Raw genomic sequence first — 57671 nt, forward strand, 5'->3', positions numbered from 1 at the left:
TTACAATACCCTGTGCATTCGTAAGCATTTGCTGTGCCTTAATACGCTCTATCATTTTTTCTAGGACAGTAATCAATTCCGAATACTCAAAGTTTTGAACTTCATCTAAATTTAAAAGTAAATTAAAACCTTTATATTCATAATCAAACCAACGCTGATATTCCATTTTTTCAGCTTTATATTTTTCCATTACTTGCCAAGTTTTTACAGGTGCCTGAATACCTTTTAAATCAATAGGTTCACGTGGCGCACACATATAACTATCTTTGACAAATTTATATGTATCTTCAGAAATTAAAATTTCATCTACTTCTGCAGCACTTTGCAAACGAGCTGCCAAATTCACATCATGCCCCACAATTGTATATGCCATACGATGTGCAGTACCATAGTTTCCGACGTGACAATAGCCAGTACTAACCCCCATACGAATATGCAATGGCGGATAACCCATTTTCATCCATCTCTCACGCAACAATTTCATTTGTTGTCGCATTGCTAAGGCCATATCTACACAAGTTTTTGCATCCTGCTCTACACCTTGAGTATTAGGATCCCCAAAAAACACTAAAATTGCATCTCCCATAAACTTATCTACAGTACCTTCATACTGTTTTGCAATTTCAGTCATATGACTCAAATAATCGTTGAGTAAAAATGCTAAATCATCTGGAATAAGCGTTTCTGACAACTCAGTAAACCCTTGAATATCTGAAAAGAATACTGTAATTTTTTTACGTTTATATTCAATTTTTGCTTCAGACTCACCTTTCATGATCGATTGCCAAAGTTGTAAAGGAGCATATCGACTTAATTGATTCGAAAACTCCATATATCGGTGCATTTGTGAATAATAATATTCTTGTTGCCCAATCGCGACTTGCACTCGACGAGCTTGATATAAACTCCCCATACCGAAATAACAAATCATGCACAAAAAGGCTAAGATTGTGAGCTCAACACTCGCCATTTCAAAATAGCGACCAAAACCAAATACAAAAATATTACACAGATAAAATAACGTTACACCAAATAAACAAGCAAGCGAAGCTATAGAAAACGGAATTTTTTCATGAATCATTGAATAAAGCAGAGCAAATAATATTAGCAATGTTAAAACTAAATTTAGATGAACAGCTGATAAATAAACTGCAACTACTGCAATATCGATTAAAAAGAGTGTGTAAATTTTAAAATTTCTATTATATTTATATTCTATAATTCGACATATTTTTGGCGTAATTAAAAGTAATGCTATCAATAACAACGGCACATAAACTTGATAATTACTACCTTCAGAAGTGAAATGATAAACAACCAAAATAAGAGCTAAACTTAAATAAGCAACTAATCTATGAAGGTATTCAAACCTTCTAGGTTCTCTATCAATCCAATTTCCAAATGATACCATTTTTACCTCTGTAATAGACTAAGAAAGCCATGAATTCATGGCTTTGAATTTAGTCCATTCTCCAATCAAAAGGCATATCCCCTTGACCACGAAGCGCCAGCATTAATGTTTGACGCATATGTGCAAGAACTTCATTGCTATAAGGTATAGCAGGTGTTCCCCATACTGGTTTTGGCCAAACCACATCATTCTGATAACGAACAACATGATGAAAATGCAGTTGTGGAACCATATTCCCCAAGGCAGCCACGTTCATTTTGTCCGCACGGAATACACGAGAAAGCTGACTAGACAACCAACTTGATTCGCGCAAAAATTGCTCTTGATCAGCTTGACTAAGTTCATACAACTCTGTAATTCCAGCAACACGAGGAACTAGAATGAGCCATGGGAACTGCATATCATTCATTAAACGACAAGTTGACAATGGAAAGTCGCCAACATAAAAAGTATCTTGAGCAAGTTGTGGATGCAAACTAAACATATCTTTATCAGTGATGTAAAAATTAGAATGATGGCTAATACTACCACATCCCAAAGAGTGTGAATATTCTATATAACGTGTTTCAGTACAAATAAATAAAGATTTGTTATGAACTCTATCATATATTCATGTATATTAATTTTTATTAAAATATCAAGCGTTTCTTGAATATTTTTACAAAAATAAGTACCAGTCTCATAACAAAATCTAAAATGAATATCACACTTTAAGCACGCATATCCTTCAGCAATTGACCTAATATATCATTAATGAATTGAATTCTCTTCAGATAATCCTCTAACATCACCATGATTTTTAAGCGCTGACCACCATCCATTCTAAAATAGGTTGGCTGTTTTTGCATCATCTGAATAATAGTCATAGCTTGCACGGGTGTATCTGGTGAAAACTCAATATAACCACCATGAGAACTAATATCAATTTTCGTAATACCCAATTGCTCTGCTTTCAAACGAATTTGATGCACCGCAAATAACTGTTTAACAGGTTCTGGAGGTATACCAAATCGATCGATTAATTCCATGCGAATATGATCTAGTTTTTCTTGTGTGTCTGTATTACTAATACGTTTATAAAACAATAATCGCTGATGCACATCACCCAAATAGTCATCTGGAATAAGTGCAGGCATATGCAAATTAATTTCTGCAGTTAACGACAATGGTGCATCAAAATTTGGCGTTTTTCCTTTTTGAATTGCTTTAGTCGCTTTTTCAAGCATTTCCATATATAAACTATAACCAATTGCTTGCATAGAGCCACTTTGTTGCTCACCCAACAACTCACCTGCTCCACGAATTTCCAAATCTTCAGTTGCTAACATAAAACCTGCACCTAAAGCTGAAGCTCGAGTAATCGCATCTAAGCGTTTTTCTGCATCGCCTTTTAAACCTTTAATTGAAGGCACAAGTAAATATGCATATGCTTGATGATGCGAACGTCCTACACGACCGCGCAATTGATGCAATTGTGCAAGCCCCAATTTATCTGCTCGTTCAATAATAATTGTATTCGCATTAGGAACATCAATACCTGTTTCAATAATTGTTGAACAAACCAAAACATTATATTCTTTATGGTAAAACTGTTGCATGGCTTGTTCTAACTCTTTTTCACGCATTTGCCCATGAGCAACAGCAACACGAGCTTCAGGAACTAACTCGCGCAATGACTCAGCTGTACGTTCAATTGTTTCAACTTCATTATGCAAGAAATAAACCTGTCCACCGCGTAATAACTCACGCAAAATTGCCTCTTTTACAGAATCACCAGTTTGCTCTTGTACAAAAGTTTTAACAGCCAAACGACGAGCTGGTGGTGTTGCAATAATAGATAAATCACGCATACCACTAAATGCCATATTTAAGGTGCGAGGTATCGGAGTTGCTGTTAATGTCAACATATCAACATCAGCACGCATTGCTTTGATACGCTCTTTATCTCGCACACCAAAACGGTGTTCTTCATCTACAATCATTAATCCTAAGTTTTTAAACTGTATATTTTCTTGTAAAATTTTATGCGTACCAATCACAATATCTACCTTACCATCAACAAGATCTTCAATGATTTTTGTATGAGATTTTGAAGAACCAAACCGAGATAAAACTTCTATACGTATAGGCCAATCTGCGAAGCGATCTTTAAATGATTCATAATGTTGCTGCGCTAATAATGTTGTTGGCACAAGAACAGCAACTTGTTTATTATTTTGTACAGCTACAAATGCTGCTCGCATTGCAACTTCAGTTTTACCAAAACCAACATCACCACACACCAAACGGTCCATTGGTTTTGCTTTTTGCATATCATATAAAGTTGCTTCAATAGCATTGGCCTGATCCAAAGTTTCTTCATAAGCGAATCCAGACGCAAATTGCATATACAGCTTTTCATCTATTTCAAAACCGAATCCTGGCTTTGCTTGTCTGCGTGCTTGAATATGCAATAACTCTGCAGCAACATCATGAATTTGCTCTAAAGCTTTTCGTTTTGCTTTGCTCCATACATCAGTTCCCAACTTATGTAATGGTGCTAAATCAGGATCTCCACCACTATAACGACTAATTAAATGTAAGTTAGTTACAGGAACATATACTTTTGCAGCATCGGCATAATCTAACTGAAGAAATTCATGATCTTGATCATCAATACTTAATGTAATTAATCCCGCATAGCGACCAACACCATAATCAATATGTACAACAGGTGCACCAATACTAAGCTCAGTTAAACTTCGAATTAAGAACTCTTCAGAAACCTCTTGCTGACGTTTCCGACGACGTTGTACAACACGATGTTCATATAACTGGTTTTCTGAAATAACACTTAACTTATCAAGAAGTACTAATCCACGATCTAAAGGTGCATTTGTAATTGCAATTGAATATGATGATTGTAAAAAATTTTGAAAATTTTCTACAATTGGAATCTCACCTAAACTTGCTCTTAAAACATCACGTAATGTTTCTCTACGACCCGCGCTTTCAGCAACTAGAAGCACAGGAAAATTTGCTGTATCAATATAATCTTTAACTGCAGAAAAAGGCTGTTCTTGTTTTGGTTCTACAGCTAAACGAGGTGGAGCTTCTGTAACGACATTTAATACACCTGCCTTTTCATCAAATATTTGTGATGATGAAATACAGCGACCAAATTGATTTAATTTCTCTAGAACAGAATTTGGTGGGATAAATAAATATTCTGGAGCTAATAATGGCTGATCAATATTATGGCGTCTATCTTCATATCTTCTTTGAATTTCTTTCCAATAACTTGCCAATTCATCGTCTAAGTGCCTATCTGTAATTACAATGGAATGATTTGGTAAGTACGAAAATAAAGAGCTCTGACTTTCCATTGCATCCTCTTCAAAAAATAGAGGCAAATAAAACTCTATTCCTGGTGATGCAATTCCATCTAAAACATCCTGATAAATTGAATTTTTTTTCGGATTTGCTGTTGGAAACATATCAGCATAACGATTACGAAATACTGAACGCCCTTCTTTTAATGGAAATTCTTTTGCTGGTAACACTTTAAAATGATTTAAAGGCTCTATTGTCCTTTGAGTTTCTGGATCAAAAAATTTTAAAGTTTCAACTTCATCATCAAATAAATCTATACGGATTGGTGCTTGCTGTCCTGAAGCATAAATATCTACAATACTACCACGAACAGCAAATTCACCATGATCATAAACTGTATCGACTAAATGGTATCCTGCTTGAATTAATCGTTGTTTTTGTTGTTCTAATGCAAATTTTTGACCGACCTGTATATCAAAATGTTCACCTAATACCCAAGAAACAGGTGCCACACGCTGAGCTATTGTTGATGCTGAAACTAATAAAACGCCATTTTGAGGTATATTTGAAAGTATTGCTAAACGCTCTGACACAATGTCTTGATGTGGAGATAAGCGATCATATGGAAGAATCTCCCAATCAGGGAAAATGGTCGGCTTTAAACCATAAAATTCAAATTCACTTTCTAATTGACTTAAATGCTGATTATTCCTAGCAACAATAACAAAGAGCTTTTTTGAATGCTCACTGATTTCCTTAAAAAGTAAAGCAGCCGCTGAACCTTGTAAATTACCAATCCAGCGTTTTTCACCAGCTTTTAATCGATCTAGATCTAACTTAGAAATTTCTTCTTGAAACATTGATATGGCTTTAAAGTCGAAAAAAACATTTAAATCATAGCATACGTTTTACTTTGCCAAATGTGTCATTAAAAAAAGTAATATTATTTTTCTTCACACAAAAGCCAGCTATCTTTTATCTCTCAAAAATTGTCGATAATATTCATTTAACCTTTTAACTTGTTCCTTGAATTGTAAAAGATTTTCTTTCGTATTCCCTAGTCGCTCAATAAATCTATTGTTTGCTATTTCTAGATCTATTTTCTCATTAATAATGATTGCATTTAAATATAATGCTTTTAAATCATTAAAACTTGTCATTCTTCTATTCGTAAAATATTCCAAACGAGCTGATAACTCATTCATTATTACACCATCAATAATATAACCTAATTGCTGATCATATTGGATCCCATTTTCATCTAGAAATTTTTGTTCCAATTGCTTTTGGCTTTCTGGAAATAATTTCTTAAGCTTCTGTAACATTACTGTATCCAAATTCATATAAAACAAACTATTTTATTCACATTTTGCATTAAATGTTCAAATTAAACATTTAATACATTTCGACATAAAGCACATTTATTAAAGATTACACATAAATTGAAACATAAAATGACAAAAGTGAATACCAATTAAAATTTAATCAGTTTTATTATAACAAACTGATTTAAAAAACAATTAAATTAAACCAACTAAATTGATCTGTTTTAAAACAATCACTTAAAAAAAATATTATACTTAAATAACAATAAGTTAATTAAAATTAGGTTAAAATTTAATCAGTTGTAGGATTTCTCCTATTATCTTCGTTTACATAAAAGTATATTTTTCAATAAAACAATGACATAAAAAGGGGTTATATAATGAACACGATTAAGATGATAGAACTCGAGCAAATTTATAACTTTATTGCTGAGTATCCAGAAATTCTTGCAAAAACAAATTTTGATAGAGTCCGTACATTTATTTCTGCTTATCACAACGATCGAGGGTCTATCATTAACTTTAATGACGATAATTGTTTACAAATTCAATATCATGGTGGAAATATTATGAATTTGGATCTCAACTCTGCTCCCAATTTTTTACATAAATCGGATTTCATTAATTGGTGCAGTAATTATTTAGTTCACTAAATAAATTAGAAATAAGAAGAAAGAACCTCGAATAATATAAACTTAAGGGGAAATTATGCTAATACGGTTATGTTACAGCAGCAAATACAAACAAGGTCAGTTTACACTTGTTGAAGATATCAGAGATATCTTAGTTGTTGCCCGACGGTTTAATCAACAGCATCATATTTGTGGTGTTTTATATTATGCCGATGGTTCTTTCTTTCAATGCTTAGAGGGAGAAAATAATACTGTCAGAGACCTATATGATAGTATTTTAAAAGATAATCGTCACCAAAATGTCACTTTGTTAAAAATAGATCAAATTAAATCTATTAAATTTGAAAATTGGACAATGAAATATGTTGAATCATCAAATCCTATTAAATCATTTTTTAAAAAACTAAATTTTGGAAGTTTTGTGCCAGAACAGCTAGACTTCAAACAATTAGACCAAACTCTTGATCTACTCTACACTGAAAGGGAACAACTTTTTTATTCAGACTTAAGTGATAAAAACCGTATTTTTTCACACTATTTTTAATTCAATAAAAAAGCTCTAAATATTTAGAGCTTTTCTATTAAAATACGATCAATCTGCTTTAGACCCGTGCTTTTCTCATGGTTTTTTCGTCGAATTTTAATGATTTTATCTTCTTGCATATCTTGCAACAATAACTCTACTGCAACCATACTTTCCAAAGGTAAATCTTGTCCGATCCACTTTTGTTCACCAGCATCCATCAAGATGACTTCTTCATTAATTTGATCATATAAGCTCATAATAACCTCAACTCACAATACAAACATTTACTTTTGTATGAACATTAAATGAATGGGCACACTATATACCTAATGTAATTAACTTTAAATACCACAAGTAAATTTTAATAATAAAATAAAATTTATTTAATTTTAATAATAAATAATCTTATTTTCTGTATTTTTTGCTTAACTCTTAAAACAAAATAATAAAAAAGAGCATTCATTTAGAATGCTCTTTTTTTAAACTTAAATAAAATTAAGCTGTAATTTCTTTTACCGCTGCAACAACTGCTTCAGTTGTAATTCCAAAATGTTGGAACAAGTCTTTTGCTGGTGCTGATTCACCATAAGTCGTCATACCAATAACACGACCATCTAAACCAACAAATTTCCACCAATAATCTACATGAGCAGCTTCCACAGCAACACGCGCACGAATATTCGTTGGAAGAACAGCTTCACGATAAGCTGCATCTTGCTTCATAAACTCTTCAGCACATGGCATAGAAACAACACGCACACCATCAAGTTGAGCATAAGCTTCCATCGCCAAAGCTACTTCAGAACCAGTCGCAATGATGATTGCTTTCAATTCGCCTTTTTCTTTCGCAAGTACATAACCACCTTTCGCAACATCTGCAATTTGTGCATCAGTACGTGCTTGGAACGGTAAGTTTTGACGAGAGAAAATTAATGCAGATGGGCCTTCTGAACGTAAAAGTGCAGATTTCCAAGAAATTGCTGCTTCTACAGTATCACATGGGCGCCATGTATTTAAATTAGGTGTGCCACGTAAAGATGCAATTTGCTCGATTGGTTGATGTGTTGGACCATCTTCACCAAGACCAATAGAGTCATGTGTATATACATGAATTACACGCTGCTTCATTAATGCAGACATACGAACTGCATTACGTGCATATTCCATAAACATTAGGAATGTTGCAACATAAGGAATAAAGCCACCGTGAAGCGCTACACCATTTGCAATTGCCGTCATACCAAATTCACGTACACCATAATGTACATAGTTACCAGCTGGATTCTCTTGAACACCTTGAGCACCTTTCCAAAGTGTTAAGTTAGAACCAGCCAAGTCAGCAGAACCACCTAAAATTTCAGGTAATAATGGTGCAAATGCTTGAATTGCATTTTGGCTTGCTTTACGTGTTGCAATTGTTTCCGCTTTTGCATTTACGTCAGCAATATACGCATCTGCATCTGCTGCAAAAGTTTCTGGTAATGCGCCAGTTAAACGACGTTTAAGCTCAGCTGCTTCAGTTGGATATTTCGCAGCGTATGCAGCAAATGTTTCATTCCAAGCAGCTTCAGATTTAGCACCTTTCTCTTTTGCATCCCAAGCTTTATAAATATCAGCAGGAATTTCAAATGCTTCTTCAGCCCAACCTAAAGCTTTACGAGTTAAAGAAATTTCGTCATGACCTAATGGTGCACCATGACAATCTTCTTTACCTTGTTTATTCGGGGAACCCAAACCAATTACTGTTTTACAGATAATTAAAGTTGGTTTAGTTGTTTCCAATTTTGCAGCAATAGTCGCTTCACGAATAGCATTCGCATCATGACCATCTACTTTAAGAACTTGCCAGCCGTAAGCATGGAAACGTTGTTCTGTATCATCTGAGAACCAACCTTCAACTTCACCATCAATTGAAATGCCATTATCATCATAATAAGCAACAAGTTTACCCAGTCCTAGTGTACCTGCTAATGAACATGCTTCATGAGAAACACCCTCCATTAAACAACCATCACCCAGGAAACAATAAGTAAAGTGATCAACGACAGTAATATCATCTTTATTAAATTGAGCAGCTAATGTTTTTTCAGCTAAAGCAAAACCTACTGCATTAGCAATACCCTGACCTAATGGACCAGTTGTAGTTTCAATACCTGGTGCATAACCTAATTCTGGATGACCAGGTGTTTTTGAATGTAATTGACGGAATGATTTAAGATCTTCAATTGAAAGATCATAACCCGTTAAATGAAGCAATGCGTATTGCAACATAGAACCATGACCATTAGACAATACAAAACGGTCACGATTCGCCCATTGTGGATTACTTGGGTTATGGTTTAAAAATTCACGCCAAACAACATCAGCGATGTCTGCCATCCCCATTGGTGCACCTGGATGACCTGAATTTGCTTTTTGCACAGCATCCATTGCCAACACACGAATTGCGTTTGCAACACGACGTTCATTAAGCGGGGTTGTCATAAATCAAAGTCCAATAAATTTGTTGAGAAGATGAAGAAGATGAATATAGATTCACATCAAATACATATTGTCTTAAAAAAATGGGGTTCGGTAAAGCCTTGAAATTAATATTTCCCAATTATTTCACATTAAACTACACATAAGATGATACAACTCATTACAGAAACAAATTTATATACAGCCAACATCCAAACAAATGATTCTCATTTTCAAATATTAAATTCTTTTAGCTTTTAATTTCATCTAAATTAAAAACTAAAAGAATGCCCCTTTTTTGTTATAACCAATTTAGCTGAATTAAAACCAATTAATTTATTTAAAATATCTATAAGAAGATAATTTCATCTGCATTCACTTTTGCTTAAAAATACAACTTTATTTTCACTTATCAATTTTTTAGATGAATATATCAAATAAAAAGTTTCAAAACTGAAATAAATTCAGCCAATTTAATCCTTATTGACTAGTTCTAAGATTAAAGTCGATGTAACATAACGCGTCTATAAATTAACTGTGATAGGACTTATGCGCGAGTACGCTGTATTTACTTCAGAATCTGTAAGCGAAGGCCATCCAGATAAAATGGCTGATCAAATTAGTGATGCTATTTTGGATGCTATCTTAAAAGAAGACCCATATGCGCGTGTTGCATGTGAAACGCTTGTAAAAACTGGTGCGGTTGTACTTGCTGGTGAAATCACAACAACTGCAAATGTTGACTTTGAAGCAATTGTGCGCCAAACCGTAAATGGTATTGGTTATCACCATTCAGATTTAGGTTTTGATGGCTCAACTTGTGCTGTCATTAATATGATTGGTAAGCAATCTCCCGAAATTGCTCAAGGTGTTGATCGCCAAAAACCAGAAGATCAAGGTGCCGGTGACCAAGGCTTAATGTTTGGTTATGCAAGTCGCGAAACTGACGTTCTTATGCCTGCCCCTATTTCATATGCTCATCGCTTAATGGAAAAACAAGCAGAGTTACGTCGTAATGGTTCTTTACCATGGTTACGCCCAGATGCTAAAAGCCAAGTAACTTTTGCTTATGAAAATGGCAAACCTGTTCGCCTAGATGCTGTTGTTCTTTCTACACAACATGATCCAGAAATTTCTCAAGCAGATTTAAAAGAAGCTGTAATTGAAGAAATTGTTAAAAAGATCATTCCTGCTGAAATGTTCCATGCAGACACTAAATTCCACATCAACCCAACTGGGATGTTTGTGATTGGTGGTCCTGTAGGTGACTGTGGTTTAACTGGTCGTAAAATCATTGTAGATACTTATGGTGGTATGGCACGTCATGGCGGTGGTGCATTCTCTGGTAAAGATCCATCAAAAGTTGACCGTTCTGCTGCATATGCTGGTCGCTATGTTGCTAAAAACATCGTTGCCGCTGGTCTTGCTGATAAATGTGAAATTCAAGTTTCCTATGCAATTGGTGTTGCTGAGCCAACATCTATTTCAATTAACACATTTAATACTGCTAAAGTATCTGAAGATTTAATCATTGCTCTTGTTCGTGAACACTTTGACTTACGTCCATATGGTATTACACGTATGTTAGATCTCATTCAGCCAATGTATCAACAAACAGCATCTTATGGTCATTTCGGCCGTGAAGGTTCTGATACTGCATTTACATGGGAAAAAACAGACAAAGCTGAAGCACTTAGAGCATCTGCTGGACTATAATTTCCATTATAAAAAAGCCCACATTCATATGTGGGCTTTTTTATAGCTCAATTGCAATAAATAATAAATCAAGTTGTAAATATTTAAGCTTTTAAACCCAATTTATATTATTCAAAGTGATGTGTTCATTTTGTTATATTTAGATGAATAATTCTGAAATAAAAAATAAACCATCATTAAACCTAATAAGCATAAGCATGAGCTAATAATTGCAAGACTAGACCAATCTTGAGTTTTTGTAACCACAAATGCACTAAGTGGAACAATCAAAAGTTGAGCACAAGCAGATACTTGTATCACTAGCCCCACACTTGCTGCAATCGCATTTAAACGAGGTGCATACTGAATAGTAATTGCAAAAATTGTCGTAGGAATAAGCCCTCCAAGGAGAGAGGATAAAATAGCACTGATGTATTTAAATTCAAAACTCAACCATTTAGTCGTAGAAAAAGCAATAATATTTGCGACCAACACACTGATTAAACTAAAGTTTAATAATCTAGAAGGAGAAATACCACGCTGTAATAGACTCCCACCACTAAATGTTCCAACCAAATTAGCAAGTACAACTACGGAAACGAGCATACCTGCTGTTTTTAGACTTAATCCATCATTAACATACATACTAGGTAATAAGCCTACCAAGGTTGTCCATTGGCCTGCATAACATGAAAAAATAATAGCCAAACACAAAACAGGTGGATGTGTGAGCGTTATCTTTAAAATATTTAAAAATGACGAATTTTGTTGAGAGATGCTAATTTCTTCCTTTAACGTTACACACCATTGAATCATTGCTGCAATAAAAAAACTAACACAGCCTAAGATCACCCATAATTCTTGCCATGTCATATAATCTAGCAATAGTGGAATAGTTAAGATGGCAAAACCAACCCCACCCCCCATATATGAGCTCCATAATCCGAGTTTAAAGTTTAAACTTTGCGATGTACTTATTCGTTTTAATATTGCTGGTGCACAAATTGTGATACATAAATAACCAATACCTTCCCCAAAACGAAATAAATATAAAGAAAAAACAGTGTTAATAAAATAACCAGCAATACTACTTATGCCTAGTATAATTAAGCCCACTATTAGACAGAGCTTTAAACCAATTCTTTCTGAAAAAGCACCAATACAAAGTGCAAATAACATGCCTGCACCTTGTATTAATGACAATGAAAGACCTGCTTGAGCAAAACTAATATCCAGTTCATTTTGTAAAATAGGAATAATTGGTGCAAGCTTCCCAACATTTATTGCTGCTAAGTAGCCTGCTAAAATAATCCAAATATCTTGTTTAGAAATCTTTGACATCCTGTCTTCTATAATTAGCTTTTTTAGTTAACTTTATCCTACTATACGAAATCATTAGTATTTATACTTAATAACTTATAAATTCATATATAAAAAGTATTTTTAACTCAAAAAGCAAAACCAAGGTAATTACTGATATAAAATGAGTTAAATTGACTCACCAAATCTAGTTTTACTATTTGCTATATCTTAGATTTGAGAAAATGTCACTCGTTACAATAAGCTAAAATAGAACTATGAAAATTCAATTGCCTTAGCATGTATTTTTATTTAATTATCATTATGAAATATCAATAGCCCCTAGTTAATAAAAATATCAAAAAAGTTCTCACTTTTTGAAAATAAGTTACTTTTCAAGCATCAATCTGATAATTTCGTATAGAATATACGAAATTTAATCATTACAATTTTTTATGCAATTTAGATACGATATCAATGGATTACGTGCTATCGCTGTTCTTGCGGTTGTTATTTTTCACTTTAATCCTAGATGGCTAGAAGGTGGGTTTGCAGGAGTTGATGTTTTCTTTGTCATTTCAGGCTTCTTAATGACCTCTATTATTTTTAGTAGTGTAGCGAAAAACTCTTTCAATCTTTTCAAATTTTACAATGCTCGTGCCAATCGCATTATTCCAGTTTTAGCCGCAATGTCTGCTGTGTTACTTGTTTTTGGCTGGTACTTTTTAATTCCTCCTGATTACAGCAGTCTAGGTGAACAAGTTACCAAAAGTGCTAGCTTTACATCAAATCTTCTCTTCGCAAAAGGTGGTGGATATTTTGATACATCAGAACATACAAAATGGCTATTACACACATGGTCTTTATCTGTTGAATGGCAATTTTATATCTTTTTCCCAATTATTATTATCATACTCAAAAAATATCTAAATTTTTCAAATCTTAAGCGAATAGTAATTGGTTTATTTTTAGCAAGTTTTATCTATTGTATTTATGCAACATACAAGGACACTAAAACAGCCTACTTTCTTTTAACAACACGTGCTTGGGAAATGCTTCTTGGTGGACTTGCATTTCTTTATCCATGGTCATTAAAAAACAAATCCGTATTAATGAGCACTCAATGTATAGGATTAATCCTCATTATTGCTTCGTATTTTTTAATGTCGAACTATACACTTTGGCCTGGCTATATGGCCCTTATTCCAACACTTGGCGCATATTTAATAATTATAAGCAATCAGCAAAATAATATTCTCATTAACAACCCTATCTTTAATTCTATTGGAAAATGGTCATATTCAATTTATGTATGGCATTGGCCTTTAGTTGTTCTAGGATTCTATTTTGCATTTACTAATTGGTGGATGTATGGCATACCTCTTTCAATTTTCTTAGGTTTCTTAAGCTACCATTTCATTGAAAAAATTAACTTCCCTCGCTATGCATCTTGGAAAGAGATTTATAAAGTTATTCCATTTTATATTTTCTTAATTATTTTAGCTTGCGGTTATTCCATCAAAAAAATGAAGGGTGTTGAATCTAGATTGCCAGAACAAGCACAAATTGCAAATAAGGAAATGTCAAATTCAAATCCGTATAAATGTGATGTTCGCAATTTTAATCCATGCCCTATTGGTAACTCTTCACAAATTAAAGCCATTATTATTGGTGATAGTCACTCTGACTCGCTCACAACCTCCTTAGCTTCTATTTTTAACTTAAATCAACAGGGAGTTCTTTCCTTATCAAACTCAGCCTGCCCTTTCATTTTAAATGCAAAATTCTATAAAAAAGATAGTATTTGTCCTGAAATTAATGAAAAGCGCTTAGATTTAATTGAGTCAAAAAAATATCAAAACACTCCAATTGTTTTAGTTGGTAGATATCCAAGCTATCTGATTGGAGAAAATGATCCTGAGAGAATCCCTAGCTCAGGTGCTAAACCACTACTATATTTTGGTAATGATATAAATCCTTCACAACAAAAACAATTTAATTTATTTGAACAAAATTTAGAGACGACTTTATGTGCAGTTTCTCAATCAAATCCAACATATATTGTTCAGCCAATTCCTGAATTAGGTTTTAATGCACCTAAAAGGATTATGCAAAATATCTTTAATCATAAAAACTTACCAACAACTATTTCACTAAATAGTTATGAGCAAAGGACAAATCAGATTCGTCAAATTATTGAAAAAACAGCATCAAAATGTGGAGCAACTGTTCTAGACCCTATCAATATTTTATGCAAATCTGGTGAATGTATTTCAGAATATAATGGTCGCCCAATCTACAAAGATGGTGATCATTTAAGTGAATACGGCAACAAATTACTTATTCCAATGTTTGAAAAAATATTAGAATAGCTAATGAAATATAAAAAGCCGATATCATTCGATATCGGCTTTTTCATTCATAATAACGTACTACTACATCATCAAAAATATTTCACAATAAAGCACTTCGAAATTTTAAAATTTTCGACTCAGAAATGTACGTATTCGTCCTAATATTGTAGGCTCATAAACTTCGTATGCTGTCATACTAAAATGTTTAATCGTATTTTTATCTTCTATACATGAATCATTTATATGTGAAAGTGCAACATAATTTCGGCAAGCAAGCCAATACATATGTATAGGCTCCTGTGGTGTCAATCTTAATGTTGAAATTATCGAAGAAAGTCTTATGCATTTCTGATTTTTTAATGCATCATTTTTTGTATGATGGGTAACTATTTCTGTGACATTATTTTGCCAAGAATATCCTTTAGCCAATCCATCCAAGTCATATAAAACATGCTCTGGACAAAACTCACCAGGTCTAACCGTATATATTGCTTGATCTAGATACAATACCGGATTACGCTCTATCCTTGATGCTAAGTCATCATTTAATGATTCACCAGCTTCAGTCCAAAAATGAATATATACGTTTTCAGGAACAATAAAACTCCTTTGCTTGATTTGCTGACCATGCCCTGAAACTGTATAGATATGTGCTTTTTTAGCTTTTGTCATAATATATAGCCTTTTATCCTTATAGATCGTCTTTATTTATTAGAATTACTAATGAATAATTATATCAAAAATAACATAATACAAGCATCTATTTTTTCAATACAGACAACATAAAATTAGAATTAAAAACCGTAAATTATATTAGTTAAACTGAATCCGGCTTAAGGAAATATAATCATTGATCTTGAGGAATCTTTATGATTTCAAGCTAAAGAAAGCTCATATTTTGTTTTAAAAAGTCTATAAAATATGCAGAAAATTACTTTTATTGCGTGCTTTTAAAACAAAATTCTTATCTGCGATTTGGGGTAGGTATGCTTTATATATTCAAGATTGGAAAAATGAGTGCTCATTTCTAAAAAAAGCCTTACTTATCAAAAGCAAGGCTTTATATTATTCACTAATAGGCTACTTTAAAATTTGTATGCTACAGCGACCAATAAGCTACTGGATGATTTGCTGTCGATAATTGGACTATCATATACTTTATTTGGGAAAAATTTATGTGATACAACACCTGTTAAGCGTATGTTATCACTAAAAGAATAATTAGCTCCTAATGATATATGCGGTACAACAACTTGATCAGGTTTATATGCTGGCACACCCATAGCAACTTCTGAATCAAAAACACCATAATAATAATTCGATCGTTTACTTGTCATCCAGTCAAATCCAGCATTTGGCACAAATGAAAGTTGATTATTTATTCTCCAAAAATATTGGTAGTTTATTCTCATTTCAGCAGCTTTACTTGCACCTGTTACATCATTCACAGCTTGTAAAGACAAAATACCATAAGGTAATCGAATGAGTGCCTCTAGACCCAAATCTAAACTACGATCACGATCTTCTAATTGTGACTTTGACAAATTATGTTTTGCTAAATCAGACTCCCTTAATTTATCAACATCTAAATGCATTAAGTTAACACTGCCAATAGCATTTAAAGTTATCCATTTACTTTTATACAAGTCAGTTCCCGCATACAAACCTCGAACAAAAAAATGTTCACCTTCATATGAAATTGCAGGAATTACTGTAGCTTCTTTTTTTTCACCAACATAGACATCACTACTGACTACAGCACCAATACCAAGACTAAGACCTTTTAACTTACTATCACCATTGTTTTCAGTAGCAAATGTAGCGCAAGGCATACAGCATAACGATGACAACATAATGTTTTTTAGCAATTTGTGTTCCATATATTCATCTGATATTTTCAGATCTTTATTTAACACACTTAATAATGTTATAGATATAATAAATTGTTGCTAATATTTTAAAATAAATTAGTTTTTTTAATATCAGATAAAATTATTGATATCATTTATTCTTCTCACTTAATTCTCAGAAAATAAATTTTAATCATTCATAGCCTTCACTCATCTCATAAGAAATAAGTATTCTTAGTTTTTAGATAAAAAATCAACCTCGTGTCTTATTATTAAATATTTAGCATTTAAAGGGTAAATTAATACAAAATTTCGCAAGTTCGATATGCGATAAAATTGCTTCATAAATATAAATTTTTATGAAAAATCCCAACAAAATGTCAGGACTTATAAATCAATTTAAAGTTATAGCTCAATTTTAGAATAAAGTGAATCAACTCATATTGGAGGCTAATTATGCTTATACTGACGACTACAATATGCTCTATTAATACTCGGTTCACGCAACTGTAAATGCTTCGTTTTACGCCCTGTCATTCGTTTACGCCACAATTTAAAACTACTAGATTTTAAATTTTGACGCATCAATTGTATAACAGCAGATTCATTTAAGCCGTATTCACGATGAATTGCTTCAAATGGTGTACGATCTTCCCATGCCATTTCAATAATTCGAGATTTATCCGCATCTATACTATTTTCAATACTTAACACTATACAATTTCCATAAGTGATCTATTCAATTTAAATGACTAAATGCTTCAGCATGACAATACTTTAAAATGATCACTGCAATTACACAATAAGGTTTTCAAAATAAATTGATACTTTACGCGATTATAAAACCCAATATTATTTAATCCAATGCTATATTCTTTTATGCAACAATGTAATACTTTCTTTTACCTAAAAATAAACTTTATTCATATTTTATTTTCATTATTTTTCTATAATAGTGTAGCATTTTTTAAATTGGAGATATGCATTGCGCTTTGCCCGCTATAAGTTTGGAATTATCAGTATATTACTTATACTCATCATTAGTTTTGCTGTATTCCGTTGGTGGCAAGGTCCTATTGTAACAGGATTCACCGTTGAAGCGCGCCCGCTCGTCCAAACTGTAGTTGCAACAGGTAAAGTAGTTAGCGTTTCTCGCACTCAAATAGGCAGTGAAATCACAGGAGTTGTCATAGATCGTTTAGTTAAAGAAGGTGATCGAGTATCACGAGGCGATCTTCTTATCACATTAAAAGCAGATGAGTTGGCTGCTCAAGTACGTCAAGCTGAAGCTGAATTAAAAGAACTTTCAACAAATAAATTTCCTCAAGCTAAAATTGACTTAGCCAATGCAAAAGCACAACTTGACCAAGCACGACGTGAGGCTAATCGTAGACGTACTGCAGGACAAGGTATTTTCTCTTCTGAAGAAATAGAACAAGCAATACAAGCTGAAACTCAAGCGGTTAATAATTTTGAAGCAGCACGTTTAAAGGCAGAAGCATCATCACCAGGTAAAGTTGAAGAAATCAAATTAACCGAACAACTCGCTACTTTAAAAGCTCAATTGGCAAAAACAAAGATACGCTCAGAAGTAACTGGAATTGTTTTAACCCGTGATGTTGAACCAGGGGATTTAGTTCAACCTGGACGTGCTTTATTCAATATAGCATTAGATGGTGATACTGAAATACAAGTACAACTTGATGAACGCAATCTACCAAAACTCACATTATCACAAAAGGCAATAATCATTGCAGATGCTTATCCTGATAAACCTTTCCCTGCCACAATTAATTTTATTGCACCAAGTATTGATTCAGAACGAGGTACTGTAGAAGTGAGATTAGCAGTAAATACTGCACCCAATTTCTTACGTCAAGATATGACTGTATCAGTAAATATTGAAACAGGAAAACGAGAGAAAGCACTCGTTATTTCTAATGATAGTTTAGACAATATACAAGGCAATAACGCAACAGTATTAGTTGTACGTGATGGAAAAATTATACACCAAAATGTGACATTAGGTTTACGTGGATTGGGAATGACAGAGATACTAAGTGGTTTAAAATCAGGTGACCATGTTTTAACAAATGCATCCAAAAATTTAGCCGATGGCACACGTGTTCGCTTAGATCTGCAATCGCCACTCATGTAAATTATGATATGTACACTTTCTACCAAATGAACTTATGGTGAATTCTGCTTGAAAATTTTATTAGAACGACTTTTTGTTGAATGGAACATCGCTGTTAGTTTTTTACGCGAAGGTCGTATACAGTCATTGATGATTACAATAGGTGTTACTGTCGGTGTTGCTGTAATTGTATTTATTACAGCATTAATGCAAGGATTACAATCCAATACCATTGAACGCACCTTAGGTACACAAGCACATATACGCTTATTATCACCTGATGATTCTAATCTAATTTTTCCACCATCAGCAGATACAATTCAACTAATACAAGAAGATAAACGTGCACAACGCTTACGCTCTATAAATAATTGGCAACAAGTTACGGACTTATTAGATCAATCCCCATTCCTTACAGCAGTATCACCCATAGTATCTGGTCCAGCTTTTGCTAAACGAGGTGAAGCCCAAGATTCTGTGGTTTTAGTTGGGATGAATCCTGATCGTTATCAAAAAATCATCCCTCTTCAAAATTATATGATTAGCGGTCAACTCAGCATTAGTCCCGATAATGTTCTTATTGGTTCTCAACTTGCTAAAGATTTAGGTGTACAAGTTGGTAGTAAAATTCGGTTAGATACAGGGCAACAAAATAGTACATTAGTCAATATTGCGGGAATTTTTGAATTTGGTGTACGTGAATTAGATGCGCGTTATGTTTATATGGATTTGAAACAAGCACAATCTTTATTAAATTTACCTGGTGGAATTACTGTAATTGACTTAACTGTAAATGATATTTTTGAGGCAGAAAACATTGCAACACAAATAGGAGGATTAACAGCATTACAAGCTGAAAGTTGGATTAAAACAAATTCTCAACTCATGAATGCACTTTCAGCCCAAAGTCTTTCAACAAATATGATTATTCTTTTTGTCGCAATCTCTGTCGCATTTGGAATTTCAAGTGTTTTATCTGTCAGCGTTGTTCAACGTACAAGAGAAATTGGCATTCTCCGAGCAACTGGAGCAACACAGTCTCAAATTTTACGTATTTTTTTATTTCAAGGTGCAATTTTTGGTTTACTAGGCTCCATTACAGGAAGTGCTGCAAGTTATTTATTAGTATGGATTTTTAATAACTTTGGACCAGGGCTATTTTATATTCCCATTTCAATTCAGCTGATTATCATCACCTTATCTCTTGCAACATTTACAGGGGTTTTAGCTGCTGTTTTCCCTGCTCGGCGAGCTGCTACATTAAATCCCGTGGAGGCTATTCGCCATGTCTGAATCATTAAATGAAGTTCTACGTTTAGAGGCACTTCGTAAGTCTTATAATATTGGACAGGCTAATGAAGTAGAAATTTTACACGGCATTAATTTTTCTATTCATCGTAATGACTTTGCAGCTTTAATTGGACCTTCGGGTTCAGGAAAAAGTACATTGCTTAATATATTAGGTTTATTAGATACCCCAACTAGCGGAGAACTATACTTGCTTAATCAAGCAACTAGTATAATGGACGATGCTGAACGGACAAAATTACGTGGAAATAGTATTGGTTTTGTTTTTCAATTTCATCATTTAATTCAAGCATTTACAGTGTTTGAAAATGTACTTATGCCTTTAATAATGGTACATGGACGACCAAATCAGCAAGCTAAACAAAAAGCATATGATTTGCTCCATGCAGTTGGATTAGAAAATCTTTCAAAGCGAAAACCAAGTGAATTATCTGGTGGACAACAACAACGTGTCGCTATTGCAAGAGCACTCATCACTGAACCAGCTTTGCTATTAGCTGATGAGCCTACTGGAAATTTAGATACTCAAACAGCGTTAGATATTTTTGAATTATTTCGTAAAGTTAATCGAGAATTAGGTAGTGCTGTGTTATTTGTAACACATGATCCCCGGTTATCTGTAAATTGTGACCGAACCATTACACTTGTCGATGGTCGTATAGAAAGTGACATGAACCGTACCGGGTTGATCGGAGTCCCAACTTTCTAAAATGAGAAAGCATTGCTTCGCAAGACCGATGAAAAAATCAAACTATACTCCTAAAATTAAAGCATACTAATGACATTCTTTGATTTCACGTTCCACTAGTTTTATTTTTTCTTGATCGTATATCTGTTGTACTTTGACAGGATCCTGTTGATCCATGTGTTTTACATATCAAACACGTATGTTTCAGCAGTATAACCCTTGCACAGCATGCAGCTCAGGAGCAATTGCGGAAATTGCTGCCCAATTCGATGGATAATCTTTTTCGGATTCAATCACTAGTTGAACAGCCCTTTCTCTAATTTCAGGGCTATAGTTTGATTTTTTCATCGGGACATTCTCTCAAGAAAGTTGGTCTCCGAAAAAACCGGTACGGTTCAGTTTTCCACATCCAACTTAAGACTATATAGATAAAACTCTCGATTGAAATAAGCATTTAATTCGTAATACTGAAGCTACTTTTATTATTCGAGTAAACTCATTATCCATGTCAGGTATTGAAATAGATATTAATAATGAATTAATCGTAGCTTAGAAGAGAAGCAAAACACAGAGACATGTGATTGCTTTAGTTTGATGTGTGCTGAAAAAAAAGAGAGACTTTAACCAACTATCACTAAGAGCTATTAATTAAAAACCCAAAATTATGTACATAATTTATCTTGAAAGGTAAATAACTTTGCTAATTTGAAAATATTTTAAATGCTATAATATACTCATAAGATAGTGAGAATGTCTTGATATTAGGCTTATACAGAGTCTTTGTTAAACTTTAAAGAACATAGGGAAAACTTAAATGAATAAGCCAACTATTATCTTCGATATGGATGGTACACTTTTAGACCTCGCATATGATGATTTTATTTGGAATACCTTACTTCCTATTCGATATGCTGAAATTCATCAATGTACGTTAGAAGAAAGTAAGAAGGTTTTATTTACTTTTTATCAAGAACATAATCATACTCTTAATTGGTATTCTTCAAAATTTTGGACATCTAAAGTGGGTATAGATGTTTTAAATATGCAACTTGAATATAAACATAAAGTTTCGCTTAGGAAGGGTTGTCTCGAATTATTAAAATTTTTAAAAAACAATAATTATAATATTTGGTTGGCAACAAATGCAGATAAAGCAGGTCTTAGTTTTAAACTTCAAGAAATGAATTTAGCTTCGTATTTTGATGTTATTGTAAGTTCTGAAGAAATTGGACACGCCAAAGAATTTATAGAATTTTGGCAAATCTTACAACAAAAACACCCTTTTGATCCTAAAAATTGCTATTTTATTGATGATACGGAAAAAGTATTAAATGGGGCAAAAAAGTTTGGAATTGAACACTTAATAAGTATTCAACAACCATCTTCAGATACTGCACCTAGATTGACTTTTTCCTATCCAATGCTAGAAACATTGACTGATTTAATTTCATATCTTAAACACACTGAGGAACCAAAGAAATATGCGTAAATCGAATCTACCTGAAAATGCGGTGGGTATGCGTATTGATAAATGGCTTTGGGCTGCTCGTTTTTTTAAAACTCGTTCTATTGCCAAAAATGCAATTGAAGGTGGTAAAGTTCACCATGATGGTGATCGTGTTAAAGTTTCAAAAGAAGTTCGCCTAGGAATGGAACTCACTATTCAACAAGGTATTGAAAAAAAGACGGTGGTGATTAAAGAACTTTCTGATGTTCGAGGCCCTGCTCCTGTTGCACAAAAGCTATATGAGGAGACTGCCGATAGCATTGCACGTAGAGAAGCTTTTGCATCTCAGCGGAAGTTGCATAATCTAGCCCGTCCAGATCATCGCCCGAGTAAAAAAGATCGACGTGACATTCATAAATTTAAACAAGAAAATGATCAAATGTTTGACCAGTCTTGGGCATATCATGATGATTAAATCGAGCGTCATATTATGTCGCACATAATATGATTTTTATATAACATAAGGAAATTTTCTGTCACTATAGCAATGTGGAAAAGATTTAAAGTCAATGCATCCACTCCGCTAATTATCATGTGACATCGTTTTGAGGTTGTAAGATGGATGAAAATAAAAGCAAGGCGTTAAATGCGGCCTTAAGCCAAATTGAAAAGCAATTTGGTAAAAATTCAGTAATGCGTCTTGGTGACAATACTGTTCAAGCCGTTGAAGCTGTTTCTACCGGTTCATTAACGCTAGATATCGCTTTAGGTATTGGTGGTTTACCTAAAGGTCGTATTATTGAAATTTACGGCCCTGAATCTTCAGGTAAAACGACAATGACATTACAAGCGATTGCTGAATGTCAAAAAGCTGGTGGAACATGTGCTTTTATTGATGCTGAACATGCTTTAGATCCACAATATGCCCGTAAACTTGGCGTAGATATCGACAATCTTCTTGTTTCACAACCAGATAATGGTGAACAAGCATTAGAAATTGCCGACATGCTTGTACGTTCAGGTGCAATTGACCTTATTGTTGTCGATTCTGTTGCTGCCTTAACCCCACGTGCTGAAATTGAAGGTGAAATGGGTGATTCCCACATGGGTCTTCAAGCACGTCTAATGAGCCAAGCATTACGTAAAATTACAGGTAATGCAAAACGTTCAAACTGTATGGTCATTTTCATTAACCAAATTCGTATGAAAATTGGTGTAATGTTTGGTAGCCCTGAAACCACAACAGGTGGTAATGCACTTAAATTCTATGCTTCTGTACGCTTAGATATTCGTCGTATTGGTCAAGTTAAAGAAGGCGATGAAATTGTTGGTTCAGAAACACGTGTTAAAGTTGTAAAAAATAAAATGGCTCCTCCATTTAAGGAAGCTGTTTTCCAAATTCTATATGGTAAAGGTATCAACCATCTTGGTGAACTTGTTGACTTAGCTGTACAGCAAGAAATCATCCAAAAAGCAGGTGCATGGTATTCATATCAGGGAAGCAAGATTGGTCAAGGTAAAAACAATACTATTCGCCATCTTGAAGAAAACCCAGAAATGGTTAAAACCATTGAAGCAATCATCCGTGAAAATTTATTAACAGTAGGCACACCTGTTGAAGAAAATGATGAAGCTGAACCAGATTTACTTGATGTGTAATTTTAATTCACATTAAATAACTCAAAAACGCCCTTAGGGGCGTTTTTCCATATCTCTAGTAAAAGACTATGACCAACCCTAAATTTCCAAAACTTCTCGATTATGAAGCTTTAAAAGCTGAATATGGAGAAACTAGCCCACCATCAACAATACACTCTCCATCTAGTGAAAATGATTCTGTAGACAATGAAAATGCTTTGAGCTTCTCCGAAGAAATACCAAAAAAAACGGGGCTAACAGGTTCTCGTTTACGCTCATATGCCTTTGCTGTACTCACACGAAAAGAATACTCCAAAGCTGAACTCATTGAAAAATTAGCATTGTATGCAGAGCACAGAGATGAAGTACTTCTGCTTGTAGAAGAGCTTTCAGAACGTCAATATCAAAGTGATCAACGTGTTGCTGAAATTGTTTTGTCTAGCCAAAAACGTAAAGGAAAAGGTCCTAACCGTATTAAAATGGCATTAAAAACAAAAAAAATTGATACAGAGCTTATTCAAGAAGAATTAAAAGAGATTGATTGGACAGAACAAGCTTATCAACTAAAAGTAAAAAAGTTTGGAATGACTGTAGAAAAAGATCCAAAAATAAAAGCAAAGCAAATTCGCTTTTTAATGTATCGTGGTTTTGAAATGGATGCGATTATGAAAGCAATTAGCAAAAAGCCAAATGAATATGATTGAAATTTTTTATTATTTAAATATGGTGGCAACCCTACCAGCAAGACTTCGGCACATCTTAGTTCTACTACCGTTGCTACCTTCCGGTCCTGGCGGGGTTTGTAGAGTAAAATTGCGAAGTAACCGGCAGGGCTACCATTGCAGGAACAGAGTATAGAGATTTTTAGCCAAGTTGCAATACACGCACTCTATTTTTTTCTATTTTCACGTTTGTTTGCTTATTAAAAAAACAAAAATATCAATGTAAATGAACACCCACATATCTCATAGTTTAATTTAATGATTAAATACGCTAATAAGTAAAATTTTATTGCATTTTTAGTCTGAGATGTTTTTAATATTTAACTTAGATTGTACTTATAACAACACCCTCTTTTAAAGAATTGGTTATAAATGGATATTTCACTATGTTGAAAAAAAACACATTATGCACACTTATTTTATTATGTACTTCTTCTGTTTATGCAAATGTGCCCATTGAATCAAAAGGTTTAAGCAATCAAAATTATACTTTTGTTTCCCCTACCGCTATTCCTGTAACTAATACTTCAGCGACAGCAGATGTAGTTCCAACCAATTTAAATTGGCAATTAACCCAAAAAACACAACAGCTTGAAAATGATATCCGTAGTTTACGTGGAAAAATAGAAGAACAAGATTACGAAATTAATCAACTTAAAAACGAATTAAATAACCGTTATACAGATTTAGACCAGCGCTTAGAGTTACTACTACAAAAACTTGAGGCAGAAAATACTGAAGATGCAACATCAGAGGAGGATAATCAACAAGATAATACTCCCAGTAGCAACAGCACAAACTCAGATTCAACCAATTAAAGAAACCACCCCCTCATCACTAATTGCTCATAATGAACTTGATAAAGCTGCATATACAGTCGCATTAGAGGCTTATAAACAAGGTGGAGCTAAGAATGCTTTAGCACCCATGCAGAATTTTATTAAAAGCAATCCTAACAGTATTTATATTAGCAATGCATACTTTTGGGTCGCTGAATTTTATCTTGCTATAGAACCAACAAATTATGCTGAGGCTAAGAAAAATTTCACATTCGTAACAGAAAAGTATCCTAATTCAGCAAAAGCATCGAATGCCTTATATCGTCTTTATAGTATCTCATTAAATGTAGATCATAATTCAACTATGGCAAATAAATACAAAACTGAGTTATTAAAAAAATATCCTAATTCAGAAGAAGCAGGATATTTAAAGAAATAAAAAAAGACACCTTTTAGGTGTCTTTTTTTATCAACTAAAAAGTAATCTTAACGCACAATACCGCGCTTAGATTGCTCTAGAGAATCAATCAATAACTGAGCTTCAGCAACTTCAGGTAAGATTTCTACACGGATTTTTTGAATAGCTTCTTCAGTCGTTAAACCTGATTTATAAATCAGTTTAAACGCTTCTCGTAGTCCCTGAATCACACTCTTCGACCACCCCTTACGACGCATACCTTCAATATTCATTGCAAAAGCATGTGCTGGATTTCCAGAAACCATCACATATGCAGGCACATCTTTAAGAATTAAAGATGCCCCACCAATCATACTATATGAATCAATTTTGCAAAATTGATGAATACCTGAGTTACCACCAACGATAACATAATCACCAATATGAACATGACCTGCTACGCCCACATTATTTGCAAAAATATTGTGATCACCTACTACACAATCATGTGCAATATGCGTATTTACCATCAATAAATTATGACTTCCCACTTTAGTTAGTGAGTTATCTTGAACCGTCCCACGATGTAAACTGCAATGCTCACGAATCGTATTATGATCACCTATTTCTAACCAGGTTTCCTCTCCAAGATATTTTAAATCTTGGCAAACTTCACCTACGCTCGCAAATTGGAAAATTTCATTATTTTGACCAATTCGAGTATAACCACCCACGACTACATGTGAATGCAACTTTGTTCCTGCACCAATGCTAACTTTTGGCCCAATAATACAATATGGTCCAATTTTAACATCTAGGGCAATGACTGCAGATGAGTCAATAATAGCCGTAGGATGGATTAATTCGTTATTGCTCATGCTCACTCTGTATTTTGTTTGGAAATAATAATTTCCGCAGTTGCTGCGACAATACCATCAACTGAGGCAACACAATTATATTTGTAAATGCCACGTTTTTGCATTACTAATTCAGATTGTAATACTAATTTGTCACCAGCAACTACCGGTTTTTTAAATCTTACTTTCTCTGCACCTGCAAATAAGAAAACTGTACCGGGTTGAGGTTTAACATTATTCATGACAAAACCAAGAATACCCGAAACTTGCGCCAATGCTTCAATAATTAAAACACCAGGCATAATTGGGTATTCAGGAAAATGTCCCTGAAAAAACTCTTCATTGATCGATACATTTTTATAGCCAATAATACTATCGTCTGTAATTTCTGTAACTCGATCCACAAGAAGAAATGGATAACGATGCGGTAAATATTCACGAATAGCATTAATATCCATTGGTAATGCTGGCTTCGTGAATGTGCTTAAACTTGATTCTGTGGTCATAATTATTTACGCAATTTTAAAGTTGATTCAAGGGACTCTATCTGAGACTGCATATGATCAATTTTTTTTGTTAACTGGGTCAATGGCACATCTGCTAATTGTCTCAAGCGAACAACTGTTCTTTTCCATTGAGAATTTGTTAACAAACCTGTTCCTGAAGAATATTTTCCTGCCTCAGAAATATTATTTGTCACCATTGACATTCCTGTAATTGTCACATTATCAACAATATTTATGTGTCCAACAACACCAACACCACCTGCTAACACACAGTTTTTGCCAATCGTCGTACTTCCTGCAACACCACATTTTGCAGCAATTGCAGTATTTGCACCCACTTTTACGTTATGAGCAATTTGCACAAGATTATCAATGATGACACCATTTTCTAAAATCGTATCATCTAAAGCACCACGATCTACACTACAATTAGAACCAATGCGAACATCATTCCCAATAATAACCGATCCTAATTGTACAATTCGATGCCATTTACCTTGATATGGAGCAAAACCAAAACCTTCGCCACCAATCACTGTATTTGAATGAATACGTACACGATCGCCTATTTTTGCTTCGCCTGTTAACATAACATGCGAATCAATGAAGCACGATTTACCAATTTCAACCTGATCATCGATCGTGACATGTGACTTAATGATCGTATGATCACCAACAACACAATTTTCACCAATTACAGTGTAATGCCCAATATAAGCCGACTCAGATATAATTGCTGAAGGATGAATTTGAGCTGTCGCTTCAATTCCTCGCTGCGTATGTTTTTTTTCAAATACGTGAGTTAAAGTTGCAAATGCAAGATATGGATTTTGAACAATAATAAAGTTCAGCTGTGAAGAAAAAAGTGATTGAAGTTCAGCTGTTACAATCAAAGCACCTGCTTTAGACTGTAGGGCCTGTTCCACATACTTCTCACCATTTACAAAGGCAATATCACAAGATTCTGCCTGCTCTAAGCTAGCAAGCCCTGTAAAAATAGAATCAGGTCGTCCAAGGCATTGACCTTGAACAACCTGTGCTAAATGTTCTAGAGTAAAATTTTGAGACTTCATTCGTTATTTAATAGCATTAACCTTTTGAAGCATTTTATCAGTTAAATCATATTTTGAGTCAATTGCTAATACAGCTGTTTTATTTAAAACTGCATCTAGTTTATTTTCTTGGCGCAATTGCTCTGCAACAGTTTTCACACGTGTCTCGAAAGTTTTTTGAGTTGCTTGCATTGAAGTTTGAGCTTTAGATTGAACTTCTTGCTGTAAAGTTTCTAATTTTCTCGCTTTAGTTTCAAATTCAGCACTCATCTTTTGCTTTTCAGCATCAGACAACTTTGTATTTGTTTGCGCTGTTTGCTGTAGAGCTGATAAATCTTTTTGTAACTGTTCAATTTGAGTTGTCTGTGGTTTTACAGACTGTTGAAAAGCTTGCTGCTGTTGCTTTAAATAAGCACTGCTTTGTACTAGTTTTTCAATATCCACAACACCAATATCGGCTGCCTGTGCTGCAGAAAATGCTAAACCAATAATCAATGACGCAACTAACTTTTTCATTATGTAGAATTCCTTTATTAAACGATTGTTAGATCGTACTTAGAAAGTACGACCGATTTCAAATTGAATATTTTTCGTCTCATCACCATCTTTTTCATTCAGTGGATAAGCATAGCTCAGAGATAATGGTCCAATCATAGTGATCCAAGTGAAACCAACACCAACGCTATAACGCATATTACCTAGATCAAATTCGTAATTATTCTTACATTCATTTTCTAGCTTTGTATTTGATATATTTTTACATTGTGTATCGAATACTTGTGCACCCTCTGCAAAAATCACAGGTCGAACTTGACGAGTCCAATCACCTTTAAATGGTAATGGAATAGCCAATTCTGTACCAAATTGTACCAATGTATTACCACCAACACTATCACGTCTATCATTCGCGCTGACTATACCCATCGCCTCATCACGAATAGAATTATATCGTGGACCCAAGGTACTGTTTTCATAACCACGAACTGATCCAAAACCACCGGCAAAGAAGTTTTTATAGAATGGGAGGTCATTACCATAACCTAATTTACCATAACCACGTAACACGAAATCTTTTGGCAATGGGAAATAAACTTGTGCATCATAAGTTAATTTTTGATACTCAACTTTACTACCAGGCACCGCAATTTCAGCATTTACACGGTGTGAAATACCATTTGTCGGGAACATTGGTCTATTTAAAGTATTATAACTCCAACCTAAGTTAAGGTTATAAGTTAAGAATTTACCTTGATATTCAGCACCAAAATAATTTGAATACTCTGAACACCCATTAGCATCTTGTTTTATACATTCTCGTTCCGTTTTAGTCTGTCGACCGCCATGATTTTCTAAATAATCAGCAATATAATAGGATGCATAACGACCTGTCGTGACTTTGGTTTCATCAATATTCAAACCGAAACTTAGACTTTGGTTTTCATCAATTGGATAACCAAATGTTAAACCACCACCTAAACTATCTGTAACATAGTTATTTACACTATAACTATCTGAAAGTTTTGTTTTACGATAGTACATATTATAACCACGACGAAGACCATCAATCGTGAAATATGGATCTGTTACACTTAAATTATAAAAGTCTTGTGTTTGAGAACGAGATAAATCAATCGCAACACTATTACCTGTACCAAAGAAGTTTGTTTGACTAAGTCCTGCTTGGAACGTCACACCGCCACTTTGCGAGAAACCAACAGCCAAAGTCGTTGTACCTGAATGCTGTTCTTCAACATTCACATTTAAATCAATTTGATCTGGTGAGTTTGGAATACGTGCAGGAACAACTTCAACATTTTTAAAGAAACCTGTTCTTTCTAAACGGATTTTAGAAAGTTCAATTTTTTCTCCGCTTGCTAAAGCACCTTCCATTTGACGCATTTCACGACGCAAAACTTCATCAGCAGTTTTCGTATTACCATTAAAGTTAATACGGCGAACAGATACTTGTTGACCTGGGTTAATATAGTAATTTAAATCAACAATTTTTGTATCATCATTAATTTGCGGGACTACATTTACATCTGCGTAATAATAACCTGCATTACCAAATTTACGGATCAATTGTTGCTTAACGGCACTTACTTTTTCTTGAGAGTAAATATCGCCATCATTATAAATTTTTAAGCTTTCGAGCTCTTCAGGCTTATAAAGTGCATCACCTAAAAACTTAGATTGACCAAATTTAAATTGCTCACCTTCATTCACAGCAACTTCAATGAAAACATTTTTCTTATCTTCACTTAAGTTAAGGTTTGAATTTACAATATCAAAATTAATATAACCTTTGTTTAAGTAGAGTGCACGTAATGACTCCATACTTGCAGCCATTTTTTCACGAGCATAACGATCATTGCCCGAAACAATTGAACTCCAACCACTTTCTTTTACTGCAAAAACTTGCTTAATATCATCATCACTAAAAACAGTATTACCGATTAAATTAATATCAACAACTTTTGCCGCTTTACCTTCAATAAATTCAACAATAAGATCAACACGGTTATTTGGCTTGTCTTGTTGAATTACCTTAACGCTTGCTTCATAACGACCTTGTTGCATGTATTGCTGTTCAAGTTCTGACTCCAGAGTTTGCAAAGTAGATTTTTTAAGAACCTCTCCCTCTGCAACACCCATTTTCTTCAAGCCATCTAATAAAGCTTCTTTTGGAATTAATTTATTGCCTTTAAGCTCAACACTTGAAATTACTGGTCTTTCAACCACAGTAATTAATAAATTATCCCCATCACGAACAACTTTAATATCATCAAACAATCCAGATGCGTATAAAGAACGGATAGTATTAGAAATAACCGTGTCATTTACTGGACGACCAGCACTAACAGGAATCATTCCATAGACATTATCAGGTGTTAGTCGTACAAGCCCATCTATTTGAATATCTCGTACAATAAATTGATCTGCTGCATATACTTGTTGTACTGTTGCCATAGCACTGATAAGCGCTAAAGGCATAAAAAGGTTTTTATGATGCATGCCTGTTTGTTCCAATAATTTATATCGTCCACGTTCTTTTATAAACGCATAAAGTCGTTAAATAATGCAAGAAGCATCATGCTTCCTAACAATACCATACCAATTTTCAAACCAACCAAATGAACTTGTTCTGAAACAGGTTTACCACGAATTATTTCTACAAAATAGTAAACCAAATGTCCACCATCAAGCATTGGAATTGGCAATAAATTTAAAATTCCTAGACTTACACTCATAAGAGCCATAAAGGAAAAAAATGTTTGCCACCCCATCTCCGCACTTTGACCTGCAACTTTTGCAATTGTAATTGGTCCCGAAAGATTTTCTAAACCAATCATCCCCCGAATCATTTTTACTATAGAATGCAAAATCATGCTAGAAATTTGCCCTGTTTTTTCAACAGCCATGACAAATGCTTCTGCAGGATTATACTGTATTGTCTGTTTAAATGAATCTGGAACAATGATTTTACCAGGATCGCTTTGAACCCCTAACATACCAACAACATTACCCATATTGTCTTTCTTACCTTGTGGCATGATTTCCAACAATACAGATTGATTATTCCGAACTACTTCTATTTTTAATAATTTTTCAGGTGATGCCTGAACTACCTGTACTACATCAAACCATTCTTTCATTGGTTGACCATCAATGGCAACAATTTTATCACCTGGCTGCATGCCTTGACGAATCGCAGCACCATCCTCACTCAATTTAGACACCACCGCAGGAATTTCCGGTCTATATGGTGCAAAACCTAGTGCATCTAAAGGAGATTTAGACTGATCATTAAGAAAATTTTGAATGGGTAAATTAAACGTTTTTTCTTGCCCATTACGATCGACAGAAACAACTATGGTACCTGTTTCACCTGCTCGGTCTACTAAAGCAAAATTTAATTTTTCCCAAGTTGATACTGACGTTTGATCAATTGTTGTTATTTTATCGCCCACCTGCATTTGCAACATTGCAGCTGGTGAGTTTGGCATAATAGCACCTACTCTTGTATTTAGTTGTTCTTGTGCGGGTAAAAATAATATCCAAAATAGCAATACAGCAAATGCTAAATTAATAAATGGCCCTGCCGCTACAATAGCAATACGTTTCCAAGGATTTTGTCTATTAAATGCGTAAGGCAAATCCTCTTCCGGAACGTTCCCTTCACGCTCATCCAGCATTCGCACATAACCACCAAGTGGTAATGCACTTAATTGATATTGAATGCCAGATTTTTTAGATGTCCATTTAAAAAGTGTTGGACCAAACCCAATTGAATATACAAGAACCTTTACGCCAAGTTTTCGTGCTACAAAATAGTGCCCAAATTCATGAATAGCAATAAGTGGTCCCAGTAAAAGGATAGCAGCAATAATAATAAATAATGCGCTCATTAAAAAAACTACCCCTAACTGGTTAACATTTGTTGTGCAATCTTTCTAGACTGCTGATCTGCTTCTAAGATCAACTCTAAACTATTTGCTGATTTATTTTCAACCTGATTTAACGTCTCTTCTACAATTTCAGGAATTTGTAAAAAACTAATCTGTTCCTTTAAAAAAGCTTCGACTGCAATTTCATTAGCAGCATTTAAAATTGCCGGAGCTAAACCACCTTCTCTCATCGCTTCTCTAGCCAATCTAAGCGCAGGAAATTTAATTAAATCTGGTGCGGTAAAATTAAGCTGGTTATGCAAAAATAAATCTAATGCTGGAACATTTGTTTGAATACGCTCTGGCCATGCTAATGCATGTGCAATTGGCGTACACATATCAGGATTACCCATTTGAGCCAAAGTTGAACCATCCACATATTGAACCATAGAATGAATAATACTTTGTGGATGAACAACAACTGTAACAAATTGTTCTTCTACTGCAAATAAATGGCAAGCTTCTATCAATTCCAAACCTTTATTCATTAAGGTTGCAGAATCAACTGAAATTTTTCGTCCCATCGACCAATTTGGATGTTTACACGCTTGTGCAGGTGTTACTTTTTTCAATTCCTCCAAACTTTGATGAAGGAATGGACCACCAGAAGCAGTTAACAAAATCTGAGAAACCCCTAATTTAGGCTGCCCATTGCGCTCTGCTTGAAAATAATTTTGAGGCAAACACTGAAAAATAGCATTGTGCTCTGAATCGACAGGCAATAATAAAGCATGATGTTCATGAGCTGCTTGCATCATGATATCTCCAGACATCACCAATGCTTCTTTATTTGCTAAAAGAACTCGTTTACCAGCTTTAACAGCCGCTAAAGTAGGTAACAGTCCCGCTGCTCCTACAATTGCTGCCATTACAATATCTACTTCCGCACTTGAAGCAACTTTTATTAGGCCCGCCTCATCTTGCAAAATTTCGATATCAAGTAGATTTTCTGCTTGTAATTTTTTTTGCAATTCATCTACTTTAGATGAAGGAACAACAGCAACTTTTGGCCTAAACTGTTTGCAAATTTCAACCAATTCATCTATTCGACTATAAGCAGTAACGGCAAATAATGAATATTGTTCTGGATGCTGTTGCAGTATTTTTAAAGTACTTTGACCAATAGAACCTGTAACACCTAAAATACAAACAGTTTGAGACATTTATAAATCTACACCCATGAGGTTTAAAACATATAAGCCTGTAGCAAATACTGGAGCTGCTGCAAGCAAAGAATCAATACGATCTAGCACACCACCATGACCCGGCAAAATACGCCCCGAATCTTTAATACCAGCACGACGCTTAATCATTGACTCTAACAAATCACCTAATACAGAACTAAATACTGTAAGAATAGATAACATTAGAAATAAAACGTGTTGCCCTAAAGTTAAATCCAAATATGTAGATTCAACAACAACAATAATTAAAATAGCTGTTGCAACACCACCAAATAATCCTTCGATTGACTTATTTGGACTGACATGTGGTGCTAATTTTCGCTTACCAATCTTACGACCAACAAAGTAAGCACCGCTATCTGCTCCCCAAACAAGTAGGAACAAATACATTAACCACCAAGGTGAGTTTTGCCATACATCGAAAATTGAAGTAATTGCCGCAGAAACTAAAATTAGACCAACACTATAAAGAATTGGATTATACCAACCGTCATATTCTGGATAAGACTTTACCCAATGAATACTAAACAACCATGAAATAATTGATGCAATCCAAAGCAAAAGTGCAATATCTGTATAGTAAAGTGCAATCACAGAAACCACTATGGTCAATAATCCAAATGCCCAAGCTTTAGGCTTAAGTAAATTATTATTTTTTCTAGGCATGAGTTTAAACCACTCATAACCCGCAACCCCCGCTGCAATAATCATTAGCACCATCATTGGATAAGGTGATGTTGTTGCAAACATACAACTTAACACCACTGCAACCAATACAAGTGCAGTAATAATCCGCTCTAACATGTATTAATTCTCAAGTTTCGCTTGCTGAATCTGCTCTGAAGTTTTTCCGAATCGTCTTTCTCTTGAAGAAAAAACAGAAAAAGCTTTAGACATTTCATCTACACTAAATTCAGGCCACAACGTATCGGTAAAATACAACTCAGCATAAGCTGTTTGCCAAAGAAGAAAATTAGAAATTCGATAATCCCCACCTGTACGAATAAGCAAATCTACAGGCGGTAAATCAGAAAGACAAACATATTGAGCAAATTGTTGCTCATCAATTTCATCTACACTAATTTTCTTACATTCCACATCTTTTACCAATTGTTTTGCAGCATTTGCGATATCCCACATTCCACCATAACTGATCGCAATCGTTAAAGTCATGCTCGTAAAACTAGCAGTCCTTTCTTCAGCTTGCAACATTAATGATTGTAAATGTGTTGATAATCTAGATCGATCACCAATAAATCGAAGCGCAATATTGTATTTTTCCATACGCGGAATTTGCTCAAGAATTGTATCTTCCAACAACTGCATGAGTAAATTCACTTCATATTCTGGACGGTTCCAATTTTCACTTGAAAAGGCAAAAACCGTCAGTGCTTGAATCTCTTTAGTCCGACAAAATTCAACAATTGGATCGAGAATATTTTTACCTTCTCGGTGCCCGTCGCCTTTAGGCATTTGATTTTTTTTAGCAAACCGATTGTTGCCATCCATGATGATGGCAACATGTTTTGGAAGATGCTGATTATCTTCGATTAAGGTCATCAATATTAGACCTTCATCAATTCAGCTTCTTTTGCTGCAAGGCGTTTGTCTACTTCTGCAACATATTTATCCGTCATTTTTTGAACATCATCTGCTGCACGGCGATCATCATCTTCAGAAATTTCTTTTTCTTTCAATAATGCTTTTACATCACCTAAAATATCACGACGAATGTTACGAATTGCAACTTTTGCATTTTCTGCTTCAGAACGTGCAACTTTTTGCATATCGCGACGTGTTTCTTCAGTTAATGCAGCAAGTGGTACGCGAATTGTATCCGCAGTAACAGGATTTAATCCCAAATCTGATTCACGAATTGCTTTATCAATTGCCGAAACCATTGTACGTTCAAATGGCTGAACAATTAATGTACGTGAATCTTCAACACCCACGTTTGCTACTTGGTTTAAAGGCACATCTGAACCATAGTAAGGAACCATCACCCCATTTAAAATTGATGGGTGAGCACGTCCTGTACGAACTTTTGCAAAACCTTGCTCTAAAGACTCTAAAGTCTTTTGCATGCGTAGTTCGCCATCTTTTTTAAGATCGTTAATCATATGATCTTCCTTACTGAATTTTAAATAATGAATTACAAAATAATGTGTAGTATAAAGAGCTTTAAGGCTCTCGTACATTAATTCGTTACGAGAGTACCTTCTTTTTCGCCCATAACCACTGAAAGTAAAGCACCAGATTTATTCATATCAAAAACCTGAAGCGGCACTTTATGGTCACGACATAAGCAAATTGCTGTCAAATCCATCACACCAAGTTTTTCATCTAATACTTGGTCAAATGATAATGTTTCATATTTTACAGCATCATCATATTTGCTCGGATCTTTATTATATACACCATCTACTTTAGTCGCCTTGAGAATTAAGCTTGCTTCAATCTCAATACCACGTAAGCATGCTGCTGTATCTGTTGTGAAGAATGGATTACCCGTTCCCGCAACAAACACACACACTTCACCTTGAGTCAAATGACGAATCGCATCACGGCTTGAGTAAGACTCAACAACAGTACCAATTGGTAAAGCAGACATAAGACGCGTTTTAATATTACGACGTACTAAAGCATCTCGCATTGCCAAACCGTTCATTACAGTTGCAAGCATACCCATTTGATCGCCAGTTACACGACCAACTAATCCATCTTTTTGTAATTGGCTACCACGATAAAGGTTACCACCACCAACAACAATACCTACTTGAACACCTAACCCCACTAAGTGAGCAATTGCTAAAGACATTTGATCGAGTACTTGCGCATCAATCCCCATTTCTTTATTTCCAGCAAGTGCTTCACCAGAAAGTTTTAATAAGATACGTGCATAACGTGGCTTTTTAGAATCTAACATGATCAAAACTCCAATTTACCTAAATCTGATGGATAACTTTTATTTTTACACTGATTTGATACGAATTAATTTTGCAAATAAATCATATTCGTCGGCATCAGTAATTTCGACTTCAAGTAAATCGCCTGCTTTGATTTGAGATTTATCAATATCTTCCACAAACACATTACCGTCAATTTCAGGTGCATCCGCATAAGAACGTGCCACTGCAACTGGGAATTCTTCTTCAAGGTCATCTACAAGTACAGTCATCGTCTGACCAATACGTTTTTGCAATTTAGCTGCAGAAATCTCTTGTTGAACTTGCATAAAGCGTTCATAACGCTCTTGCTTTACTTCCTCAGGCACATGATCAGGCAAGTCATTTGCAGTAGCACCTTCAACTGGTGAATATGTAAAGCAACCTACGCGATCAAGTTGAGCTTCTTTCAACCATTCAAGTAAGATTTCAAAATCTTCTTCAGTTTCACCAGGGAAACCTACAACGAATGTTGAACGAATAACCAACTCTGGACACTTCTCACGCCATAATTTTAAGCGTTCAAGTGTATTTTCACTATGTGCTGGTCGTTTCATTAATTTAAGGATTTTCGGGCTTGCATGTTGGAATGGAATATCCAAATACGGCAAAATTTTCCCTTGAGCCATTAAATCAATAACAGCATCAACATGTGGATACGGATATACATAATGCAAACGCACCCATATACCCAATTGCCCTAAAGCTTCACACATGTCAAAGAATTTAGTTTTTACTGGCTGACCATTCCAGAAATCTAACTTGTACTTCGTATCTACACCGTAAGCAGAAGTGTCTTGTGAAATTACGAGAACTTCTTTCACACCTGCTTTTTTAAGTGCCTGTGCTTCACTTAACACAGAACCCACTGGACGAGATACTAAATCACCACGCATGCTTGGAATAATACAGAATGTGCAACGATGGTTACAACCTTCCGAAATTTTCAAATATGCATAATGTTTTGGCGTTAACCGAACACCTTGTTCTGGAACAAGATCAATAAAAGGATTGTGTTTAGGTGGCTCAGGCACGTATTGGTGCACGGCTTCCATCACTTCCTGATAGGCTGCTGCCCCTGTTACTTTTAAAACATTAGGGTGCATTTGACGAATTTTATCTTCATCTTTACCTAAGCAACCTGTTACGATTACTCGACCATTAGCACTCATTGCTTCGCCAATGGCATCTAAAGACTCTTGTACTGCAGATTCAATAAAACCACAGGTGTTAACAACGACTAAATCTGCACCATCATAATCTGATGCTACATCATAACCTTCAGTCTTTAGCTGAGTTAAAATTCGTTCAGAATCTACCAATGCCTTAGGACAACCTAAAGATACAAAACCGACTTTGGGGGACTTCATGAATCTGCGCTCCACTAGAATGGGCGTATTGTATGACTTTTCGCAAAATAAAAATAGTTGAATTGGCTACTCTTTGTATAACGCACCAAAATACGACCATAAATTAACTATATATTTATCAATGCACCATTTTTGTGCACCAATACTTTACATTAGAATTCGTATCCGCTATATGTTTCTTTTATAGAACAATTTAAGGGCATTTCTCCATATAGCAACACTATATTACAGCCAAATTATAAAGTTGGCGTGCATCTTGCTTTAAAGTGGATCAATAATACTCTTTACCATGAGATATATTGCTTTATGAGAATGCCATTGCATTTTTTTAATACAGGAAGTTCTAGTTAATGGATCACACCCCTGCAATCGACTATCGACTATTAGTGGATAATCTTGCGACTGCAATTCTATTAGTCGATCGTGATTTAAATATCTTTTATCTCAACTCTTCATGTGAAGCACTGTTTGATATTAGCTTATTACGTGCTTCAGGTATGCCTGTATTAAATTTACTGCATGCGCCAAGTGATGAATTTAATACTGAAGAAGCATTAAAAAACACCTTAGAAACTTCTCAACCCTATACGCGACGTGACGCAACAATAAATGTCAATTTCAAAGATATTCATGTGGATTACACGGTATCACTATTGAATTACAGCAGACCTTATCATCCTTTAATTTTGATTGAACTCAATCCAATTGATCGTCGTTTAAAAATATCAAAAGAAGAAAACCTTATTCAACAACATCAAGTGGCACGTCAGCTTATACGTGGTGTTGCCCATGAGATTAAAAACCCATTAGGTGGAATTCGTGGTGCTACACAACTTCTTGCTCGTAGCCTAAATGATCCTGAATATAAAGAATTCACAGACATTATCATTAGTGAAGTTGATCGTTTAAGAAAATTAGTCGATACCATGCTTGGCTCTCGACATCTCCCTAGCTACAAATCAACCAATATTCATGAACCACTTGAACGCGTTCGCTCATTAATTATCAATCAAACTAAAAAGAAAATTAAAATTACACGAGATTATGACTTATCCCTTCCAGATGTTTATGCAGATCGAGATCAGCTTATTCAAGTCATGCTTAATATTGGTGTAAATGCCGTACAAGCCATGATGGAAAATAAAGAGTTTTTTGTTGATCATCAACCAGAATTAATTCTAAGAACACGTATTCAACGCCTCGTTACAATTAATAGTGTACTTAATCGCTCGGCTGTTCGAATTGACATTGAAGATAATGGTCCAGGCGTTCCAGAAGAAATTATTGAGTCAGTTTTCTACCCACTTGTTACTGGTAGAGCCAAAGGAACTGGGCTTGGTTTAAGTATTGCTCAAAATATTATGCATCAACATAACGGAATGATTGAATGCCAATCAGTTCCAGGAAAAACAGTCTTTAGCTTATATTTACCTTGGGAGTCAGATCATGTCGCGAAATAAAATATGGGTCATTGATGATGATCGCGCCATGCGTTGGGTGCTTGAAAAGACCTTTAAAGAAGAAGGATTTGATGTTACAAGTTTCGAAGAGGCTCAATCTGCCTTAGATCAGCTTAATAGCGATGCACCCGATGTTATTTTAACTGACATTCGCATGCCTGGAATTGATGGTTTGACTTTCCTCGGTAAAGTCAAAAGCAACTACCCAGACTTACCTGTAATTATTATGACTGCTCACTCAGATCTAGAATCTGCAGTATCTAGTTATCAAACAGGTGCTTTTGAATATCTACCCAAACCTTTCGATATTGATGAAGCTCTTGCATTAGTTAATCGTGCAATTTTGCATATCACAAAACTACAACAACAAGAATCAGCAAAAGTACCACCTACCATTCAATCAACAGAGATTATTGGTGAATCCCCTGCAATGCAGGAAGTGTTCCGAGCAATAGGTCGTTTATCACAATCACATATCACTGTTTTAATTAATGGTGAATCAGGTACAGGTAAAGAACTCGTTGCACATGCATTGCATCGCCATTCCCCACGTAGCAGCAAACCATTTATTGCACTTAATATGGCTGCCATTCCAAAAGACCTTATTGAAACAGAGCTATTTGGACATGAAAAAGGCGCATTCACTGGTGCAAATACTCAGCGTCAAGGGCGCTTTGAACAGGCAAATGGTGGCACATTATTTCTAGATGAAATTGGGGACATGCCATTTGAAACCCAAACACGTTTACTGCGTGTTTTAGCAGATGGTGAATTCTACCGTGTGGGTGGACATATTCCTGTTCGTGTAGATGTTCGCATTGTTGCAGCCACACATCAGGACTTAGAAAAACTTGTACATGATGGTCGTTTCCGCGAAGATCTATATCATCGCTTAAATGTGATTCGAATTCACATTCCTAAACTTGCACATCGTAGCGAAGACATTCCCATGCTCGCTCAACACTTCTTAGCGCGTGCAGGAAAAGAATTGGGCGTTAGTCCAAAAATTTTACGCCCAGAAACTCAAGAATATATACAACTTTTGCCATGGCCAGGTAATGTTCGCCAACTAGAAAATACCTGTCGTTGGCTAACTGTAATGATCACTGGTCGTGAAGTTTATCCTGAAGATTTACCATCAGAGTTAAAACAAATCCCCTTAAGTAAAACTAATGGTAATCACCCATTACCGAATTTAGAGCAAATCTCAATTCACCATTGGGATGAACTATTAAGTAAATGGGCTGTTCAAAAACTTCAAAATGGTGAAATGAAACTTCTTGATATCGCAACCCCAATGTTCGAGCGCACATTAATTAATGCCGCACTCCAACAAACACGAGGTCGTAAAAGACATGCCGCAGAACTTCTTGGTTGGGGGCGAAATACACTAACCCGAAAACTCAAAGAACTTGGCATGGAATCAACCGATGATGATGTCGAAGAAGAATTAGAAAATTAAATCATTAAAAAGCTCCTTTAAAGGAGCTTTTTATATTTCCACTTACTTTTAAAGTATTAATTAAATAGACGCACAAAAACCGATATAACGCGAATAACCTTCAACACCTAAATCAGATTGAGTCACAATAAAATCAGAATAATTTGCAGACTTAATTTCATCTAGCATATTAACAGTATCATCATTTGCATGCAGATCATCAACACTTCGACGCATAGTACATTCAAATTCATCTGTTATATATTCAAAACCAATATCCATTGCAATAAAAAGAACGTGTTCACACGGTTGTATATATTGTTCATTTAACCAGTCAACAACCACATGCTGGCAATATGGACAAGCAATATCATCTATTGCTTGTAAATCTAATTTTATAATCTGAAAAGCCATACAAAATTCAATAAAAAAACTATTAATATAATATTAACAAAAAATAAAAAGCTTATCTTCTTTCTATTTTTATACCTTTCATTTACTACACATCAATATCATGAGAATAGATTAATCATTTCGATTTATATCAAAATTTTTATATCAATTATCATCACGTTCTAATAAAATTTGACATTATAAAACGTTCGCTCTCTAATTTAATAATTAGATCAACTTTGGAAATAATGCATGCTTTCAGATTTAGATGATTTCTACTGTTTTGCAATGGTCGTTGAGCATGGAGGCTTTAGTGCTGCTGAACGCGCAACAGACATCCCTAAATCAAAATTAAGCCGTAGAGTTTATAATTTAGAAGAAAAACTAGGTGTTCGCCTCATTCAAAGAAGCTCTAGACATTTTGCTGTTACAGATGTGGGGATGAACGTATATCGTCATGCTCAAGTCATGGTTAATGCAGCACAATCAGCACAAGACCTTGTCGACCACTTAAGTACTGAACCGCGCGGAACCATTAAAATCAGTATTCCAATGACCATCGCACAAAAAACTGTTGCTGAAATTTTACCTGAATTCTTAAAACAATATCCTGAAATCAAAATTCAAATGATGATTACAAATCGTCGTGTCGATATTATCAATGAAGGAATTGATATTGCTTTACGTGTCAGATCTAATCTTGATGATGACCCAAATTTAATTATTCGTCGCTTAGCAAAAATAGAAGAACATCTGTACACAACCCAAGCTTATTTAAATGAACATGGTAATGTAAAACAACCTGATGATTTAACTCATCATCGTATTCTCAGTATGCGTGAAGATAATACTGAACAAAATATTATTGTTTATGACAAACTAAACCATGCTAAAAAAGTCAAAATTTCCCCGATTGTCATGGCATCAGACCTACATATGGTCGCAGACTTAGTGAGTCAAAATTGCGGTATTGCTTTACTTCCAGATACCATTGCACAACAATATATTGATGATGGAAAGTTTGTAAAAATTCTGCCCGAATGGAAAGCACCTCACGGTATTTTCCATCTCGTCTATCCATCTAAACGTGGAATTTTACCTGCGGTACGCATTTTTATAGATTACCTAGTAAAAAAGCTCAGTATTCCTTGATCTCCTCCAAGTATTATTTTTACATCAAATAAAAAAGGCAAACATTATGTACTCCAAAATACATAATAATTTGCCTAAAACTTAAAAGAAGCATGCCTTGATTATCATGCTTCAATTTTCCAATAAAATCTAAATATCTAAATAATCACCAGTACCTTCAGGCCAAGGTGTAAGTACTTCAAAACCAGTCGCTGTAACTAACACCATATGCTCCCATTGAGCAGATAATGATTTATCTTTTGTCACGACTGTCCAACCATCACTTAACTCTTTAACTGCGGCTTTTCCTGCATTAATCATTGGTTCTATTGTAAAAACCATACCTTCTTTTAACTCTAACCCCTGACCTGGTGTTCCATAATGTAAAACACTTGGTGCTTCATGATAAATTTTACCAATACCATGCCCACAATACTCACGTACTACAGTATAACCTTCTCTATGTGCAACAGACTGAATTGCATATCCTACATCACCCAAAGTTGCACCTGGTTTTACTGCATGAATACCTGCCACCATCGCTTCATAGGTTGTATCACATAGTTTTTTTGCAGCAGGTGAAACACTACCAACATAATACATACGACTAGTATCACCAAAATACCCATCTTTTATAATTGCGACATCAATATTAATAATATCTCCATCTTCTAAAACAATATTTTGAGATGGAATTCCGTGACAAACAACCTCATTACGAGAAATACATGTTGTTTTTGTATATCCATAATAGCCAATATTTGCAGGAATAACGCCTAATGTATTCACAATATAATCATTACAAACATTATCTAAATATTCTGTCGTGACACCTGGCTTGATATACTCCCCTATCATTTCTAAAACTTTAGCTGCAAGACGCCCTGAAATTCGTAATTTTTCAATATCTTGCTCAGTTTTAATTTTAACAGTGGAAGCTCTCATTTTTTGTCACCCTAAGTTCAAAACTACAGCATTATACCCCCATTTTACTCAATAAGCAGAAAAGCTTAAGAACTCAACAACACCAGAATGAATATTTTTCCAACAACCAACCTCCCCCTCAAAAAAACAAAATTATTAAATTGTTATATATTTTATTATATATCAACAAGATATATATTTATAAAATATTTTAATACCATTTATTAAAATTTATTTTACATTTTCACCAACTTGGTCACTAAATAGATTAGAAAAAAAATACTCATTCCACTAAAATCGCTTTCTTTTTTGTTAACCAATCTCCCAACATGACGAATTTACGTACTCGGGATATTATTGCTTTAGGTTTTATGACCTTTGCACTCTTCATTGGTGCAGGTAATATTATTTTCCCACCTATCGTTGCACAGCAAGCTGGTGAACATGTCTGGTTAGCTGCTTTAGGCTTTCTTATCACTGCAGTTGGCTTACCTGTCATTACCATTATTGCTTTATCACGTGTTGAAGGTTCTATTCAGATCCTTAGTTCACCACTTGGAAAAGTTGCTAGTATCATTCTTACTGTTGTCTGCTATTTGGCTGTTGGTCCATTGTTTGCAACACCTCGTACAGCAACCGTGTCATATGAAATTGGCTTTTCATCTTATTTTGGTGATTCATCAAGTAGCTTACTCAGTTATAGTATTGTTTATTTTGCAATTGTTACGCTAGTATCTTTGTATCCAAACAAAATTTTAGACACTGTTGGCTATTTCCTATCACCTTTAAAAATTATTGCATTAATTATTCTTGGTGTTTCTGCTGTTTTCATTCCTGCTGGCATTGTACCGCCCGCTATCAACAACTATGTAACAAGTCCAGTTTCAGAAGGTATCGTAAATGGTTATTTAACCATGGATACATTGGGTGCACTTGTTTTTGGTATTGTGATTGTTCGTGCGATTACATCACGTGGTGTCACCGATAAAAAACTCATCACAAAATATGCAGTTATTGCAAGTATTATTTCAGGCATTGGCTTAACCCTCGTATATTTAAGCTTATTCAAGCTTGGTATGGGCAGTCATGAATACGCACCAAATGCAGCAAATGGCGCGATCATTCTCCATGCTTATGTGCAACATGCTTTTGGAGATATGGGAGCATATTTCTTATCTGCAATGATATTTATTGCATGTATGGTTACAGCTATTGGCTTAACATGTGCATGTGCTGAATACTTCTCTACACTCACAAAAATTCCTTATAAAGTTTTTGTGTTTATTCTTGTTGGCTTCTCTCTCGTTATTTCAAACTTAGGATTAACCAAACTCATTGCAGTATCTGTACCTGTTTTAAGTGCAATTTATCCACCTGCAATTGTTGTTATTCTTCTTGGTTTTTTCTGGAAATGCTTCAATAATCCATCACGCGTTATTGCTCCTGTAACTGCAATTTCTTTGGTTTTCGGTATTATTGATGGTTTAAAAGTTGCTGGATTAGAACAATTTTTACCAAATTTTGCTACACATCTACCTTTAAGTGCGCAAAACTTAGCATGGTTAATTCCATCATGTATTGTTCTTATTATTTGTATCGTGATTGATAAAGTTAAACAGTAATCCCTGATTTAACAAATAGTTAAAATTAAATTTTATCCAAATTGAATTTTATATCGCCAATAATTGCTTCGTTTTACCCAAACAAGCTTTTATTGCCATCAATCACTACATCATCTCCAATTACTCAAAGCTCCATCCTTATACTTTTATCCTATATACATGGCATAAATTATGCTTTATTAAAACTATTCTTTGATCAAAAGAATGATATAGCATGTTATAGCTATCTGAATTTCATTTATATTCACTAAGAAAATGAAATAATCATAATTTGAAATATAGGATATTTCGTGATACACTTGGCAGTCCTATTTCAGACTAAAACACTTTGTTTTAGGGATAGGAAACCAAAAAGGAGGGGTGGAGATGTCATCAATACATTTCAATAAGCAAGTCTTCATTAACTCTCTGAAGACTAAACATATGACAACCTATTTAAGCACTACCATTGCTTTAATGGTTATTCTAACGCTTCATGGCATGCTACAAGGCAACCTAAAGCCAGAATTTTTCTTATATGCATTTATTTTATCTTTAGCTTTTGCATTATGGAATTTAGTCGACCATAGATGTCGTAAATTCCAAAAATCACAACACGTTGATTAGCCAGATGGATGCTCGTCATCCATTTGGAATTAGTCATTTTAATGAAATTTCCCAAAAATATTCATAATAAAACTCCAACTGACTCAAACGTCCAAAAAAATAAATATATTTCCAAAGCTCACTCCTCTAAATTATTCGTAATTTCACCATATAAGTCTGCTTCTTATGGAAAATCATCAATCTATTGAAATAATATGCTCAGACAATTACTCAATTTTTGGCATATTCTATCCATCTCAGAACCAAATAAAACACAACACCCCTATTCTTATTGCACCCGCAACAGGCATTACAACAGACTTTTATCACTCTTTTGCAACATGGCTTTCAACACAAGGCTTTAATGTTCTTAGTTTTGATTTTAGAGGTATAGGGAAATCACTTCACTGTCCACTCAAAGATTCAGAAGCCAATATTCTACAATGGGCTCAACTTGATCTTCCCGCAGCCATAGACAAATTACTCTCACTTACAGATGCAGAAAAAGTTATTTTGCTCGGTCATAGTGCAGGTGGACAATTAACAGGCATTATTCCCCATTATCAAAAAATTGCCAAAATTATTGCAGTATCAGGATCTTCTGGTCATATTAAAGGTTTAAAAGGTCGTACCAAAATACTTGCACCAATCATGTTCCAAGGTATTTTTACCGTAGCTAGATACACCCTAGGATATGGACCAACCAAAGCAATTGGTATGGGAGAAAACCTACCTAAAAATGTTGCCAAACAATGGGCTGAGTTTTGTAAAAAACCCGGCTATGTTATTAATGCTTTAGGAAAATCCTTAAAAGAAGAACAAAATTTTCATAAAAATATCACACAACCAATCATTGCAATTTGGGCTTCCGATGATGAAATTGCAACAAAAACCAATGTAGATGACTTATTACGACTTTATCCAAATGCGCCTAAAACTATTATTGAACTCAATCCGAAAACTTTTAAGCAATCACGCATTGGACATATGCTCATGTTTAAAAGCACACATAAAAACATATGGCCAACTATTGAAGAACAACTTTACAATTAAGTATTTAAATAGCTTTATAATCTAGAAAATGACAATAAAAAAGAGCTCTATAAAGAGCTCTTTTTAAGTACAAACTAAAATTTTATTTAGATGAGATAACGCTTAATCAAAACCGTCTTAATTCGATTACCATCTAACTCAGTAACCTCAAAGTGAACATTTTGATAATCTAATTGAGTACCAACTTGTACTTCACCTTGAGTTTTATCAAGAATTAATCCAGCTAAGCTAATATAACCAGCATCATCCTCTACTAGATCAAGCATTTCCAACTCAAGTTCCAATTGATACACATCAAGCATTCCCGATGCTTTCCATGTGTTATCATCAATTTTAACCAAATCCAACTGCTCATCAGCATCAGGGAATTCACCTGCAATTGCCTCAAACACATCTAATGGTGAAATTAAGCCTTGTACATTACCAAATTCATCACTCACTAATACAAGTGAACCTTTTGATGAACGCAATGTATTAATAGCATCAATGACTTTCATTTTCTCAAAGATGTAAATTGGACGTTGCTGCTTCATTAAAGCTTTTAGCTCTTCAGGTTCATCCACAACATCTAACAGTTCTTTTGCTCGAACAATGCTAATAACCTTATCTAAGCTACCACGACACACTGGAAACAAGCTATGTGGTACAGAAAGTATCTTTTCACGAATTTGTTCTGGCGTATCATCCAAATCTACCCATGAAATTTGATTTCGCGGAGTCATAATAGATGCAACTGAACGCTCAGCAAGTGTTAACACACCACCAATCATATAACGCTCTTCATCAGCAAATGTTTCTTTTGCTTCTGAATGCTCCATCACACCCTCAGTCTGAATCTTTGATCCCATAAGGCGCAAAATAGAATCTGCTGTACGATGTCTTAACGGAGTTTTTGATTCATGTTTAGCAACATTGCGTTTAGTAAATTGATTGAATGCTTCAATCAAAATAGCAACACCAATACCTGAATAAATATATCCCTTAGGAATATGGAATCCAAAACCTTCGGCAATTAAGCTAATACCAATCATCAATAGGAAGCTTAAACACAGAATAACCACTGTAGGATGGCGATTAACAAAAGCCGTTAATGACTTAGATGCAAGTAACATCACCACCATTGCAACAACCATTGCAACCATCATGACATAGATATTATCCACCATACCAATGGCAGTAATAACTGAGTCTAGCGAAAAGACAGCATCTAAAACAACAATTTGCGCAACAACTGCTGCAAAACTTGCATACACAATATTCGATGCAACTTTAATTTCAGGCTTCCCTTCGATTTTTTCATGTAATTCAGTCACAGCTTTATACAAAAGGAATAAGCCACCAAATAACAGGATTAAATCTCGACCAGAAAAAATCAAACCAAATATTTCAATAAGAGGCCTAGTCAATGTGACTAACCAAGAAATTGCAAACAATAAACCTAAGCGCATTATCAAGGCTAATGACAACCCTACAACACGTGCTTTATCTCTTTGTTCTGGGGGTAATTTATCTGCAAGAATTGCAATAAAAACTAAATTATCAATTCCAAGTACAATTTCTAAAATAATAAGTGTTATAAGACCAACCCATATACCAGGATCAAGAAGAAACTCCATTAATTCTTAACTCCAGCATATATGTTAACTAGAAATTGTTTTTTTAGACCTACGCTCGGCGAGGGATCCATACATTTAACCTATTCAACTTTAATCACTTTAATTATGCACAAACTTTGCTAGTTGTTAACCCCTTTTTATAATTTTTATTTTTAATCAAAAATTCATCAAAATCACAAACAAAAAATAATAAGTCATAAATAATCAAGTTAGATAAGGAAAGATACATTATTTATCATTACTTAATAATTCTACTATAATAAATTTACATAATTTTCTTTATTTTTAACTTTATAATGCAATAAGACTTATAAAAAAATCAACATATCTTACGATTCAAAACTTAGTCATTTTTATTGTAGTCATTTGTTAAATATGATTGAAAACAAACTCTTTTATCTTTAAAAATAATACCCTCAAAAAAAATCACTTTTAATTAAAATCCACATAGAGCATCTAAATAAAAGTAATTCTCAATATTTTCGATTATTGACAAATTATTAACATTATTTAAACCAAATAATTTTAGTTGAATATGCACAAATTATAAAAAATCGATAATTTTAAAGATTATAAATATTTCATAAAGATAAAAAGGTAACTTAGATTTATATTTATTAAAAAACTGCAAATTGGTTATAAAAAAAACAAGAAAAGGATATATTCTGGTTAAATGTAGAAAAATTAAACGCTTGCATATACCATATCTTTTCACATAAAATATAAAGTGCTCGTAAATTACAATTAAACAACAATTCTTTTAATTTAAGGACATTTTATAAATGAGTAAAAAATATTCTAAATTTTTGCCATCTTCCGAAGATTTCTCTTTAGAACAGTTTCCTTTTTTCTGGATAACTCAAGTTTATTCACAACATGTTCAAAATGTAGATCATGTTTTAAAGAAATTCGGATTAGATAGCTCTCGCAGACGCATCCTCCTCGCACTAAAACAAAAACCAAATGCAAGCGTATCAGATTTATCAGATATGGTTGTTTCAAAAATGTCGACAACAACAAAGATTGTCTATCGCCTTAAAGATGAAGGATTAGTTGATACTTATTCTTGTGAAGATGACCACCGCATTACTCGTGTTATTCTTACAGAAAAAGGAGATGAAATGACTATAAAAATCAATGACCTAACATCTGTTGTATTAGAACAATCTTTTGATGGATTAACTCCACTCCAAATTGAAAAAATGACAGAGTGTTTAAGACATATTTTTAAAAATATTTCACGCTAATCACTCTCAAATTAATAACGAAGCAGTTATTTGTTGAATATTTACAGTATTGAGCTCACTTTAATATTCAATTTAAATAACTGCTTTTTTATAAAATATTGCAATGGATTATGCTCGTAAACCATAAAACAATATTCTTCACATATCCGTTATGCTAATTCTACTCAGTAACCTACTGTACTAACAACAATTTTAATGTAATTAAAATGTAACAAACATCATTAATTGACTAAAACTTTAATTAATCAAATAAGGTTTATTTCTGTGCATATTATACACAATCATTATCCATATTAAAAGTCATTTTAAGAGAATAATATGACTAATTTATCATTTTAAAGAATTACTTATCTACATAAAAATAATGTAATTTTTAGACATTCAAAACCAGTTAATACCCAATAACAAACATAAGTATTTATTTTTTAAAATAATAATATTATTAAAATAGAATTATTATATTTAATATAGGATTATACCCCATTCAACAATAACCATTTTTTAGTAAAACAATGATATTAATGAATTTAAATTTCCACTATTAGCGTATACAGCTTATGTATTTCAACATTCACAAAAAAGCTCCCTAAATAAGGGAGCTTTTTTTACATGAAAGTAAAATTAATCGCCTGTATATCCTTTAAGCTTTAAACGTGCAGCATGTAATAATGGTTCAGTATAACCTGAAGGTTGCTCACCGCCTTTAAAGATCAAATCAGATGCTGCCTGAAAAGCATAACCATCAAAATTAGGCGCCATTGCAGTATAAAGTGGATCATTTGCATTTTGCTCATCCACAATTTTCGCCATACGCTTCAAGACTTCTTCAACTTGTACTTTAGTAACAACACCATGACGTAACCAGTTTGCAACGTGCTGAGAAGAAATACGCAATGTTGCACGGTCTTCCATTAAACCGACATCATTAATGTCTGGTACTTTAGAACAACCTATCCCTAAATCAACCCAACGAACAACATAACCTAAAATGCCTTGGCAGTTATTTTCCAATTCTTTGGTTTTTTCCTCTTCGCTCCAATTTGTATCTGTTGCTAACGGAGGTGTTAACAGATCATCTAAAGCTAACGCTTCAGTCGCAAGTAATTCTTGCTGACGATTTGCCACATTAATTTGATGATAGTGAATTGCATGAATTACAGCACCTGATGGTGATGGAACCCAAGCACAGCTTGCACCAGCTTCTGGATGTTCAGTTTTAGTGTTATACATATCTAAAAGCATATCTGGTTTTGGCCACATGCCTTTACCAATTTGAGCTTTACCACGTAAGCCAGCTTGTAAACCAATCATCACATTACGATTTTCATATGCTGGGAACCATTTTTGTCCCTTAACTTCGCCTTTACGAACAAAAGGTCCAGCTTCCATGAATGTATGAATCTCATCACCTGTACGATCCATAAAGCCTGTGTTAATAAAGATGGTACGATCTTTCGCTTGAGCAATACAGTTTTTCAAGTTTACTGATGTACGACGCTCTTCATCCATAATCCCAATTTTTAATGTTTTCGCTGGCAAGCCAAGCGCTTGTTCTGCACGTTCAAATAATTCAACAGCAAACGCAACTTCTTCAGGACCATGCATTTTAGGCTTAACAATATACATTGAACCTTTTCGAGAGTTCTTAATTGTATTTTCACCGCGAATGTCAGCAATCGTTAACAATGGTGTAATAAGTGCATCCATGATGCCTTCATAGATTTCTTGACCATCTACTAAGATTGCAGGATTTGTCATTAAATGACCAACATTACGAAGCAACATTAATGAACGACCATGCAATGTAGTTGTACCACCTATTAAGTTCTTACATGTGCGATCTTCATTTAATTTACGAGTAACTGTTTTACCATTTTTCTCAATAGATTCTTCAAGCGTACCGCGCATCAAGCCTAGCCAGTTGCGATAGCCTTCCACTTTTTCTTCAGCATCAACAGCTGCAATTGAATCTTCCAAATCTTGAATTGTCGTTACAGCTGATTCAAGAACAAGATCTTTTACACCAGCCAAGTCTGTTTGACCAATTGAATTTATAGGATCAATTTCAATAATGACATGTAATCCATTATTCAAAAGAACAATTTCTGTTGGCTTATCCTCACTACCATTAAAGCCCACAAACTGTGCTTCTTTAGCTAAAGTTGTTTTTGATCCATCTTTTAAATTTACCGCAAGTTGGTTTTTTTCAACTGTATAGGCTGTTACCTCTGCATGCGAGCCTTGTACTAATGCAAAGTTTTCATCTAAAAAATTCTTTGCAAATGCAATTACTTTAGCACCACGAATAGGATTATAACCTTTACCTTTTTCTGCACCATCAGTTTCAGGAATTACATCAAAACCATAAAGAGCATCATATAAAGAGCCCCAACGTGCATTTGCAGCATTTAAGCAATAACGGGCATTTCGAACAGGCACAACCAATTGAGGACCTGCCAATAACGCAATTTCTTCATCTACATTTTCAGTGCTAATCTGAAAGTCTTCTACTTCTGGTAATAAGTAGCCAATTTCAGTTAAGAATGCTTTGTAAGCGTCTAATTCAAATTTATTATTACGATGCCATTCATCAATTTTAGCTTGAATATCATCACGTTTTACTAAAAGTGCTTTATTTTTTGGGCTGAGATCAACAACGACTTGTTCAAAATTTTTCCAATATGTTTCGCTGTCTAAACCAGAACCTGGTAATGCTTCATTTTCGATAAAATCGTAAAGTTCTTTAGCAATCGCTAACTTGCCTTTTTGGATACGTGCAGTCATTGTCTTTCCTGATATTGCTACTTTTTTATACAAGAGATTCTAGTATACCTATTTATACAGCCCTGAATACGATTATCAATTTGCTAAATAATGAGCATTTTTTGTAGCACAACACCTACCTACAACTTGCTAAGTATTTAACATGATAAGACTATTACTCAGATGAATACCCTTTAGATATTGTATTTCTATTTTTTATTATCCATATTAGACTTAAGTACATTTTGAGATAAATTTCCTTATTATCTTCAGAATAATAGCCATTTTGTTATATTAGAAAATTAATATATTTTCAAATATATTCCTTTTTTATTTAATACTCCTTATAGTCTTCAAATATTGTTGAATATTATTTACACATATGCATAAGAATAATCAACCTAATCTTATTAACATTAAGCTTCTAAAATGTAATATGCTCAAATCATCTTGAACTTAAAATAGCAATTTATCACTTTTATATAGGAAAAAGTTGATCTGTTTTTCTTAAATAGTAATTAATCCAATACTGCAAATAGGAATAAGGATACGAAAATTTATAAGGCTTCATAAAGTCAACAATATCTTGATATTCCTCTTCAGGAAGTGGCTCATACTGAATGAGTTCCTTAGGTGCAATTTCATGATCGATCCCTAAATCACAACCATGCATTGAAGCTAATTTTGCGTATATGACAACTTGTGGCTGTAAATAAAAATCATAATATACAAGTGTATGCTTCGCTGCATGTTGAGCAATTTTCTTAATAAAAAATGGCTCTAATGCTTTTTTCATTCCATCTACATCTTGTTCTGCAAATGCAAGATAAAATTGAAAATCATATTTTCTCAGTTCAAGTTCTTTCGCAAATTGCTTAATTTTTGGCGTTGGAGCATCAATGACTTTCTGACTACGTTGTTTTAAACGCTCTAATTGTTTACCTTCCAACATCAACAAGGTGTTATAAATCATTTGACGATTTAAATCATATTCATCTTCTAAATCTTCAGTATCATTTGCAAGCTCTTCAATATTTCGAATTAAAAAATCTCTGATTTCAGTACTATCACTCATCAACATATGAAACATGGGTTCTTTAACATTGTTATAATCCGAACGAAAAAAGAATGGTATAGGATTACTAGACTCTATGCTTTTCAATATGCTGAGCTTTGAATAGACATAGGCCAATTTTTTAAAAGTTTGCAAATCTTTATTAAAAATCCAAGCGCCTGCCATATTTCCATCTAGGTAGGAAGACATGTTTAACATTGCTCCGAAAGGATTACCTTTTCTTTCTTGTATATATGGTAAAGATTCTTTTCTAATAGGATCTTCACGGTTTAAGTAACTTTTTATGACCTTTGTCATATGATCAAAACGTTGTTGTGCATTTTTAAATTCACGTCGTGCACACATCATATTTATTTGCATAAAGTTTATTTCCCCTTTGCTATTTAATTAAGCTAATCACATATAGCTTTTATTATTTTGAAAAAAAATCATTAATTAAAATTATTATTTGTAATGTGATATTTTATTTATTTTATTCAATTATTTTGAAATTATACTCTCTTTCATTGCCTTTATATCCAAGCCCATAATAGATGTATTAAAAATAAAAAAACTCCTTAATAGGAGCTTTTTTATTAATAATATTAATGATCTACTAACTCTTCTTTATCAATTTGACGATGAGCTGAGTTTAAGTAATCATCCGATTGCATTTCCAATAACCTTGAACGCGTACGCTCAATTTCAAATGCAAGTCTTTCGCCTTCATAAATTTCAATGATTGTATCATCTGAAGTAAGTAGAAGTTTCACACCACGATCATAAAATTCATCGACCAAATAAATAAAACGACGTGTTCCCTCAGAAAGGAAATCATTTAACTTTGGTACATTGCTTACCAACACCGTATTATAAATATTGGCAATCTCAATAAAATCTGCTGGACTACGTGGCTTAAAGCATAATTCAGAAAAATCACACCAAAGAACATCGTCAGTATGTCCAAGTGTTTCTACAATACGATTATTAATTTGAATAGCAGATGTAGAAACAACCTGTGTTTGTGTCAGCGCTTTAAAACGTTCTGCCATCCATGCTTCATTTTCAGCATTTAATGGTGATTTAAATAATTGAGCTTGTTTTAAAACACGTAATCGATAATCTACTCCAGCATCGACATTTAAAATCGCACAATTTTTTTGAACCAATTCAATTGTCGGCAAAAATCGATCACGATGAATGCCATTTTTATATAATCCTTCAGGTGCAATATTTGAAGTTGCAACCAAAGTAATGCCACGTGCAAAAAGTTTCTGGAATAAATCACTTAAAATCATTGCATCCGTTACGTTAGATACAAAGAATTCATCAAAGCAAATAACGACTGCATCTTTATAAATTTGATCTGCCACGGTATCTAATGGATTACGCTGCCCAGATAATTTATTTAATTCTTTATGAACGTATTGCATAAAATGATGAAAATGCATACGTGTTTTACGTCTAAATGGAATTGAATCAAAAAATTGATCCATTAACCATGTTTTTCCACGACCTACACCACCCCACATATATACACCCTTCGGTGAAGTAACTTTTCTAAATCGATGAAAAACTCGCTTAGATGATTTGTAGCGTTGAATTAATTCCTGCCATACACGATCTAATTCATGAACAGCCTGAGCTTGAGCGTCATCAGGCATAAATTGTCCAGATGCCAAAACTTCAGCATAACGCTCTGCAGGAGACATTGGATTGTAAGTTGTATTTTCAACGTTTAAATCTGACATATTTTTCAATACTAATTTCGGCTGTGACAATTATAACGGAGTTCACTCTTTTTTCGACATAACACTTTTACATAATGCTTAGGCTATTTCAAGTACTGACGTGGACTCTGACCAAACCAACGCTTAAAAGCATGGTTAAATGCTGATGGTTCTGAATAACCTAATAATTCAGAAATCATTTCAATTGAATACTTTTTATATTCAATCATTTCTACTGCTTTATGCTTAATTATATCCTCTCTAATTTTCTTATAACTGGTTTGATGTTGCTGTAATTGATGGCGTAACGTTCTTTCTGGAATTTTTAAAACCTGTGCCGTCTCTGCCATTGTGGGCATATTTGAATGCTGCAAGACTAAATAATCCCTTACTCGCTGCACAATACTAGGGAATTTTTCTTTTTCAGACAATCGTTTCAATGCTTTTATACATTTTTGTTCGTAAATATGAAATGTAATGGGATCATAAGAAGGGATCTCTACCTTCAAAATATCTTTATTTAACCAAAATCGTGCACTGTCAGAATTAAACCGTACATTAGCCCCATAAATTTTTTGATATTCACCTTGATCATGTTGTGATTTTGGCTCATTAAAAGGTAATTCAACGCAAATTTGAGGAAATGATAACTGCATCATTTGATATAAATTTTCTAGAAATTTAAAGGTTCCTGCAACCTCACATTGTGCAATAAACCGATCCATTTCATTATTAAATCCTAATGGATGATACTCAATCACGATCTGCTCTTTTATAGATGAATATTCTAATTGACCACCCAAATGAGTTAAGCGACAAAATTGCACTGCTTTTTGCAATGCAGTTTCAATATTTGGACTAGAAACCAACAACATTAATAATGGTCCATATCCAGCCAAGGTATAATGTTGTCCAATATTAAGCCCATCATATTCAACAAAATGCTGACAAAGTACATTTAGAATTTCTTGCTCCAAATGTACATTTATAATTGAACTTGGATCAATTGCTTCAACTTTTAATCCCAAATGTGATAATTTCTCATTTAAATCAATTCCTGCATTACACATTCCCTGAATCAAATACATAAGACTAAGAGTTGAACGTTTCATAATAAAAGAAAATTTAATTTTCTTATTTGTACTATAGAATCTTGTTTAAAGTAATTGCCTAAAATATCATTTTATATTGAGTTCATTTATTTAATAATTCTAATTAATGACTTAAATAAATTTCAAATATTTTGGTTGAAATAGTTACATTGTCATTACAATTAAATTACATAAATGGGTTTTTTATAGACTTTATACACATCATAAATCCATTGATCTGAATTGACTAAAATTCTACCCTCACCTATTTTTAATTGGCATAATATAGTTCGAATTATTTTTTTAAGATTTACTTTAACAAATGCAATCTATTTGGCTTATTTTTCAGCTTCTCTTTTGTTTGGCTTTAGGTTTTTTATTTGCAAGACGATTACCATCAAATATAGAAAAACTTGCATTTAAAATGCTTCCTTATTTTTCATATATTTTATTGTTTTCTATTGCATTTGAATTTGCCCAAATTATTGATCAAATTGTTTACCCTGAACGTATATTAAAAAGCGCATTTATTCTTTCAATTTGTACATCATTTGGTGCATTCTCTTGTTGTTATATTCTTTTTAGAAGTATAGGTATTCGCCCTACACATGGAAAAGTTTCTGCCTCACTATTTATTAAATCTCTAATTAATATTAGTTATGCTTTTATTACACTAAGCCTTGGATATTTTTCAGCAGAAATATTGGCATCATTTAACAGCCAAATTCACTTAAACTCTTGGTATTTACTACTGATTTTTATGTTCTTGATTGGCTTAGATTTAGCATATTCTCCACTTGACCGTTCTTGGATTAATTGGCGCATCATGTTAGTCCCATTAAGTGCAATTATTGGTTCGATTGTTGGTGCCTTTATTAGCTTACCCTTTATTGAGAATATTAAAATTCAAGATTTAATTATGCTATCACAAGGCTACGGCTTTTATTCTATGACTGGAATTGTGATCACTGAATTACGTAATGCTGAATTAGGAAGTATTGCATTAATGAATGATTTATTTAGAGAAATAGTCGCAATTTTAATAATGTATTTAATTGGATGGCGATATCCACGTTCTGCCATTTCAGCAGCTGGAGCAACTTCTATGGATGCAACCCTTCCTATGGTCAAACAAGCATGTGGAAATGATTTTATTCCACATGCAATGGTGAGCGGTTTTATTCTATCTTTACTCGCACCGATTTTAGTCAGTATTTTG

General features: G+C 34.0%; 48 protein-coding genes, 1 other RNA gene and 3 pseudogenes (2 of these 52 running past the window's edge). 21 read left to right on the forward strand and 31 right to left on the reverse strand.

Features of this window, described 5'->3' with window-relative positions; genetic code table 11:
• The 4 genes from AOY20_RS12045 to AOY20_RS12060 form a co-directional block, all read right to left on the reverse strand.
• On the reverse strand, positions 1-1411 hold the 5' portion of the coding sequence (locus AOY20_RS12045; protein ID WP_054582089.1) for an adenylate/guanylate cyclase domain-containing protein. It extends 68 nt beyond the left edge of the window; the window shows 1411 of its 1479 coding nt (coding positions 1-1411); the start codon lies at positions 1409-1411; its stop codon lies beyond the left edge, outside the window.
• Between the two features lie 49 nt (positions 1412-1460).
• Entirely contained in the window at positions 1461-1895 is a 435-nt protein-coding gene (locus tag AOY20_RS12050) for an HIT domain-containing protein (protein WP_054582090.1), read from the reverse strand.
• A gap of 226 nt (positions 1896-2121) precedes the next feature.
• Positions 2122-5583 (reverse strand): transcription-repair coupling factor, encoded by a 3462-nt coding sequence (mfd, locus tag AOY20_RS12055; RefSeq protein WP_054582091.1) that lies wholly within the window; start codon positions 5581-5583, stop codon positions 2122-2124.
• Between the two features lie 108 nt (positions 5584-5691).
• Positions 5692-6048: a hypothetical protein gene (locus tag AOY20_RS12060; protein WP_054582092.1), complete on the reverse strand. Its 357-nt coding sequence runs from the start codon at positions 6046-6048 to the stop codon at positions 5692-5694.
• Positions 6049-6428: 380 nt separating this feature from the next.
• Between AOY20_RS12060 and AOY20_RS12065 the strand changes: the two genes are divergently transcribed.
• On the forward strand, positions 6429-6701 hold the full coding sequence (locus AOY20_RS12065; RefSeq protein ID WP_054582093.1) for a hypothetical protein: 273 nt from the start codon (positions 6429-6431) through the stop codon (positions 6699-6701).
• Between the two features lie 55 nt (positions 6702-6756).
• Positions 6757-7224, forward strand: coding sequence for a BLUF domain-containing protein (locus tag AOY20_RS12070; RefSeq protein ID WP_054582094.1), 468 nt, complete (start codon positions 6757-6759; stop codon positions 7222-7224).
• 23 nt (positions 7225-7247) lie between these two features.
• On the opposite strand, the gene AOY20_RS12075 is transcribed toward AOY20_RS12070, so the two are convergent.
• Positions 7248-7463, reverse strand: a complete 216-nt coding sequence (locus AOY20_RS12075) for a hypothetical protein (RefSeq protein WP_054582095.1) — start codon at positions 7461-7463, stop codon at positions 7248-7250.
• Between the two features lie 238 nt (positions 7464-7701).
• A complete protein-coding gene (gene tkt, locus AOY20_RS12080; RefSeq protein WP_054582096.1) occupies positions 7702-9690 on the reverse strand; it encodes a transketolase in 1989 nt (662 codons plus the stop codon).
• A 525-nt stretch (positions 9691-10215) separates the two neighbouring features.
• On the opposite strand from tkt, the gene metK reads away from it, so the two are divergent.
• Positions 10216-11382, forward strand: a complete 1167-nt coding sequence (metK, locus tag AOY20_RS12085; RefSeq protein ID WP_054582097.1) for a methionine adenosyltransferase — start codon at positions 10216-10218, stop codon at positions 11380-11382.
• Between the two features lie 111 nt (positions 11383-11493).
• On the opposite strand, the gene AOY20_RS12090 is transcribed toward metK, so the two are convergent.
• Entirely contained in the window at positions 11494-12702 is a 1209-nt protein-coding gene (locus tag AOY20_RS12090; protein WP_054582098.1) for an MFS transporter, read from the reverse strand.
• Between the two features lie 413 nt (positions 12703-13115).
• On the opposite strand from AOY20_RS12090, the gene AOY20_RS12095 reads away from it, so the two are divergent.
• A complete protein-coding gene (locus AOY20_RS12095) occupies positions 13116-15032 on the forward strand; it encodes an acyltransferase family protein (protein ID WP_054582099.1) in 1917 nt (638 codons plus the stop codon).
• 105 nt (positions 15033-15137) lie between these two features.
• Here the strand turns inward: AOY20_RS12095 and AOY20_RS12100 are convergent, their stop codons facing one another.
• The 3 genes from AOY20_RS12100 to AOY20_RS12110 form a co-directional block, all read right to left on the reverse strand.
• Positions 15138-15686, reverse strand: coding sequence for a putative adhesin (locus AOY20_RS12100; RefSeq protein ID WP_054582100.1), 549 nt, complete (start codon positions 15684-15686; stop codon positions 15138-15140).
• Positions 15687-16099: 413 nt separating this feature from the next.
• Positions 16100-16882: a MipA/OmpV family protein gene (locus tag AOY20_RS12105; RefSeq protein ID WP_054582101.1), complete on the reverse strand. Its 783-nt coding sequence runs from the start codon at positions 16880-16882 to the stop codon at positions 16100-16102.
• A 432-nt stretch (positions 16883-17314) separates the two neighbouring features.
• A complete protein-coding gene (locus AOY20_RS12110; protein ID WP_257720071.1) occupies positions 17315-17569 on the reverse strand; it encodes a TIGR03643 family protein in 255 nt (84 codons plus the stop codon).
• 280 nt (positions 17570-17849) lie between these two features.
• Here AOY20_RS12110 and AOY20_RS12115 point away from each other — a divergent pair, with 280 nt between their 5' ends.
• The 3 genes from AOY20_RS12115 to AOY20_RS12125 are packed head-to-tail and all read left to right on the forward strand — an operon-like array spanning position 17850 to position 21018.
• Positions 17850-19022: an efflux RND transporter periplasmic adaptor subunit gene (locus AOY20_RS12115; protein ID WP_054582103.1), complete on the forward strand. Its 1173-nt coding sequence runs from the start codon at positions 17850-17852 to the stop codon at positions 19020-19022.
• A gap of 48 nt (positions 19023-19070) precedes the next feature.
• A complete protein-coding gene (locus AOY20_RS12120) occupies positions 19071-20294 on the forward strand; it encodes an ABC transporter permease (RefSeq protein WP_054582104.1) in 1224 nt (407 codons plus the stop codon).
• Entirely contained in the window at positions 20287-21018 is a 732-nt protein-coding gene (locus AOY20_RS12125; protein WP_054582105.1) for an ABC transporter ATP-binding protein, read from the forward strand. Before AOY20_RS12120 ends, AOY20_RS12125 begins: the two co-directional genes overlap by 8 nt.
• A gap of 75 nt (positions 21019-21093) precedes the next feature.
• Here the strand turns inward: AOY20_RS12125 and AOY20_RS14575 are convergent.
• Positions 21094-21345, reverse strand: a pseudogene (locus AOY20_RS14575) (IS3 family transposase); the annotation flags it as partial.
• A 70-nt stretch (positions 21346-21415) separates the two neighbouring features.
• Here AOY20_RS14575 and AOY20_RS15185 point away from each other — a divergent pair.
• The 5 genes and pseudogenes from AOY20_RS15185 to AOY20_RS12145 all read left to right on the forward strand — a co-directional run.
• Positions 21416-21544: pseudogene (locus AOY20_RS15185) on the forward strand (hypothetical protein); the annotation flags it as partial.
• Between the two features lie 267 nt (positions 21545-21811).
• Complete coding sequence (locus tag AOY20_RS12130) at positions 21812-22486, forward strand: HAD-IA family hydrolase (protein WP_054582106.1); 675 nt, start codon at positions 21812-21814, stop codon at positions 22484-22486.
• Positions 22479-22919, forward strand: a complete 441-nt coding sequence (locus AOY20_RS12135) for an RNA-binding S4 domain-containing protein (protein WP_054582107.1) — start codon at positions 22479-22481, stop codon at positions 22917-22919. Before AOY20_RS12130 ends, AOY20_RS12135 begins: the two co-directional genes overlap by 8 nt.
• A 143-nt stretch (positions 22920-23062) precedes the next feature.
• Positions 23063-24103: a recombinase RecA gene (gene recA / locus AOY20_RS12140; RefSeq protein ID WP_054582108.1), complete on the forward strand. Its 1041-nt coding sequence runs from the start codon at positions 23063-23065 to the stop codon at positions 24101-24103.
• Positions 24104-24171: 68 nt separating this feature from the next.
• Positions 24172-24786 (forward strand): regulatory protein RecX, encoded by a 615-nt coding sequence (locus AOY20_RS12145; protein WP_054582109.1) that lies wholly within the window; start codon positions 24172-24174, stop codon positions 24784-24786.
• 29 nt (positions 24787-24815) lie between these two features.
• Here the strand turns inward: AOY20_RS12145 and ffs are convergent.
• An RNA gene (gene ffs, locus AOY20_RS14580) (signal recognition particle sRNA small type) lies at positions 24816-24912 on the reverse strand.
• 278 nt (positions 24913-25190) lie between these two features.
• On the opposite strand from ffs, the pseudogene AOY20_RS12150 reads away from it, so the two are divergent.
• Positions 25191-26022: pseudogene (locus tag AOY20_RS12150) on the forward strand (YbgF trimerization domain-containing protein).
• A 47-nt stretch (positions 26023-26069) separates the two neighbouring features.
• Here AOY20_RS12150 and lpxA read toward each other — a convergent pair.
• The 12 genes from lpxA to rimO form a co-directional block, all read right to left on the reverse strand.
• A complete protein-coding gene (gene lpxA, locus AOY20_RS12155) occupies positions 26070-26858 on the reverse strand; it encodes an acyl-ACP--UDP-N-acetylglucosamine O-acyltransferase (protein ID WP_054582110.1) in 789 nt (262 codons plus the stop codon).
• Positions 26859-26860: 2 nt separating this feature from the next.
• Positions 26861-27343, reverse strand: coding sequence for a 3-hydroxyacyl-ACP dehydratase FabZ (gene fabZ, locus AOY20_RS12160; protein ID WP_054582111.1), 483 nt, complete (start codon positions 27341-27343; stop codon positions 26861-26863).
• 2 nt (positions 27344-27345) lie between these two features.
• A complete protein-coding gene (gene lpxD, locus AOY20_RS12165; RefSeq protein WP_054582112.1) occupies positions 27346-28416 on the reverse strand; it encodes a UDP-3-O-(3-hydroxymyristoyl)glucosamine N-acyltransferase in 1071 nt (356 codons plus the stop codon).
• A gap of 3 nt (positions 28417-28419) precedes the next feature.
• Positions 28420-28911: an OmpH/Skp family outer membrane protein gene (locus tag AOY20_RS12170; protein ID WP_054582113.1), complete on the reverse strand. Its 492-nt coding sequence runs from the start codon at positions 28909-28911 to the stop codon at positions 28420-28422.
• A 39-nt stretch (positions 28912-28950) separates the two neighbouring features.
• Positions 28951-31410: an outer membrane protein assembly factor BamA gene (bamA, locus tag AOY20_RS12175; protein WP_054582114.1), complete on the reverse strand. Its 2460-nt coding sequence runs from the start codon at positions 31408-31410 to the stop codon at positions 28951-28953.
• A gap of 38 nt (positions 31411-31448) precedes the next feature.
• A complete protein-coding gene (gene rseP / locus AOY20_RS12180) occupies positions 31449-32804 on the reverse strand; it encodes an RIP metalloprotease RseP (RefSeq protein WP_054582115.1) in 1356 nt (451 codons plus the stop codon).
• 14 nt (positions 32805-32818) lie between these two features.
• Positions 32819-34006 carry a 1-deoxy-D-xylulose-5-phosphate reductoisomerase gene (gene ispC, locus AOY20_RS12185; protein WP_054582116.1) on the reverse strand — a complete coding sequence of 396 codons (1188 nt, stop codon included), beginning with the start codon at positions 34004-34006 and terminating at the stop codon, positions 32819-32821.
• Positions 34007-34831 carry a phosphatidate cytidylyltransferase gene (locus AOY20_RS12190; RefSeq protein ID WP_054582117.1) on the reverse strand — a complete coding sequence of 275 codons (825 nt, stop codon included), beginning with the start codon at positions 34829-34831 and terminating at the stop codon, positions 34007-34009. It abuts the gene before it with no gap.
• 3 nt (positions 34832-34834) lie between these two features.
• Entirely contained in the window at positions 34835-35587 is a 753-nt protein-coding gene (uppS, locus tag AOY20_RS12195) for a polyprenyl diphosphate synthase (RefSeq protein ID WP_054582118.1), read from the reverse strand.
• 5 nt (positions 35588-35592) lie between these two features.
• Positions 35593-36147 (reverse strand): ribosome recycling factor, encoded by a 555-nt coding sequence (frr, locus tag AOY20_RS12200; RefSeq protein ID WP_054582119.1) that lies wholly within the window; start codon positions 36145-36147, stop codon positions 35593-35595.
• A gap of 77 nt (positions 36148-36224) precedes the next feature.
• Positions 36225-36953 (reverse strand): UMP kinase, encoded by a 729-nt coding sequence (gene pyrH / locus AOY20_RS12205; RefSeq protein ID WP_054582120.1) that lies wholly within the window; start codon positions 36951-36953, stop codon positions 36225-36227.
• Between the two features lie 45 nt (positions 36954-36998).
• The gene (gene rimO / locus AOY20_RS12210) at positions 36999-38342 is read right to left on the reverse strand and encodes a 30S ribosomal protein S12 methylthiotransferase RimO (RefSeq protein WP_054582121.1); all 1344 of its coding nucleotides are present in this window, start codon (positions 38340-38342) and stop codon (positions 36999-37001) included.
• A 350-nt stretch (positions 38343-38692) separates the two neighbouring features.
• Between rimO and glnL the strand changes: the two genes are divergently transcribed.
• Positions 38693-39802 (forward strand): nitrogen regulation protein NR(II), encoded by a 1110-nt coding sequence (glnL, locus tag AOY20_RS12215; protein WP_054582122.1) that lies wholly within the window; start codon positions 38693-38695, stop codon positions 39800-39802.
• Complete coding sequence (glnG, locus tag AOY20_RS12220) at positions 39789-41264, forward strand: nitrogen regulation protein NR(I) (RefSeq protein WP_054582123.1); 1476 nt, start codon at positions 39789-39791, stop codon at positions 41262-41264. Before glnL ends, glnG begins: the two co-directional genes overlap by 14 nt.
• Before the next feature lie 60 nt (positions 41265-41324).
• On the opposite strand, the gene AOY20_RS12225 is transcribed toward glnG, so the two are convergent.
• Positions 41325-41657, reverse strand: coding sequence for a hypothetical protein (locus AOY20_RS12225; protein WP_054582124.1), 333 nt, complete (start codon positions 41655-41657; stop codon positions 41325-41327).
• A 231-nt stretch (positions 41658-41888) separates the two neighbouring features.
• Here AOY20_RS12225 and AOY20_RS12230 point away from each other — a divergent pair, with 231 nt between their 5' ends.
• A complete protein-coding gene (locus tag AOY20_RS12230; RefSeq protein WP_054582125.1) occupies positions 41889-42788 on the forward strand; it encodes a LysR substrate-binding domain-containing protein in 900 nt (299 codons plus the stop codon).
• Positions 42789-42917: 129 nt separating this feature from the next.
• Here the strand turns inward: AOY20_RS12230 and map are convergent, their stop codons facing one another.
• On the reverse strand, positions 42918-43712 hold the full coding sequence (gene map, locus AOY20_RS12235; protein WP_054582126.1) for a type I methionyl aminopeptidase: 795 nt from the start codon (positions 43710-43712) through the stop codon (positions 42918-42920).
• Between the two features lie 308 nt (positions 43713-44020).
• Here map and brnQ point away from each other — a divergent pair, with 308 nt between their 5' ends.
• The 3 genes from brnQ (at position 44021) to AOY20_RS12250 (ending at position 46951) form a co-directional block, all read left to right on the forward strand.
• The gene (gene brnQ, locus AOY20_RS12240; RefSeq protein WP_054582127.1) at positions 44021-45313 is read left to right on the forward strand and encodes a branched-chain amino acid transport system II carrier protein; all 1293 of its coding nucleotides are present in this window, start codon (positions 44021-44023) and stop codon (positions 45311-45313) included.
• A gap of 366 nt (positions 45314-45679) precedes the next feature.
• Complete coding sequence (locus AOY20_RS12245; protein ID WP_054582128.1) at positions 45680-45919, forward strand: hypothetical protein; 240 nt, start codon at positions 45680-45682, stop codon at positions 45917-45919.
• A gap of 165 nt (positions 45920-46084) precedes the next feature.
• Positions 46085-46951 carry an alpha/beta hydrolase family protein gene (locus tag AOY20_RS12250; RefSeq protein ID WP_054582129.1) on the forward strand — a complete coding sequence of 289 codons (867 nt, stop codon included), beginning with the start codon at positions 46085-46087 and terminating at the stop codon, positions 46949-46951.
• Positions 46952-47037: 86 nt separating this feature from the next.
• Here AOY20_RS12250 and AOY20_RS12255 read toward each other — a convergent pair whose 3' ends face one another.
• Positions 47038-48567 (reverse strand): TerC family protein, encoded by a 1530-nt coding sequence (locus AOY20_RS12255; protein ID WP_054582130.1) that lies wholly within the window; start codon positions 48565-48567, stop codon positions 47038-47040.
• 782 nt (positions 48568-49349) lie between these two features.
• Between AOY20_RS12255 and AOY20_RS12260 the strand changes: the two genes are divergently transcribed.
• A complete protein-coding gene (locus AOY20_RS12260; RefSeq protein ID WP_054582131.1) occupies positions 49350-49814 on the forward strand; it encodes a MarR family winged helix-turn-helix transcriptional regulator in 465 nt (154 codons plus the stop codon).
• Positions 49815-50435: 621 nt separating this feature from the next.
• Here the strand turns inward: AOY20_RS12260 and AOY20_RS12265 are convergent.
• From AOY20_RS12265 to AOY20_RS12280, 4 genes are all read right to left on the reverse strand, one after another.
• Positions 50436-52598, reverse strand: a complete 2163-nt coding sequence (locus tag AOY20_RS12265; RefSeq protein WP_054582132.1) for a malate synthase G — start codon at positions 52596-52598, stop codon at positions 50436-50438.
• 457 nt (positions 52599-53055) lie between these two features.
• Positions 53056-54012 carry an Imm49 family immunity protein gene (locus AOY20_RS12270; RefSeq protein ID WP_054582133.1) on the reverse strand — a complete coding sequence of 319 codons (957 nt, stop codon included), beginning with the start codon at positions 54010-54012 and terminating at the stop codon, positions 53056-53058.
• Between the two features lie 224 nt (positions 54013-54236).
• A complete protein-coding gene (gene zapE / locus AOY20_RS12275) occupies positions 54237-55382 on the reverse strand; it encodes a cell division protein ZapE (protein ID WP_054582134.1) in 1146 nt (381 codons plus the stop codon).
• Between the two features lie 83 nt (positions 55383-55465).
• On the reverse strand, positions 55466-56473 hold the full coding sequence (locus AOY20_RS12280) for an AraC family transcriptional regulator (RefSeq protein WP_054582135.1): 1008 nt from the start codon (positions 56471-56473) through the stop codon (positions 55466-55468).
• A gap of 301 nt (positions 56474-56774) precedes the next feature.
• On the opposite strand from AOY20_RS12280, the gene AOY20_RS12285 reads away from it, so the two are divergent.
• A protein-coding gene (locus AOY20_RS12285) for a LysO family transporter (RefSeq protein ID WP_054582136.1) crosses the window boundary here: on the forward strand, positions 56775-57671 show its 5' portion. The gene runs 12 nt beyond the window's last position; 897 of the gene's 909 nt are visible here — the first part of the coding sequence; it begins with the start codon at positions 56775-56777; its stop codon lies beyond the right edge, outside the window.

It is taken from the genome of Acinetobacter equi, assembly GCF_001307195.1.
Lineage (GTDB): Bacteria > Pseudomonadota > Gammaproteobacteria > Pseudomonadales > Moraxellaceae > Acinetobacter > Acinetobacter equi.

Excerpts from the sequence above, each read along its gene's own strand:
- AOY20_RS12050 (WP_054582090.1), bottom strand. The coding sequence starts at position 1,895 with ATGTTTAGTTTGCATCCACAACTTGCTCAAGATACTTTTTATGTTGGC.
- mfd (WP_054582091.1), bottom strand. The coding sequence starts at position 5,583 with ATGTTTCAAGAAGAAATTTCTAAGTTAGATCTAGATCGATTAAAAGCT.
- AOY20_RS12060 (WP_054582092.1), bottom strand. The coding sequence starts at position 6,048 with ATGTTACAGAAGCTTAAGAAATTATTTCCAGAAAGCCAAAAGCAATTG.
- AOY20_RS12065 (WP_054582093.1), top strand. The coding sequence starts at position 6,429 with ATGAACACGATTAAGATGATAGAACTCGAGCAAATTTATAACTTTATT.
- AOY20_RS12070 (WP_054582094.1), top strand. The coding sequence starts at position 6,757 with ATGCTAATACGGTTATGTTACAGCAGCAAATACAAACAAGGTCAGTTT.
- AOY20_RS12075 (WP_054582095.1), bottom strand. The coding sequence starts at position 7,463 with ATGAGCTTATATGATCAAATTAATGAAGAAGTCATCTTGATGGATGCT.
- tkt (WP_054582096.1), bottom strand. The coding sequence starts at position 9,690 with ATGACAACCCCGCTTAATGAACGTCGTGTTGCAAACGCAATTCGTGTG.
- metK (WP_054582097.1), top strand. The coding sequence starts at position 10,216 with ATGCGCGAGTACGCTGTATTTACTTCAGAATCTGTAAGCGAAGGCCAT.
- AOY20_RS12090 (WP_054582098.1), bottom strand. The coding sequence starts at position 12,702 with ATGTCAAAGATTTCTAAACAAGATATTTGGATTATTTTAGCAGGCTAC.
- AOY20_RS12095 (WP_054582099.1), top strand. The coding sequence starts at position 13,116 with ATGCAATTTAGATACGATATCAATGGATTACGTGCTATCGCTGTTCTT.
- AOY20_RS12100 (WP_054582100.1), bottom strand. The coding sequence starts at position 15,686 with ATGACAAAAGCTAAAAAAGCACATATCTATACAGTTTCAGGGCATGGT.
- AOY20_RS12125 (WP_054582105.1), top strand. The coding sequence starts at position 20,287 with ATGTCTGAATCATTAAATGAAGTTCTACGTTTAGAGGCACTTCGTAAG.
- AOY20_RS12130 (WP_054582106.1), top strand. The coding sequence starts at position 21,812 with ATGAATAAGCCAACTATTATCTTCGATATGGATGGTACACTTTTAGAC.
- AOY20_RS12135 (WP_054582107.1), top strand. The coding sequence starts at position 22,479 with ATGCGTAAATCGAATCTACCTGAAAATGCGGTGGGTATGCGTATTGAT.
- recA (WP_054582108.1), top strand. The coding sequence starts at position 23,063 with ATGGATGAAAATAAAAGCAAGGCGTTAAATGCGGCCTTAAGCCAAATT.
- AOY20_RS12145 (WP_054582109.1), top strand. The coding sequence starts at position 24,172 with ATGACCAACCCTAAATTTCCAAAACTTCTCGATTATGAAGCTTTAAAA.
- lpxA (WP_054582110.1), bottom strand. The coding sequence starts at position 26,858 with ATGAGCAATAACGAATTAATCCATCCTACGGCTATTATTGACTCATCT.
- fabZ (WP_054582111.1), bottom strand. The coding sequence starts at position 27,343 with ATGACCACAGAATCAAGTTTAAGCACATTCACGAAGCCAGCATTACCA.
- lpxD (WP_054582112.1), bottom strand. The coding sequence starts at position 28,416 with ATGAAGTCTCAAAATTTTACTCTAGAACATTTAGCACAGGTTGTTCAA.
- AOY20_RS12170 (WP_054582113.1), bottom strand. The coding sequence starts at position 28,911 with ATGAAAAAGTTAGTTGCGTCATTGATTATTGGTTTAGCATTTTCTGCA.
- bamA (WP_054582114.1), bottom strand. The coding sequence starts at position 31,410 with ATGCATCATAAAAACCTTTTTATGCCTTTAGCGCTTATCAGTGCTATG.
- rseP (WP_054582115.1), bottom strand. The coding sequence starts at position 32,804 with ATGAGCGCATTATTTATTATTATTGCTGCTATCCTTTTACTGGGACCA.
- ispC (WP_054582116.1), bottom strand. The coding sequence starts at position 34,006 with ATGTCTCAAACTGTTTGTATTTTAGGTGTTACAGGTTCTATTGGTCAA.
- AOY20_RS12190 (WP_054582117.1), bottom strand. The coding sequence starts at position 34,831 with ATGTTAGAGCGGATTATTACTGCACTTGTATTGGTTGCAGTGGTGTTA.
- uppS (WP_054582118.1), bottom strand. The coding sequence starts at position 35,587 with ATGACCTTAATCGAAGATAATCAGCATCTTCCAAAACATGTTGCCATC.
- frr (WP_054582119.1), bottom strand. The coding sequence starts at position 36,147 with ATGATTAACGATCTTAAAAAAGATGGCGAACTACGCATGCAAAAGACT.
- pyrH (WP_054582120.1), bottom strand. The coding sequence starts at position 36,953 with ATGTTAGATTCTAAAAAGCCACGTTATGCACGTATCTTATTAAAACTT.
- rimO (WP_054582121.1), bottom strand. The coding sequence starts at position 38,342 with ATGAAGTCCCCCAAAGTCGGTTTTGTATCTTTAGGTTGTCCTAAGGCA.
- glnL (WP_054582122.1), top strand. The coding sequence starts at position 38,693 with ATGGATCACACCCCTGCAATCGACTATCGACTATTAGTGGATAATCTT.
- glnG (WP_054582123.1), top strand. The coding sequence starts at position 39,789 with ATGTCGCGAAATAAAATATGGGTCATTGATGATGATCGCGCCATGCGT.
- AOY20_RS12225 (WP_054582124.1), bottom strand. The coding sequence starts at position 41,657 with ATGGCTTTTCAGATTATAAAATTAGATTTACAAGCAATAGATGATATT.
- AOY20_RS12230 (WP_054582125.1), top strand. The coding sequence starts at position 41,889 with ATGCTTTCAGATTTAGATGATTTCTACTGTTTTGCAATGGTCGTTGAG.
- map (WP_054582126.1), bottom strand. The coding sequence starts at position 43,712 with ATGAGAGCTTCCACTGTTAAAATTAAAACTGAGCAAGATATTGAAAAA.
- brnQ (WP_054582127.1), top strand. The coding sequence starts at position 44,021 with ATGACGAATTTACGTACTCGGGATATTATTGCTTTAGGTTTTATGACC.
- AOY20_RS12245 (WP_054582128.1), top strand. The coding sequence starts at position 45,680 with ATGTCATCAATACATTTCAATAAGCAAGTCTTCATTAACTCTCTGAAG.
- AOY20_RS12250 (WP_054582129.1), top strand. The coding sequence starts at position 46,085 with ATGGAAAATCATCAATCTATTGAAATAATATGCTCAGACAATTACTCA.
- AOY20_RS12255 (WP_054582130.1), bottom strand. The coding sequence starts at position 48,567 with ATGGAGTTTCTTCTTGATCCTGGTATATGGGTTGGTCTTATAACACTT.
- AOY20_RS12260 (WP_054582131.1), top strand. The coding sequence starts at position 49,350 with ATGAGTAAAAAATATTCTAAATTTTTGCCATCTTCCGAAGATTTCTCT.
- AOY20_RS12265 (WP_054582132.1), bottom strand. The coding sequence starts at position 52,598 with ATGACTGCACGTATCCAAAAAGGCAAGTTAGCGATTGCTAAAGAACTT.
- AOY20_RS12270 (WP_054582133.1), bottom strand. The coding sequence starts at position 54,012 with ATGCAAATAAATATGATGTGTGCACGACGTGAATTTAAAAATGCACAA.
- zapE (WP_054582134.1), bottom strand. The coding sequence starts at position 55,382 with ATGTCAGATTTAAACGTTGAAAATACAACTTACAATCCAATGTCTCCT.
- AOY20_RS12280 (WP_054582135.1), bottom strand. The coding sequence starts at position 56,473 with ATGAAACGTTCAACTCTTAGTCTTATGTATTTGATTCAGGGAATGTGT.